At 62.8% G+C, this 57388-nt stretch carries 50 protein-coding genes, 1 other RNA gene and 2 pseudogenes (1 of these 53 cut by a window edge); 17 read left to right on the top strand and 36 right to left on the bottom strand.

Annotated features, from left to right (window positions below; translation table 11 throughout):
* Positions 1–58: the 3' portion of a LacI family DNA-binding transcriptional regulator gene (locus NKI61_RS14855; RefSeq protein WP_023697001.1), read on the top strand. Its footprint begins 968 nt before the window's first position; 58 of the gene's 1026 nt are visible here — the last part of the coding sequence; the start codon falls outside the window, past its left edge; it ends in the stop codon at positions 56–58.
* A 161-nt stretch (positions 59–219) separates the two neighbouring features.
* Positions 220–1695: an esterase-like activity of phytase family protein gene (locus tag NKI61_RS14850; RefSeq protein ID WP_352839913.1), complete on the top strand. Its 1476-nt coding sequence runs from the start codon at positions 220–222 to the stop codon at positions 1693–1695.
* Between the two features lie 78 nt (positions 1696–1773).
* Here the strand turns inward: NKI61_RS14850 and NKI61_RS14845 are convergent, their stop codons facing one another.
* Positions 1774–2568, bottom strand: a complete 795-nt coding sequence (locus NKI61_RS14845) for a L,D-transpeptidase (RefSeq protein WP_352839911.1) — start codon at positions 2566–2568, stop codon at positions 1774–1776.
* A 176-nt stretch (positions 2569–2744) separates the two neighbouring features.
* Between NKI61_RS14845 and NKI61_RS14840 the strand changes: the two genes are divergently transcribed.
* The gene (locus NKI61_RS14840) at positions 2745–4217 is read left to right on the top strand and encodes an MATE family efflux transporter (protein ID WP_023826608.1); all 1473 of its coding nucleotides are present in this window, start codon (positions 2745–2747) and stop codon (positions 4215–4217) included.
* Positions 4218–4220: 3 nt separating this feature from the next.
* On the opposite strand, the gene NKI61_RS14835 is transcribed toward NKI61_RS14840, so the two are convergent.
* The gene (locus tag NKI61_RS14835; protein WP_352839909.1) at positions 4221–5429 is read right to left on the bottom strand and encodes an MFS transporter; all 1209 of its coding nucleotides are present in this window, start codon (positions 5427–5429) and stop codon (positions 4221–4223) included.
* 153 nt (positions 5430–5582) lie between these two features.
* On the opposite strand from NKI61_RS14835, the gene NKI61_RS14830 reads away from it, so the two are divergent.
* Entirely contained in the window at positions 5583–6158 is a 576-nt protein-coding gene (locus tag NKI61_RS14830) for a TMEM175 family protein (RefSeq protein ID WP_023682120.1), read from the top strand.
* A 12-nt stretch (positions 6159–6170) separates the two neighbouring features.
* Here NKI61_RS14830 and NKI61_RS14825 read toward each other — a convergent pair whose 3' ends face one another.
* Positions 6171–6452 (bottom strand): hypothetical protein, encoded by a 282-nt coding sequence (locus NKI61_RS14825; RefSeq protein ID WP_023668298.1) that lies wholly within the window; start codon positions 6450–6452, stop codon positions 6171–6173.
* 132 nt (positions 6453–6584) lie between these two features.
* Between NKI61_RS14825 and NKI61_RS14820 the strand changes: the two are divergent.
* Positions 6585–7450: pseudogene (locus NKI61_RS14820) on the top strand (SDR family NAD(P)-dependent oxidoreductase).
* A 26-nt stretch (positions 7451–7476) separates the two neighbouring features.
* Here NKI61_RS14820 and NKI61_RS14815 read toward each other — a convergent pair.
* The 3 genes from NKI61_RS14815 to NKI61_RS14805 all read right to left on the bottom strand — a co-directional run bounded on the left by NKI61_RS14815 (position 7477) and on the right by NKI61_RS14805 (position 9557).
* Positions 7477–7908, bottom strand: a complete 432-nt coding sequence (locus NKI61_RS14815; protein ID WP_023750938.1) for a low affinity iron permease family protein — start codon at positions 7906–7908, stop codon at positions 7477–7479.
* Between the two features lie 382 nt (positions 7909–8290).
* The gene (locus NKI61_RS14810) at positions 8291–8932 is read right to left on the bottom strand and encodes an LbetaH domain-containing protein (RefSeq protein WP_023699599.1); all 642 of its coding nucleotides are present in this window, start codon (positions 8930–8932) and stop codon (positions 8291–8293) included.
* 106 nt (positions 8933–9038) lie between these two features.
* On the bottom strand, positions 9039–9557 hold the full coding sequence (locus tag NKI61_RS14805) for a CreA family protein (RefSeq protein WP_031203217.1): 519 nt from the start codon (positions 9555–9557) through the stop codon (positions 9039–9041).
* Positions 9558–9793: 236 nt separating this feature from the next.
* Here NKI61_RS14805 and NKI61_RS14800 point away from each other — a divergent pair, with 236 nt between their 5' ends.
* The 3 genes from NKI61_RS14800 to NKI61_RS14790 all read left to right on the top strand — a co-directional run bounded on the left by NKI61_RS14800 (position 9794) and on the right by NKI61_RS14790 (position 13276).
* Positions 9794–10369, top strand: coding sequence for an SCO family protein (locus NKI61_RS14800; RefSeq protein ID WP_352839922.1), 576 nt, complete (start codon positions 9794–9796; stop codon positions 10367–10369).
* Positions 10370–10451: 82 nt separating this feature from the next.
* Positions 10452–11324 carry a 50S ribosomal protein L11 methyltransferase gene (locus NKI61_RS14795; protein ID WP_352655762.1) on the top strand — a complete coding sequence of 291 codons (873 nt, stop codon included), beginning with the start codon at positions 10452–10454 and terminating at the stop codon, positions 11322–11324.
* Between the two features lie 107 nt (positions 11325–11431).
* Entirely contained in the window at positions 11432–13276 is a 1845-nt protein-coding gene (locus NKI61_RS14790; protein ID WP_352768082.1) for an aminopeptidase P family protein, read from the top strand.
* Between the two features lie 153 nt (positions 13277–13429).
* Here the strand turns inward: NKI61_RS14790 and NKI61_RS14785 are convergent, their stop codons facing one another.
* Together NKI61_RS14785 and NKI61_RS14780 are read right to left on the bottom strand one after the other, a co-directional pair.
* Positions 13430–13726, bottom strand: a complete 297-nt coding sequence (locus tag NKI61_RS14785; protein WP_023712443.1) for an AzlD family protein — start codon at positions 13724–13726, stop codon at positions 13430–13432.
* Positions 13723–14451, bottom strand: a complete 729-nt coding sequence (locus NKI61_RS14780) for an AzlC family ABC transporter permease (protein ID WP_023741692.1) — start codon at positions 14449–14451, stop codon at positions 13723–13725. Before NKI61_RS14780 ends, NKI61_RS14785 begins: the two co-directional genes overlap by 4 nt.
* Positions 14452–14563: 112 nt before the next feature.
* Between NKI61_RS14780 and NKI61_RS14775 the strand changes: the two genes are divergently transcribed.
* Positions 14564–15322: an SDR family NAD(P)-dependent oxidoreductase gene (locus tag NKI61_RS14775; RefSeq protein WP_023741693.1), complete on the top strand. Its 759-nt coding sequence runs from the start codon at positions 14564–14566 to the stop codon at positions 15320–15322.
* Between the two features lie 20 nt (positions 15323–15342).
* Here the strand turns inward: NKI61_RS14775 and NKI61_RS14770 are convergent, their stop codons facing one another.
* From NKI61_RS14770 to mraZ, 21 genes are all read right to left on the bottom strand, one after another.
* A complete protein-coding gene (locus NKI61_RS14770; RefSeq protein ID WP_023741694.1) occupies positions 15343–16038 on the bottom strand; it encodes a DUF2461 domain-containing protein in 696 nt (231 codons plus the stop codon).
* Positions 16035–18239: an NAD-dependent DNA ligase LigA gene (gene ligA, locus NKI61_RS14765; protein WP_352839905.1), complete on the bottom strand. Its 2205-nt coding sequence runs from the start codon at positions 18237–18239 to the stop codon at positions 16035–16037. The genes NKI61_RS14770 and ligA overlap by 4 nt, the downstream gene beginning before the upstream one ends.
* Before the next feature lie 111 nt (positions 18240–18350).
* Entirely contained in the window at positions 18351–20024 is a 1674-nt protein-coding gene (recN, locus tag NKI61_RS14760) for a DNA repair protein RecN (protein ID WP_352672864.1), read from the bottom strand.
* 219 nt (positions 20025–20243) lie between these two features.
* On the bottom strand, positions 20244–21113 hold the full coding sequence (locus NKI61_RS14755; protein WP_023668284.1) for an outer membrane protein assembly factor BamD: 870 nt from the start codon (positions 21111–21113) through the stop codon (positions 20244–20246).
* A 263-nt stretch (positions 21114–21376) separates the two neighbouring features.
* Complete coding sequence (lpxC, locus tag NKI61_RS14750; RefSeq protein ID WP_023668283.1) at positions 21377–22324, bottom strand: UDP-3-O-acyl-N-acetylglucosamine deacetylase; 948 nt, start codon at positions 22322–22324, stop codon at positions 21377–21379.
* Between the two features lie 271 nt (positions 22325–22595).
* Positions 22596–24254: a cell division protein FtsZ gene (ftsZ, locus tag NKI61_RS14745; RefSeq protein ID WP_023705548.1), complete on the bottom strand. Its 1659-nt coding sequence runs from the start codon at positions 24252–24254 to the stop codon at positions 22596–22598.
* 66 nt (positions 24255–24320) lie between these two features.
* On the bottom strand, positions 24321–25628 hold the full coding sequence (gene ftsA / locus NKI61_RS14740; protein ID WP_023697016.1) for a cell division protein FtsA: 1308 nt from the start codon (positions 25626–25628) through the stop codon (positions 24321–24323).
* A complete protein-coding gene (locus NKI61_RS14735) occupies positions 25625–26566 on the bottom strand; it encodes a cell division protein FtsQ/DivIB (protein ID WP_023688033.1) in 942 nt (313 codons plus the stop codon). The genes ftsA and NKI61_RS14735 overlap by 4 nt, the downstream gene beginning before the upstream one ends.
* Positions 26554–27480, bottom strand: a complete 927-nt coding sequence (locus tag NKI61_RS14730; RefSeq protein WP_023668279.1) for a D-alanine--D-alanine ligase — start codon at positions 27478–27480, stop codon at positions 26554–26556. Before NKI61_RS14730 ends, NKI61_RS14735 begins: the two co-directional genes overlap by 13 nt.
* Positions 27481–27783: 303 nt before the next feature.
* Positions 27784–28749, bottom strand: a complete 966-nt coding sequence (gene murB, locus NKI61_RS14725) for a UDP-N-acetylmuramate dehydrogenase (protein WP_031238034.1) — start codon at positions 28747–28749, stop codon at positions 27784–27786.
* Positions 28746–30152: a UDP-N-acetylmuramate--L-alanine ligase gene (murC, locus tag NKI61_RS14720; protein WP_023668277.1), complete on the bottom strand. Its 1407-nt coding sequence runs from the start codon at positions 30150–30152 to the stop codon at positions 28746–28748. Before murC ends, murB begins: the two co-directional genes overlap by 4 nt.
* Positions 30152–31276, bottom strand: a complete 1125-nt coding sequence (gene murG, locus NKI61_RS14715) for an undecaprenyldiphospho-muramoylpentapeptide beta-N-acetylglucosaminyltransferase (protein WP_023733072.1) — start codon at positions 31274–31276, stop codon at positions 30152–30154. Before murG ends, murC begins: the two co-directional genes overlap by 1 nt.
* A 1-nt stretch (position 31277) precedes the next feature.
* Positions 31278–32429, bottom strand: a complete 1152-nt coding sequence (gene ftsW, locus NKI61_RS14710) for a putative lipid II flippase FtsW (protein WP_023668275.1) — start codon at positions 32427–32429, stop codon at positions 31278–31280.
* Positions 32429–33829, bottom strand: coding sequence for a UDP-N-acetylmuramoyl-L-alanine--D-glutamate ligase (murD, locus tag NKI61_RS14705; RefSeq protein WP_023733073.1), 1401 nt, complete (start codon positions 33827–33829; stop codon positions 32429–32431). Before murD ends, ftsW begins: the two co-directional genes overlap by 1 nt.
* An 8-nt stretch (positions 33830–33837) precedes the next feature.
* A complete protein-coding gene (gene mraY / locus NKI61_RS14700; RefSeq protein WP_023668273.1) occupies positions 33838–34920 on the bottom strand; it encodes a phospho-N-acetylmuramoyl-pentapeptide-transferase in 1083 nt (360 codons plus the stop codon).
* A gap of 18 nt (positions 34921–34938) precedes the next feature.
* Positions 34939–36372 (bottom strand): UDP-N-acetylmuramoylalanyl-D-glutamyl-2,6-diaminopimelate--D-alanyl-D-alanine ligase, encoded by a 1434-nt coding sequence (locus NKI61_RS14695; RefSeq protein ID WP_023746915.1) that lies wholly within the window; start codon positions 36370–36372, stop codon positions 34939–34941.
* A complete protein-coding gene (locus tag NKI61_RS14690) occupies positions 36369–37823 on the bottom strand; it encodes a UDP-N-acetylmuramoyl-L-alanyl-D-glutamate--2,6-diaminopimelate ligase (RefSeq protein WP_023746916.1) in 1455 nt (484 codons plus the stop codon). Before NKI61_RS14690 ends, NKI61_RS14695 begins: the two co-directional genes overlap by 4 nt.
* 54 nt (positions 37824–37877) lie before the next feature.
* Positions 37878–39602 carry a peptidoglycan D,D-transpeptidase FtsI family protein gene (locus tag NKI61_RS14685; RefSeq protein WP_023746917.1) on the bottom strand — a complete coding sequence of 575 codons (1725 nt, stop codon included), beginning with the start codon at positions 39600–39602 and terminating at the stop codon, positions 37878–37880.
* A 14-nt stretch (positions 39603–39616) separates the two neighbouring features.
* Positions 39617–40009 (bottom strand): cell division protein FtsL, encoded by a 393-nt coding sequence (ftsL, locus tag NKI61_RS14680; RefSeq protein WP_352839902.1) that lies wholly within the window; start codon positions 40007–40009, stop codon positions 39617–39619.
* A gap of 4 nt (positions 40010–40013) precedes the next feature.
* A complete protein-coding gene (gene rsmH, locus NKI61_RS14675; RefSeq protein WP_023741699.1) occupies positions 40014–41030 on the bottom strand; it encodes a 16S rRNA (cytosine(1402)-N(4))-methyltransferase RsmH in 1017 nt (338 codons plus the stop codon).
* The gene (mraZ, locus tag NKI61_RS14670; RefSeq protein WP_023682144.1) at positions 41027–41500 is read right to left on the bottom strand and encodes a division/cell wall cluster transcriptional repressor MraZ; all 474 of its coding nucleotides are present in this window, start codon (positions 41498–41500) and stop codon (positions 41027–41029) included. The genes rsmH and mraZ overlap by 4 nt, the downstream gene beginning before the upstream one ends.
* Positions 41501–41902: 402 nt before the next feature.
* On the opposite strand from mraZ, the gene NKI61_RS14665 reads away from it, so the two are divergent.
* Positions 41903–43018, top strand: coding sequence for a cystathionine gamma-lyase (locus NKI61_RS14665; protein WP_023741700.1), 1116 nt, complete (start codon positions 41903–41905; stop codon positions 43016–43018).
* Positions 43019–43026: 8 nt separating this feature from the next.
* Here NKI61_RS14665 and NKI61_RS14660 read toward each other — a convergent pair whose 3' ends face one another.
* The 7 genes from NKI61_RS14660 to NKI61_RS14630 form a co-directional block, all read right to left on the bottom strand.
* Entirely contained in the window at positions 43027–43320 is a 294-nt protein-coding gene (locus NKI61_RS14660) for a type II toxin-antitoxin system RelE/ParE family toxin (RefSeq protein WP_023741701.1), read from the bottom strand.
* A complete protein-coding gene (locus NKI61_RS14655; RefSeq protein ID WP_023688026.1) occupies positions 43317–43601 on the bottom strand; it encodes a type II toxin-antitoxin system ParD family antitoxin in 285 nt (94 codons plus the stop codon). Before NKI61_RS14655 ends, NKI61_RS14660 begins: the two co-directional genes overlap by 4 nt.
* 180 nt (positions 43602–43781) lie before the next feature.
* Positions 43782–44179: RNase P RNA component class A (gene rnpB, locus NKI61_RS14650), an RNA gene on the bottom strand.
* A 50-nt stretch (positions 44180–44229) separates the two neighbouring features.
* Complete coding sequence (locus NKI61_RS14645; protein WP_023705555.1) at positions 44230–44934, bottom strand: lytic transglycosylase domain-containing protein; 705 nt, start codon at positions 44932–44934, stop codon at positions 44230–44232.
* Between the two features lie 184 nt (positions 44935–45118).
* Entirely contained in the window at positions 45119–45886 is a 768-nt protein-coding gene (locus tag NKI61_RS14640; RefSeq protein ID WP_352839900.1) for an N-acetylmuramoyl-L-alanine amidase, read from the bottom strand.
* Complete coding sequence (locus tag NKI61_RS14635) at positions 45883–46602, bottom strand: J domain-containing protein (RefSeq protein ID WP_023668261.1); 720 nt, start codon at positions 46600–46602, stop codon at positions 45883–45885. The genes NKI61_RS14640 and NKI61_RS14635 overlap by 4 nt, the downstream gene beginning before the upstream one ends.
* A 208-nt stretch (positions 46603–46810) precedes the next feature.
* Positions 46811–47008, bottom strand: coding sequence for a hypothetical protein (locus NKI61_RS14630; protein WP_023668260.1), 198 nt, complete (start codon positions 47006–47008; stop codon positions 46811–46813).
* Positions 47009–47185: 177 nt separating this feature from the next.
* Here NKI61_RS14630 and NKI61_RS14625 point away from each other — a divergent pair, with 177 nt between their 5' ends.
* From NKI61_RS14625 to NKI61_RS14595, 7 genes and pseudogenes are all read left to right on the top strand, one after another.
* Complete coding sequence (locus tag NKI61_RS14625; RefSeq protein WP_352839899.1) at positions 47186–51145, top strand: hydantoinase B/oxoprolinase family protein; 3960 nt, start codon at positions 47186–47188, stop codon at positions 51143–51145.
* A gap of 340 nt (positions 51146–51485) precedes the next feature.
* Positions 51486–51719, top strand: coding sequence for a hypothetical protein (locus tag NKI61_RS14620; protein ID WP_352839898.1), 234 nt, complete (start codon positions 51486–51488; stop codon positions 51717–51719).
* Positions 51719–52945, top strand: coding sequence for a PIN-like domain-containing protein (locus NKI61_RS14615; protein ID WP_023744590.1), 1227 nt, complete (start codon positions 51719–51721; stop codon positions 52943–52945). Before NKI61_RS14620 ends, NKI61_RS14615 begins: the two co-directional genes overlap by 1 nt.
* Before the next feature lie 133 nt (positions 52946–53078).
* Positions 53079–53171, top strand: a pseudogene (locus tag NKI61_RS14610) (ATP-dependent DNA ligase); the annotation flags it as partial.
* Positions 53172–53291: 120 nt separating this feature from the next.
* Entirely contained in the window at positions 53292–55274 is a 1983-nt protein-coding gene (locus NKI61_RS14605) for an ATP-binding protein (RefSeq protein ID WP_196814977.1), read from the top strand.
* Positions 55275–55396: 122 nt separating this feature from the next.
* On the top strand, positions 55397–56695 hold the full coding sequence (locus tag NKI61_RS14600; RefSeq protein WP_352839897.1) for a BtaA family protein: 1299 nt from the start codon (positions 55397–55399) through the stop codon (positions 56693–56695).
* On the top strand, positions 56692–57388 hold a 697-nt coding region (locus NKI61_RS14595; RefSeq protein WP_352839895.1), incomplete at its 3' end, for a class I SAM-dependent methyltransferase. The genes NKI61_RS14600 and NKI61_RS14595, both read left to right, overlap by 4 nt.

Here is a 57388-nt window from a genome sequence, read left to right as displayed (position 1 = left end):
TCCGCGCATCATCCGCGAAGTCTGGCCGCTGGAACTGATCGCCCGCGACAGCGATTGATCATTGCGCTCTTCCCTCTCCTACAAGGGAGAAGGAAGAGGCCCTCTCTGTCACGCAAGTATCATGTTCGCGTCCTAGACCGCTTTGCGAGAGGGCGACATCGTCGATGCGATGCGGTGGCCCCTTTGCGCCGCTCAAGGCTTGTCACAAAAAGGATCTCCATGAAAATCTCGCACCGAACCGTGTCGCTCGGCGCCGCGCTGGCGCTGTTTACCGCCCTGACCCCTGCCCTTGCCGACAGCACCGCCACCGTTGGCGGCTTCGTCAACAAGGGCCTGGTCGGCGTCGGCCGCATCCCGGCCGATCAGAAGGACAAGTTCGGCGAGACCTTCGGCTCCGGCTCCGGCATGTCCATCGACGCCGCAAGCTGGACCCGTGGCGCGGACGGCTACAAGGGCTCGCTCTGGTTGCTGCCGGACCGTGGCTACAATGTCGTCGGCACCACCGATTACCGGCCGCGCCTCAACACTATTCATATCGAATTCACGCCGACCGCACTGGGCGCCACGCCCACCTCCGGCCAGGAACAGACAAGCGTCAAGGCGACGCTTGCCGATTCCCTGCTCCTCACCGACGACAAGGGCGCTGACGCCACCGGCCTCGATCCGCTCAACGGCGTGCGCGCGGCCAATGGCGACCTGCCGATCCTGCCCGAGGCCAATGGCAAGCTGGCGCTCGACAATGAGGCGATCGCGCGGCTGCCCGACGGCACCATGTTCATCTCTGACGAATACGGCCCCAACATCTACCGCTTCTCGGCCGACGGCCATCTGTTGTCGGCAACGCAGCCGCCCGCCGCTTTGGTGCCGATGCGCAAGGGCGCGCCGAACTTCGCCTCCGACAATCCGGGCCCCGGTGCAGCCGAACCCGATCCGAAGGATCCCGAAACCGGCCGCCAGAACAATCAAGGCCTCGAAGGCATGGCGCTGACGCCGGACGGCAAGTCGCTGATCACTGTGCTGCAGTCGGCGCCCCGCCAGGATGGCGGCGATTCGCCCGCGACGCGCCAGAACACCCGCGCGCTGGTCTACGACGCCTCCGACCCGGCCCATCTCAAGCTGGTGCATGAATATGCCGTGCCGCTGCCGGTGTTCAAGGACGCCAAGGACAAGACCAAGGTCGCCGCGCAGAGCGAAATCGTGGCGCTGTCCGACAAGACCTTCCTGATGCTGGCGCGCGACAGCGGAAACGGCCAGGGGGTGAAGGGCGATACTTCGCTGCTGCGCCAGATTTTCGTCGTCGACGTCTCTGGCGCCACCGACATTGCCGGCGGCGCCTTCGATGCCGCCGACAAGCCGCTGGCGCCCAAGGGCGTGCTCGACCCCTCGGTGACCCCGGCCAAGCTGACGCCGTTCATTGACATCAACGACAACAAGGAACTCGGCCGTTTCGGCCTGCATGACGGCAAGCCGAACGACAAGAACAATCTCTCGGAGAAGTGGGAAGCAATGTCTGTGGTCAGCCTGCTCGATCCGGCGCTGCCCGACGACTATTTCCTGTTCGTCGGCAACGATAACGACTTTCTCACCCAGGACGGTTTTCAGGTCGGCGCGCCCTACAAGGCCGACGACGGCGCCGATGTCGACACCATGTTCCTGGTCTATCAGGTCACGCTTCCGGGCCTCGCCAAGAAGTAGCCGTTTACGGAAAGGCGGACGCGCCCGGCGCGTCCGCCTCTAAACGTTTGTCGGCGATCAGCGATGCCGTGAAGGCACCTATTTCAAAATCTCCGCATCCCTTGGCACGCCGGCATCGATCGGCTCGGCGGTCCGGCTCGACACGGCCATGATCTTGCCTGCGGCCGACAGGTTCGGGCGCACATAGACCTGGGCTACGCCGTTGACCCGGCTGTAGAGGTCGATAATGTCCTGGTTCATGAAGCGCACGCAGCCCGACGACGCGTTCTTGCCGATGGAATCCCATTCCGGCGTGCCGTGCAGCCGGTACATCGTGTCCTTGCCGTCGCGGAACAGATAGAGCGCGCGCGCGCCGAGCGGACTCTGCGGTCCGGGCGGCATGCCGTCCTTGTATTTCGCCAGTTCCGGCCGGCGCTGGATCATTTCCGGCGGCGGCGTCCACACCGGCCATTTCTTGCGCGCCTGGATCACGGCGCTGCCGGTCCAGCCAAACCCGGCCTTGCCGAGGCTGACGCCATAGCGCATTGCCTTGCCGCCGTCGCGCACCAGATAGAGAAAATGCTCGGATGTATCGACGACGATCGTGCCGGGTTTTTCGCCGGTCGGATCGTCCACGATCTGGCGCACGAATTTCGGATCGAGCTTGGCGACGGGGATTGCCGGCAATGAAAAGCCCTCATCGACGCGCGCCGAATACATGGTGGCGGCATCGCCGAAAGCGGGCTCGGGTGCGGGTGCCGGCGCCGGCGTCGGCGGTACTGCCACATCAGTGGTTGTGCAGGCCGAAAGTGCCATGGCAGCGGCACCCAAAGTGGATGCTCCCAGAAACGCGCGCCTATTCAGGCGCTCAGAAAATAATGGATTGTCGGACATGATCCCCCCGGTTTGCGGCCCCTCGCGGCGATGACCCATAGCCCATTACGCAAGCTTTGAGAACCTGATCGCCTCAGCCGCGTTAAGCGTGATGTTCCGATGCCGCATCGACCTTGTCCGTTAAATCGGCGATCATTGCCGGGCGGACTTTGAGATGAACCTTCGCCGAACAGCCCATGGACGAAAAAATACCCCCGCGCCGGCGCACCGGCGATCTCACCAGCGGCCCAATCCCTCGCACGCTGCTGTTGTTCGCGCTTCCGGTGCTCGGTTCCAATGTGCTGCAGTCGCTCAACGGTTCGATCAACGCCGTCTGGGTCGGCCGCTTCCTCGGTGAATCGGCGCTGACGGCGACCTCAAACGCCAATCTGGTGCTGTTCCTGATTCTTGGCACCGTGTTCGGCATCGGCATGGCCGCCACCATCCTGGTGGCGCAATCGGTCGGCGCCCGCGACCTGCCCGAGGCGCGGCGCATCGTCGGCACCAGCGCCAGCTTCTTCTTCCTCGTCTCGGCTATCTTCGCCGTCTGCGGCTGGATCTGGGTCGAAGCTATCCTCAACACACTGGGCACCCCGCCCGATGCGCTGCCGCTGGCGCGCTCCTATCTGCGCATCATCTTCGTCGCCGTGCCGATGATGAATCTTCTGTCCTTCGTCATGACGGTGCTGCGCGGTGCGGGTGATTCGCGCACGCCATTCTTCTTCATGGCGCTCGCCGTCGTGCTCGACATCATCCTCAATCCGCTGCTCATTCGCGGCATCGGCCCCTTCCCCGAGCTCGGCATCGCCGGCTCCGCCACCTCGACGCTGATCGGCCAGACGGTGAGCGTGATCGCCATCCTCGTCGTGCTTTATGCCAGAAAGCATCCGTTGCGGCTCGCCGGCGCGAACCTCGCTCTGCTGCGGCCGGATCCGGCGCTGCTCAGGATCGTCGTTTTCAAGGGCGTGCCGATGGGCCTGCAGATGATCGTCATTTCGGCGGCGGCGCTGACCGTGATGGGCATCGTCAACTCCTACGGCTCGCAGGTCGCCGCCGCCTATGGCATCGCGGCGCAGCTGTGGACCTATATCCAGATGCCTGCACTGGCGATCGGCGCCGCAGTCTCGTCGATGGCGGCCCAGAATGTCGGCGCAGGGCGGTGGGACCGCATAGGTCGCATCGCGGCGTCCGGCGTCGGCTTCAACCTGGTGCTCACCGGCGCCCTGGTGGCGCTGCTGTTCTTCTTCGACAGGCCGGTACTCGGCCTGTTCCTTAGCGGGGACAGCACCGCAATCGACATTGCAGCCCACATCAACAAGGTGGCGTCCTGGTCGTTCATCCTGTTCGGCGTCACCATCGTGCTGTTCGCGACCGTGCGCGCCACCGGTGCCGTGATGCCGCCGCTGATCATTCTGGTGATTTCCGTGATGGTCGTGCGTACCGGCTTTGCCTACTTCTTCAGGAGCTACATCGGCGAGGAAGCGCTGTGGTGGAGTTTTCCGGCGGGATCGATCACCTCGCTGGTGCTGGCCGCCGCCTATTATCGCTTCGGCCGCTGGCGCACCATGCACATGATCGAGGACCGGCCGGCCGCCGGCGAGCCGCCCGACACCGGCCTCGGCATCCCGCGCGGACGGGCAAACATGGCGCCCGGGACGCCAAACGGGTGAGGCTCAGCGCGCGTATTTGACGCCGAACCCCAGCGCTACGACAGAGAACAGCGTGATCATGCCGGCGAAGGCCAGGCTTGCCGTCGTCGGAGTGGCCCAACTCGACAGCAGCCCAATGCCGATCACCGGCAGCGCATTGCCGCAGAAGCAGCAGATGAAGAACGCCGACACCAATTCGGCGCGACGCTCGGCAGGTGCGATCTGGTTCACCACCTGCAGGCCGCCGCGATAGCCGAGCGCCGCCGCCACGCCGCACACAGCGGTGGCGGCAACCATCAGGGACATCGACGCGAAAAACTGAGCAGCAACCATCAGCCCTACGGCCGGGATCATCAGCGCCAGCGCGGCCAGCATGCCGGCGCGACTGGACAGTCGGGTCGTGGCCAGAATGGTCGCGGCCGCAACGATCGACAGTTCAAAGAACAGCCCGCCAGCCTCGGCATGGTTGGCCACATGCAGCTGCTGCGCCAGGATGCTCGGCGCCAGGGCTGCATAGAAGCCGACCAGCGCCATGGCGCCGAAACCGGTGACCGCCGGCGCCACGAAGGCAGCGCGGATATCGCTCGGCACCGATAGCCGTGGCCGCAACGAAACGTCGACCAGCCTGCCCGGCCGGGACACGGTTTCGCGGGTACGCCAGATCAGCAGCGTCACCACCACCAGCAAGGCAAGATAGACCGCAAACGTTAGTCTCAACGGCCAGGGCGCATATTCGGCGAGCAGGCCCGATGCCAGCGCGCCGAGGCCAAGGCCAACGAAGTTGGTGCTGGTGGCGATGATTGCCGCGCGCGATTTGTCCTTACCCTCGATCAATTCGGCAAGCCAGGCCGTGCCGGTTCCCGCGCCGACGCCGATGCCAAGGCCGCTCAATATGCGGGCGACATCGAGCCATGCAACATTCTCGGCCAGCAGGAACACCACCGCGCTGACCACCGCTATGGCCATCGACGCCAGCGCCGCTGGACGGCGGCCAATGCCGTCGGACAAGCGCCCGAACATCAGCAATGCGCCGAGATTGCCGACGACATAGACAGCGTAGACCAGCGTCAGCGTGATCTGCGAGAAACCGAAGGCCTGCTTGTAGATGACGTAAAGCGGCGTCAGCACCGTGCTGCCGGCGAACAGAGCGGCGATCATGGCGGCAACCGCGGCCATCGCGGGCCGGCCATCGAGTCCATTGTCGCGCGTTATGGTCTCGGCATAGCTGGTCATGGCAACCTCCGGCTAATCGCCCAACGCCCAATTGCGCCCCAACGTCCATGTAAGGATGGCCGTTCCACGCGCCGAACTTCATCCTGACAACCTTGTCAGGATGGTCTTGCCCGAAGTCCTCGCTTAACGTCTTTCCATCGAGAGGGAGAATCCATGGGAAAAGGTAGAGTCGAGGCATTCACCGATGGGGTGGTCGCCATCATCATCACCATCATGGTGCTGGAGCTGAAAGTGCCGCATGGGGAGGATTTTTCAGCGCTTCTGCCTCTGTGGCCGATCTTTTTCAGCTATGTCTTGTCGTTCATCAATGTCGGTATCTACTGGAACAATCTGCACAACATGTTCCACACCGTCCAAAGGGTCGACGGCCGCGTGCTGTGGGCCAACCTCAACCTTCTGTTCTGGCTGTCGCTGATGCCGGCAACGACGGCCTTCATGGGCGAGAACCATTTCGCGCCGGTCCCCGTCGCCGTCTATGGCATCGACCTGGTGCTGTGCGCGGTCGCCTACACCTTTCTCGCCACCAAGCTGCACCATTTGCACGGCAATGACACCGCCTTCGCCAAGGCGCTGGGCAATGACCGCAAGGGCAAGATCTCGGTGGCCCTCTACGCCGCCGCCGTCCCGCTTGCCTTCGTCAACCAATGGATCGGCGTTGCGATCTTCGTGCTGGTGGCCGCCGTCTGGTTCGTGCCGGACACGCGTTTTTCGCGGGTGCTGGAAAAGTAGCGTAGGACGCGTCTACTTGCGCATCGCCTTCAGCTTTTCGGCAACCGACGCCGCAAGGTCGGCATAGCGCTCCTCCAGCCGCTCGGCCGCCTTGATGATCGAAAAATCATGGCCGAATTTTTCCAGCGCCATGCGCAATTTCTCGACGAACTCGGCCTGTTTTTCGAGTGCCGAAAACAAGGTCTTCACCTGCGCTTCGCTTATGTCCGGATTGGCAAGCATCTGTGGCACCTCGCGGCCCATCTGGTCGCCGGTGGCGGTCTGCTCCTTCAGAATCGCTACCCAGTCGGTCAATCGGCAGTCTCCCTGTTCGGCAGCAGCATGCACAGCCGCCGTTGATGCGGTCAACCCGAACACGCGGGACGGCCTTGCACGATGCGCGTCCCGCGCTAAGTTCGGCGCCACCCGAACCCTAGGAAAAAGATCATGACCTCCGACGCCGAAATCCAATCCGCTTTGCCCGCCCTCAGCCGAGGCAACGTCGCCGTCATCACCGGGGGCGCCAGCGGCATCGGGCTTGCCGCTGCCAAAAGGCTGGCGGCTATGGGCATGAGACTGGTGCTGGCCGACATTGGCGGCGCGCGCCTCGATGCGGCCCGCCAGGCAGTCGCCGCGATCGCCGGCGAGAATGCCGTGCTTGCCGTCGCCACAGACGTCTCGAAGGCCGACGAACTCGGCCGGCTGGCGGAAAAGACGCATGCCGCTTTCGGACCGCATCGCTGCTGATGAACAATGCCGGTGTCGGCAACAATCCGGGAAAACCGTGGCAGAACGGCGACGCCTGGAAGCGGCTGATCGACATCAATTTCTGGGGCGTCGTACATGGCGTCGAGGCCTTTGCGCCGGCCATGCTGGCCTCCGGAGAGCCGGGCCTGATCATCAACACCGGCTCCAAGCAAGGCATCACCACGCCACCCGGCAATCTCGCCTACAACGTCTCCAAATCGGCATTGAAGACGTTCACCGAAGGGCTGGCGCACGCATTGCGCAACGAGCCGGGCGCGAAGGTCGCGGCGCATCTTCTCATTCCCGGCTTCACCTTCACCGGCCTCACCGAAGGAGCGGTCGAAAAACCGGCTGGCGCCTGGACCGGCGAGCAGGTGGTCGACTTCATGCTGGCTTCGCTGGCGCGTGGGGACTTCTACATCCTGTGCCCCGACAATGAGGTGATGCGGCCGACCGATGAAAAGCGCATGGCCTGGGCGATCGGCGACATCATCGAGAACCGGCCTGCTCTCTCGCGCTGGCACCCCGACCATAAGGACGCTTTCGCGGCCTTTATGGGAAACTGATCGTCGAACTCAGCCAAAGCCGAGACTCAGGCGGGCGCGCGTTTTTTCGCGGTGCGCTTTTGCGCGACGGCCTTCTTGCCCGCCAGTTCGGCGAGCTCGTGGTCATGGCGTTTTGCCGCCCGCTCGCATTTGTCTCTGATCTCCTCGACCTCGGATTCGGTCAGGTGCTCGATGCCGATGAAATGATTGTGGCCCTCGCTGACGCGGATCAGTTCGTCGAGCTTGGCCTGAACCGCGGCGCCGTCGCGGTTCTGGGTGTTCTGAATCAGGAACACCATCAAAAAGGTGATGATCGTCGTTCCCGTGTTGATGACGAGCTGCCACGTATCGGAGAAGCCGAAGAATGGCCCGCTTACCGCCCAGACGATAACGATGGCGCAACAGGCGATGAAAGTCGGCGGCAGGCCCGCCAAGTGCGAAACGGTGTTGGCGATTCTGGTAAACAGCTTTTCGATCATTCACATCCTCAACCGTTCAAAGCGCGACGAGCTGACCAAGGCCGCATTCATCGCTCCAACAATAAACAACCGGCAGCCGCTTCCGGTTCCCTGTCGCAGAGGGCATCGCTGGTGCAATTGTATGCACGCCAAAGGCGCAGCGCCGTGAAAAGCCGCCTTATCGGTTTGTTGCCATTAGTCACCATGCAGGCCAAAACCTGTTCGTTCCGCTTCACGGCGGATTTGTCTCCAAGCCCCTTCCGCTGCGCCACCCCCGCATGGCGGAAGGGGTCCGTTGCGTTGCCGCAGACCGGCGGAACTCTTCCCGACACGTGCCGTTCAGAATTTTGGCGCCAGGATTTCGGCCAGCCAGTCGATGAAACCGCGCACGCGCGGCGAGCTCTCAGGAATGCTCTTGCTCCCAACGATCGAGGAAATCCTCAATCGGCAAGGCCTGCATGTCGGGAACCGCTTTGGCGAGTTTCTCCGGCGGCCAGTCCCACCAGGCAAGGCTTTCGATCCGCGCCGCGATCTCGGAGGGAAAGCGCATGCGCAACGGCTTCGCCGGTACGCCGGCGACGATTGTGTAGGCCGGCACATCCCGCGTCACCACCGAATTGGCGCCGATGATGGCGCCATTGCCGATGCTGATCTCGGGCATGATGACGGCGCCATGGCCGATCCAGACATCATTGCCGATGCCGACCGCCTTGGCCTGCCGCCGCGCGCGGAACGCCGCGTCGACGCCCAGCCAGCGGAAATACTCGTTCGGCCGGTAACTGAGCTTGTGCTGCGTGATCCGCTCGATCGGATGCTCCAGCGCATTGATGCGGCTGTTGGCGGCGATCGAGCAGAATTTTCCGATCGTCGTGTAGATCGCCTCGGCGTGGCGCTCGAAATAGGAGAAATCGCCGACATTGACCTCGCGCAGCACCACCCGTTCGCCGATCGAGGCATAGCGGCCAAGCTTGCACGCTTTCAGCTCCGCGGTCGGATGGATGCGCGGCTCCGGATCTTTCAGGACGAGGTTTTCGGTACGGTCCATCTGGCGGATTTACCCCCGCGCAATTGCGGAAGCAATTGTCGCGTGGCGATTGGCCCCGCAAGGGGGCCAACCGTCCGTCAGAGCAATTGCGCTGACACAGGATCCGCTATTTCGGCTTGCCGCCGGTCCACACCACGTTCTGGCCGAACAGCGGCACGGTCGTCACCGACATTTTCGCCGAGCCGTCCTGCACCTGGCGCGAATGCGAGAGATAGATCAGCGTCTCGTTCTTCTTGTCGTAGATGCGGTTCACCACCTGCTTCTTCCAGATCAGGCTGATGCCTTGCTTGAACACCTCTTCGCCGCCCTCGCTCATGTCGATGTCGCCGATGGTGATCGGCCCGGTCTGGCGGCAGGAGATCGAGGAATCAGACGGATCCTCGAACCAGTTGCCCTTGTGCAGCCGGTCGATGACGCTGCGCTCGAAATAGGAGACATGGCAGGTCACGCCGTCGATCTTGGGATCCTTGATCGCCTCGACGATGATGTCGTTGCCGACCCAATCGACGCCAACCTTGCCGACCTCCTCTGCCGCGGCGGCACCGGCGCAAAGGGCAAGGCATGCGGCCAGCGTGCCGCCGATCAGTTTCTGCCCAATCCGTCTCTGCCCGGTCCGTCTTTGCAAGGGAGCCTCCTCAGGTTCGGTTTGCCGGTCTCAGGTGGGATAAGGGCCAGCTGTTTGCAAGGTAGCGCTCAGCCCGGTTGCGGCAACGCGGCATCTTTGCCAAAGCGATCTTGAGCATTATGGTCTGCTCGTCATGAAATTGGAGGGCACTCAGCATGTCGTCGTCTTTGGACCCGCATTTTTCGTCGCTCTTCAGTTCAAAGGCAGCACGCTAGATGTACAGCGACGCGTCCCCTCTGATGCGCTTTATCCTTGTTGGTATCATCGTTGCGATGGTCGCCGGGCTCGGTGCAATGACCGTCTTGTCGCACAGGCCTTTCCAGAGTGGCGAACCGTATGGCGCGCCATTCACGCTGGTCGACCAGAAAGGCGCGCCAATCACCGAAGCCGCCTTCAGGGGAAAACCCAGCATCGTCTTCTTCGGCTTCACCCATTGCCCGGAAGTCTGCCCGACCACTTTGTTCGAAATGGCCGGCTGGCTGAAGGCGCTGGGGGACGACGGCAAGAACCTCAACGCCTACTTCGTTACAGTCGATCCAGAGCGCGACACGCCGCCGGTGATGAACACTTACGTCAGCAATTTCTCCGACCGCATCGTCGGCATATCGGGCGATCCCGACAAGGTGCACGCCATGGCGAAGTCCTTCAACATCTACTGGAAGAAGGTCGACACCGGCGACGGCGATTACACGATGGACCACACGGCCTCGGCGCTGCTGCTCAATGCCAAGGGCGAGTTTTCGGGCACCATAGCCTATGGCGAAAGCGCCGATACCGCGATCGCCAAGCTGAAGCGGCTGGCGGCAGGCTAGGCATGATCCCTAAATGTGGAATCCGGTTTTCTCGGACAGAAAAGTGTTGTCCAGAGATCATGCTCAAGCAAGAGACCAGCTGATGGGTCAGACCAGGCTCCACTTCATCGCCGGGAAGGTCGAGGCCGACCGCATCTTTGCCGCGCTCGAACCGGCTTTCGAGGATGAAGGCCTGCCGATCGCCGTGCTCGAAGTCGATGAAGACCGCGACATCTACGAGGTTTCGCTCTACACCGACGGCAATGTCGACGCGGTTGAGGCGCGGCTAAGGGACAGCCTCGCCGGACTGTCCCTGTCGAAGCCGATCGAGCGCGAGGTTTTGCCCGACATCGATTGGGTGGCGCGCTCGCTGGAGGGACTGAAGCCGGTGCGCGCCGGACGTTTCTTCGTCCATGGCGCGCATGACCGCAGGAAGCGCCACAGCGGCGAACTGGCCATCGAGATCGAGGCCGGCCTTGCCTTCGGCACCGGCCATCACGGCACCACGGCCGGCTGCCTCGAAATGCTGGAGCGGGTCGTGCGCCGCGAACGTCCCAGGAATGCCCTCGACCTCGGCACCGGCAGCGCGGTGCTGGCGATCGCCGTCGCCAAACTGGCGCATATTCCGGTGCTGGCGACCGACATCGATCCGATCGCCGTCAGGGTCGCCGCCGCCAACGCCCGCCTCAACCACGTCAAGGCGCTGGTCGAAACGGTGACGGCGCCCGGCTTCCACCACCCGATCTTCGGCAAGCGTGCGCCTTTCGATCTCATCGTCGCCAACATATTGGCGCGACCGCTGATGCGGCTGGCGCCTGAGATGGCCAGGCACATCAGTCTCGGCGGCTCGATCGTGCTGTCCGGCATCCTCGAGCGCCAGTGCAATGCGGTGATCTCGGCCTATGTCGGCCAGAATTTCCGGCATGTCAGGACCTTGCATCGCGAAGGCTGGGTAACGATCCACCTCAAGCACTGAGACGCAACGCGCTTTGGACCAATCCGAGCCTGTTTGCGATTGGCGAAAATCGATTCCGGTTTTTCCGGGTCATGCGCTACGGTCGCGCCCGATACAGGAGGCATACCATGTTCCAGACCTTCGATTCCGCAGGCGACCCCAGCGTCGGCAAGCCGCGCGTGACGTTGCTGCGGCGATGGCTGGCGGATAATGGCCTCGACGGTTTCCTGGTGCCGCGCGCGGACGAGCACCAGGGCGAATATGTCGCCGATCGCTCGGCGCGGCTGAAATGGTTGACCGGCTTTAGCGGCTCGGCCGGCGTAGCACTTGTGCAGCGTGACCGCGCCTTCATGTTCGTCGATGGCCGCTATACCTTGCAAGTGCGCCACGAAGTCGATCTCGACATTTTTGCAATCGAGAGTCTCGTCGACAACCCGCCGGCCTCCTGGATCAAGGACAATCTCGGCAAGGGCGCCAGGCTTGGCTTCGACCCCTGGCTGCACACGATCGCTGAGGTCAAGGCGCTGAAAACCTCGGCCGAGCAATCCGGCGCGACGCCGGTGCCGCTCGACAGGAACCCGATCGACATCATCTGGAAGGATCAGCCGGCGCCGCCCGTGGCGCCGGTCGAAATCCACCCGATCGGCTTTGCCGGGGAACTCGCCAAGGACAAGCTGGCGCGGCTGGCGGCGGCAATCGGTAAGGAGGGCGCGACGCACGCCGTGCTCACCGACCCCTCCTCGATCGCCTGGGCCTTCAACATCCGTGGTGGCGACGTGCCGCACACGCCGCTGGCGCTCGGCTTTGCGATCCTTGCAGCAGATGGCAAGCACCAGCTGTTCATGGACCAGCGCAAGTTTTCGCGCACGGTCGCCGCCTATCTCACCCAACTCGCCGATCTGCACGAACCCGGCGAGTTCGAAGCGGCGGTCGCAGCCCTTGCCAAGGGCGGCGCCAAGATCGCGCTCGATCCGGTGCTGGCGGCGGAAAAGCTCAAAATGCTGGTCGAGGACAATGGCGGCACATTGGTTTCAGCAGCCGATCCCGCCCGCATTCCGCGCGCCACGAAGAACCAGGCGGAAATCGCTGGCAGCCGCGCCGCGCACCGCCGAGACGGGGCGGCGGTGGCGAAACTGCTGTGCTGGCTGGAACGGCAGAAGCCGGGCACGCTCGACGAAATAACCGTTGTCACCAAGCTGGAGGAAACGCGCCGGCAGACCGGCGAGGAAACGCAGATGCCGCTGCGCGACGTCTCCTTCGACACCATTTCCGGCGCCGGGCCGAACGGCGCCATCATGCACTACCGTGTGTCGCGCGCCACCAATCGCAAGCTGACAAAGGGCGAGCTGTTCCTGCTCGATTCCGGCGCCCAGTATCAGGACGGCACCACCGACATCACCCGCACGGTGCCGATCGGCCAGCCGACCGAGGAGATGCGCGAGCGCTTCACACTGGTGCTGAAAGGTATGATCGGCATTTCCACGCTGCGCTTTCCCGCCGGCACGCGCGGCTCGGAAATCGACGCGGTGGCGCGCATGGCGCTGTGGAAGCATGGCTGCGACTTTGCCCACGGCACCGGCCACGGCGTCGGCTCGTATCTGGCCGTGCATGAAGGGCCGCAGCGCATCGCCCGCACCGGCACCGAAAAGCTGCTGGCCGGCATGATGCTCTCCAACGAGCCCGGCTATTACAAGGAAGGCTCCTACGGCATCCGCATCGAGAACCTGATCCTGGTGACGCCGGCCGAACAAGTTGAAGGCGGCGACATCGCCATGCACGGTTTCGAGACGCTGACACTGGCGCCGATCGATATCAGGCTGATCCGCACCGACCTGCTGACGCGCGAGGAGTTGCACTGGCTGGATACTTACCATGCCTGGGTGCTGGCCGAGATCGGCCCGATGCTCGACGGCGAGACGCTGGCCTGGCTGGAGAAGGCAACAGCGCCGCTGCCGCACGACGCCAAGATCTGAAATGAGCTTCTTTCTCCCCGTCACTATACGGGGAGGTGAGGAGCGGTCCGCGAAGCGGACGAAAAGCCAATTGCTTGGCTTTCGAGTGACGAACGCCCGGCAGAGCAATGAGGGCAGCGCCGACAGTTCGGAACTGTTGTGCCGGCAGGCGCCCTATGCCACAAACTGCCGCGCGAGGATCAGCACCACCGCCCCGGCCAGAAACATCGCCATCAGGCCGGCGCGCAGCGAGACCACAGCGGCGACGACCAGTGCCGCCCATTCCGCCGGTCCGGCGCTGAGTGCGGCGGGCGCCACCAGCGTCGTCAGCACCGCCGCCGGCACGGCGTTCAAGCCGGCCTCAACGCGTGGATGGATGTGGTCGAAGCGCGAGATCACCAGATGGCCGCCGACGCGGGTGAGATAGGTGGCGATCGCGCCGGCAATGATGATCCACAAGGTCGCGCTCATCGTTTTGCCTCCACACCGCTATGGTGCGGCGGCAGGATGACGGCCAGAAGCACGCCGGCAACGGCGCCGATGGAGACGTGCCAGGGCGAGCCCACAGTTTTGTAGGCAATGATCGATGCGGCGGCGCTGGCGATCACCACCGGCAGCCACAGCGGCCGGTTGCGAAAGCCCATGACCAGCCCGAGGAAATAGATCGGCAGCAGGAAATCGATGCCCAGCGCATGCGTGTCGGGGATCAGCTTGCCGAACACCGCGCCCAACGCGCTTTCAATCCCCCAGAACACATAGACCGGCAGGCCAAGGCCCATGTACCAGGCAAAACCGACGGTCTCGCCGGCTTCGGCCCTGCGCTCGGCCACCGCGAACTGCGGATCGGTGAGCACGAAATAGCCCAGCGCTTGGCTGATAACCGGCCAGTGCGCGATTCGCCGGCCGATGCTGGCGGAGTAAAGCACGTGGCGGAAGTTTACCGCGAAGATCGACAGCACGACCAGCCATGGCGCGACATGCTGGCCGAACAATTCGATGCCTACCATCTGGCTGGCGCCGCCGAAGATCAGCGCGCTCATTAAAAAAGCTTCGAGAACGGAAAAGCCGTTGTCGACGGCGATGGCGCCGAACAGCAGCCCAAATGGCGCCGCGGCGACAACCACCGGCATCGACAGCCGCACGCCGTCCCAGAAGTCGCTGGCCACAGAATTTTCGCTTAAGGTCTCTGCCGACATGTCACATTCCCATCTCGCGCTGCTATGTAGGAGCCGGCGTTTGAAAAGTCAGACGAATTCGCTTGAGCCAACAAATCAGCGAAACTGATGTTGTAAAAAATGAGGGGTTCGGATGATCGCTTATGATTTCACCGGCAGGCACGCGGTCGTCACCGGCGCCGGTGGCGGTATGGGCGAGGCGATCTCGCTGGCGCTGCTCGAGGCCGGCGCCTCGGTCACCGCCATCGACGTCAAGCCGCGTCCGGCGTCGCTTGCCGCCTATGACGACCGGCTCACCTTTGCCCAGGGCGACCTCACCGACGCCGCCTTTGTCGAGCAGACCATCAACGCCGCGGGCCGCAAGTGCGGCGGCATCGATTATCTCGCCAATGTCGCAGGCGTGCTCTGGTTCGGCCGCGACAAGTCGGCCCTCGAGATGGACCTTGATGTCTGGGACCAGGTCTTCAACATCAATCTGAAATCCTTCGTCCACACCGCGCGGGCGGTGGTTCCGCATATGCGGGCCGGCGGACGCGGCGGCGCCATGGTGCACTTCTCCACCATCCAGTGGTATCGCGGCGATCCGACCCCGCAGGATGCCTACCAGGCATCGAAGGCCGGCGTCTGTGCGCTGTCGAAGTCGCTCGCCATGCAGTTGGCGGGCGATGGCATCCGCTCCAATTCGATCTGCCCGGGCATGGCGTTGACGCCGCTGCAGGCGCGCTGGGACACCGAGGAGAAACGCGCGGCCGTTGCCAATTATGCGCCGCTCGGCCGCATCGGCACGCCGCAGGACATGGCCAATGCCACGCTCTTCCTGCTTTCCGATGCGGCAAGCTACATCACCGGCATCGAATTGGCAGTCGACGGTGGGCTTTTGATGCGGATGTAGCCGTGCAGCGCGGGGCTGATTTAGCTCCGCGGTGCCGTGCCCTGGATCGCCCTGCCCCAGTCGAGCAGCGGCTTGGCGCGCAAGGCGAAATCGACAAGCTCGTCGACCAGCGTCGGCGCGTGAATTCCAGCCGGATCGATCATGTGCTGGACATAGAAGTGCCGGTTGCGGATGGCGTCGACAAGATCGGGTTCGTTGACCTGCTCGAAGCCGCGCGGCGTGCGCTTCATGCGGCCCTCGGTTTCGAGTTCGAAGCCGTTTTTCCTAAGGGTTGAAAGCAGTTTTCGGAACTCGGCCGGCCGGGCGACGATCGCCTTGCGCATCGCCAGCAGCAGGGACGGCTCCGGATTCCACCAGGCGACATCGGCAAAGCAGCGGTCGATCCCGACATAGACGAAGAACACGCCCTGCTCCATCTTGGTGCCATCCGGCGACAGCATGGCCGACAAATGCTGGTTGTAGGGCCGCTTGTCCTTGGCGAAGCGCACGTCGCGGTTGATGCGAAACAGTGACTTCTTGCGGTCACCGCGCAAGCCCAGACCCGCCGCCGCGAAGCGCTCGGTCAGCGTCTCGACCAGATCGCAGAACGGCTCATGCAACTCGCTGTCGTAAAGCGCGCGGTTTTCCTGGAACCATTCGCGGCTCTGGTGGAAGTCGAGCGCCTTCAGGAACGGTATGGCCTTTTGCCCGAACCCTTTGAACGAACCGGCGGTCATGCCTTGCCGACCCGTTGCAGCCAGGTGTCCTCGTCGATGACTTCGACGCCGAGTTCGCTGGCCTGCTTCAGTTTGGAGCCGGCGCCCGGCCCGGCCACCAGCAGATCGGTCTTCGCCGACACCGAACCCGCCACCTTGGCGCCGAGCCGTTCGGCCATCGCCTTGGCTTCGGAGCGTGTCATCTTTTCCAGCGTGCCGGTGAAGACGATGGTCTTGCCGGCAACCTCGCTGTCGGCCGACACGGTGACGACATACGGCTTCGGCTTGACCTGTTCGAGCAGTCTGTCGAGCACGTCGTCATTGCGTTCATTGCCGAAGAAATCGCGCAACGCATCGATCACCGTGTCGCCAATGCCGTTGATGGAGGGGAAGACGCTGTGCGGATCCTCAGCCGCCGCCGTTTCCTTGCCCACGCGGATCAGCTCCTCGATGGTCGAAAACGTCCGCGCAAGCACGGCCGCCGTCGTTTCGCCGATATGGCGGATGCCGAGTGCGAAGATGAAGCGGTCGAGCTCCGGCTCGCGGCGCGAATCGATGGCCGCGAACAGCTTGTCGAGGCCTTCATAATTGCGGTCCTCGACACCGCGCACATTCTTGCGCGCCTTGCCCGATGCCGCCTCGCGCTGCCTGGCCTGCTCCTCGCGCCGCTCGGCCAGCGCCCTGGTGACGCCCGGGCGGCGATCCCTGAGGGTGAAGATATCGGCGGCGGTCTTGACCAGTCCCGAATTGAAGAACAGGTCGATATTCTCGGCGCCCAGACCCTCGATGTCGAGCGCGCCGCGCGACACGAAATGACGCAGCCGCTCCACAGCCTGGGCAGCGCAAATCAGCTCGCCGGTGCAGCGCCGGCGCGAATCCTCCTTGCCGGTCTTTTCGTTGATTTCGCGCGTCGCCGGCGAGCCGCAGACCGGACAAATGTGCGGGAATTCGTAAGGCACCGCATCAGCCGGCCGCTTGTCGACGACCACGCTGACGATCTGCGGAATGACATCGCCCGCCCGTTGTATGACAACCGTGTCACCGATGCGGACATCGATGCCGTCGCGAATCGGCAGGCCGTTGCTGTCGAAGCCTTTGATGTAGTCCTCATTGTGCAGCGTGACGTTTTCGACCACCACGCCGCCGACCGTGACGGGCGCCAGCCGCGCCACCGGCGCCAGCGTGCCGGTACGACCGACCTGGATATCGATCTTCTGCACCGTCGTCATCGCCTGTTCGGCCGGGAATTTGTGCGCAACGGCCCAGCGCGGCTCGCCGGTGACAAAGCCCCAGCGACGCTGCAATTCCAGCTGGTCGACCTTGTAGACGACACCGTCGATGTCGTAGCCGAGCGACGAACGCAGCTCCTCGATCTTGTGGTAGTGCGCGATCAGCTCCTCGACCGACTTCGCCCGCACCATCAGCGGGCTGACCTTGAACCCCCATTCGGCGAATTTCTGCACCGAATCATATTGGGTCGGCGCCGGATCCGCTGTCGTGTAGCCCCAGGCATAGGCAAAAAACTTAAGATTGCGGCTGGCGGTGACGGACGCATCCTTCTGTCGCAGTGAGCCGGCCGCGGTATTGCGCGGATTGACATAGTCCTGGCCGCCCACCGCCGCCGAGCGGGCCTTCAGTGCCTCGAATTCCGCATAGGTCATGTAGACTTCGCCGCGGATCTCGATGGTCTCGGGCCAGCCCGATCCTTTGAGCTTGGCGGGGATGTCGGCGATGGTCCTGAGATTGGCGGTGATGTCTTCGCCGACAGCGCCGTCGCCGCGCGTAGCACCCTGCACGAACACGCCGCGTTCATAGCGCAGCGACGCCGACAGGCCGTCGATCTTCGGCTCGGCCGTAAACGCAATGTCGAGATCCTTGTCGCGGTCGAAGAAGCGCCGGCCACGCTCGATGAAATCGGTGACGTCCTCGTCTGTATAGGCCTTGGCGAGGCTGAGCATCGGCACCGCATGGCGCACCTTGGCAAAGCCCTCCGCCGGCGCGGCGCCGACCCGCAGCGAGGGCGAATCCTCGCGCACCAGACCGGGAAAGCGCTCCTCGATGGCAAGATTGCGCCGCCGCAGCGCGTCATATTCCGCGTCCGTAATCGTCGGCGCGTCCTCGGCATGATAGCGCCTGTCATGACCGGCGATCTCCTCGGCCAGCCGCTGGAGCTCATCCGCGGCTTCGCTTTCGCTCAACGATTCGACTGGTTTTTCAGACATGCAGCGGTCCCTGGACAGTGGCGCGACACCATAAATCAGGATTTCGGAAAAAGCATTCCTGAACAGCGGGATGGAGCCATATCCTGACTCAGTCCGAAAGCCTTGCGACGACTACGCTGCAGCAATATTTTCGCGCAGCAGCCGTTCGGCGGCTGCGCGCGCCTCTTCGGTGATGGTGGCGCCGGCCAGCATGCGTGCAATCTCTTCCTGGCGCGCGGCCCGGTCCATTTCGGCGATACCGGTAGCGACCCTGTCCGAGCCGCCGGATTTGGAAATCAGGAAATGCGTCGCAGCACGTGCCGCCACTTGCGGAGCATGCGTGACCGACAGCACCTGCACGCGCTTCGACAGCCTGGCCAGCCTTTGGCCGATCGCATCGGCCACGGCGCCGCCGACCCCGGTGTCGATCTCGTCGAAGACCAATGTCGGCGCCGAGCCACGGTCGGCCAGCGCCACCTTGAGCGCCAGCAGGAAGCGCGACAGCTCGCCGCCCGAGGCGACCTTCATCATCGGCCCAGGCCTGGTGCCGGGATTGGTGCGCACCCAGAACTCGACCTGGTCGATGCCTTCTTCCATGCGGTTCTCGCCATCGCTGGCCAGTTCGACGATGAACTCAGCCCGTTCCAGCTTCAGCGCCGGCAATTCGGCCATCACAGCCTTGGTCAGGCCGACCGCGGCGGCGTGGCGAAGCGAGGACAGCTGGGCTGCGGAGATATCGTAGGCCTCGCGCGCCGCCGCGGCCTGCTTTTCCAGGACATGCAGGCGCCCCTCGCCGGCATCGAGATCGGCAAGGTCGGCCAACATGGTGTCGCGCAGTTGCGCCAGATCGTCGACAGCGACACTGTGCTTGCGTGACGCCGCGCGCAACGAAAACAGCCGCTCTTCCGCCTTCTCCAGCCGCTGCGGGTCGTATTCGGTGGCGCGCAATGCCGCCTCGACGCCCGATTGCGCGGCATCCAGCGACAGCATCGCCTCATCCAGCGACTTCACCACATCCTCGAGCAGGCCCGGCGCTTCGCTGGCCTTGCGCTGCAGGCGCCTGAGCAAACTGGCCAGTTGCGGCAGTGGCGAGGACGGGCCTGACAGCACATCCTGCGCATCGTGTATTTCCGAGGCGATCTTTTCGGCCCGCATCATCGTGGCGCGCAATTCGGCCAGTTGCGTCTCTTCGCCGGGCTGCGGATCGAGCTTTGCCAGTTCCGCCACCGAGGCCCTGAGATAATCGGCCTCGCGCGCCGCTGCCTCGACCTTGGCGCGGTGCCTGGCAAACTCCTGCTCGGCGCCGCGCCAGTAGCGCCACGCCTCGCCGGTCGCGCGGGCGGCGCCGAGATGGCCGCCAAAACTGTCCAGCAATTCGCGATGGGCGCCGGGATCGACCAGAGCGCGCTCGTCATGCTGGCCGTGGATCTCGACCAGCGCGTGGCCTATGTCGCGCATCAGGGTGACGCTGGATGGCTGGTCGTTGACGAAGACACGGGTGCGGCCATCCGCGGTCTGCAGCCGGCGTAGGATGATGTCGCCGTCATCCTCGATGGCGTTTTCGGCCAGCAGCGCGCGCACCGGGTGGTTGCGCGGCACATCGAAGACGGCAATGACCTGGCCCTGGGCAGCTCCGTGGCGCACCAGCGAGGCGTCGCCGCGCGCGCCAAGCGCCAGCGACAGCGCGTCGAGAAGGATGGATTTGCCGGCGCCGGTTTCACCGGTCAGCACGGAAAGGCCGGGCTGGAAGTCGATATCCAGCTTCTCGATCAGGACGATATCGCGGATCGACAGTCTGGAAAGCATCAGAACCTGGACCTCAAGCAATTCCAGGAAAAGTGCGTAGCGGTTTTCCGTCCGGAATTGCGTACAACAAAAAGTTAGGACGGTTCAGCGCCTCAATTAAACCACTGAACCGCTGGTGAAGCGGCTTGCGACCGATGGAGTCGCAGCGCCGCACTATCTTTTTGTTTGAGCGTCGGATCAATCCGAAAAGCGCGTTCCGCCTCAGTCGATGCTCGGGCGTCAGGCGCCGGTGATCAGCTTGCCGGCCTTGGATATCCACGATCCGGCATTCTCGCGCGGCTCAAGCCCGTTGCTCTGCAACAGCTTGTAGGTATCCTTGTACCATTGGCTGTCGGGATAATTGGTGCCGAGCACCGCAGCGGCGGTTTGCGCTTCCGAGGTCAAGCCCATCGCGTAGTAGCTTTCGGCCAGACGCGCCAGCGCCTCTTCGACATGGCGGGTGTTGGAATAGTTCTCGACCACGTTGCGGAAGCGCTTGACGGCAGCAATGTATTCGCGCCGCTCGAGATAATAGCGGCCGATCTGCATCTCTTTGCCGGCCAGCTGGTCGTTGGCGAAACGGATCTTTTCCTTGGCGTCGTCGACATATTCCGACGTCGGCCAGCGCGTCACCAGATCCTGCATCGTCTGCACGGTCTGGCGTGCTTCCTTCTGATCTTGGGTGACGTCCTTGATCTGCTTGTAGTAGCTCAGCCCGATAATATACTGGGCGTAAGCCGCGTCGTCGGTCGACGGATAGAGCGTGAGATAGCGCTTGGCCGAGCCGATCGCTTCGTCATAACGGCCGGCGCGATAGTCGGCGAAGGCGCCCATCACCATCGATTTGCGGGCGAATTCCGAATAGGGGTGCTGGCGGTCGACGGCGTCGAACTTCTTGCTCGCCTCATCCAGGCGGCCGGCATTGAGATTGGCAAGGCCTTGATTGTAAAGGACGTCGGCCGGTTCGGTCTGGTCGACATAGGTCGACAGGTCGACGTCTTTCTCGGACGACATGCAGGCCGAGAGGAAGAGCGATGGCACAACCACCGAAAGCGCCAGGAAAACAGCCCGATACGGCGCTTTCGATTGACCAACTCGCTTGAAGAACATGATTGGATTGCGCCCTTTCGGCGTTAGTTCAATGCCTTTCGCATGGCGTTCCCTCAAAACTGATCCCCACTTTTGAGCGACATGCGCCTAACAGACGGCAGCAGCCATAAACCATAACTGCCTTGCCCAGCAACGCTATGTCTAGCCAATCGCACATTTTTGTGGCGGCTTGGTGTTGCCCCGAATGCTACGCACTTTCACTGGCCGGTGATGCTTTCGTGCAACACCGGCCAGCGTTCAGAAAGCCAGAAAATCGTTAAGAATCAGATCACCCAGGGCGCAAAGACAGGGCCGGTGACGGCGCTCATCTCGGCGGTGCGGCCGCGCTCGCGGCGCGTGGTCTCGACGACCTCGAAGGCCGAACGGTCGGACAGAAGCCGCCGCAAAGCAGCCGCATTCATCCGGTGACCGCCGCGATAGGAGCGGAAGCAACCGATGAAACGGGCGCCGGCCAGCGCCAGATCGCCCATCGCGTCCATCGTCTTGTGGCGAGCGAACTCATTGGGGTAGCGCAGGCCGCCCATGTTGATCACCCGGTTGTCGTCGCCGATCACCAGCGAGTTCTCCAGCGAGGAGCCCAGCGCATAGCCGGCCGCCCACAGCCGCTCGACATCCTTCATGAAGCCGAAGGTGCGGGCGCGCGCGATATCCTGGCGAAAGATGTCGGGGTTGATGTCGGAGGCGAATAGCTGGCGGCCGATCGCCGGGCTTTCGAAATCGATCTCGACCTCGAAGCGCGTGCCGCTATAGGGCCTGAACTCGGCCCAGGACGCGCCATTCTCGATGCGGACGGGCTTGACCACCCTGATGTAGCGGCGCTTGACCGCCAGCGTCTCGATGCCGGCTTGGTCGATGGCTTCCACGAACGCCACCGCACTGCCATCGAGGATCGGAACCTCATGACCGTCGATCTCGATGACGATGTTGTCGATGCCGAGCCCGAAAAGCGTCGCCATCAGATGTTCGACGGTGGCGATATGCTCGCCTGCCGGATCGCCGAGCATGGTGCAGAGATCGGTCGCGCCGACTTCAGCAACCAGCGCGCGGAACTCGCGGCTCTCGCTTCCGTTCGAAAGGTGGAAGAGCACGCCGGTGTCGGCGTCCGCAGGGAGGAAATTGACGGTGACCGGTTTGCCGCTGTGAACGCCGGTACCGGTCAGCGTTGCACGCGATTTCAGTGTCGTCTGATAGTCTTGCAAGACAAACCCCATAGCCCAAACGCCTAAGTCCGCTTTAACCCAAAAGGCGCGGCTCTTTTTTATCGGCAGGCAGGGCCACTTCCCCGAATCCCAGCACACCGAAAGTGCTGCGGCAAAGATAATGGTCTGTCAGGGAGACTCCAAATCACGGTTTCTTACTCTGTGTAACCGCGACAGACCTTGAGCGTCACATCGTAACGCCTTGTTATTAAACCACTTTAAACGTTAACAGGCAGACAATCTCTCGTCTGCCTGTTAACAAGTGTTACATACCGTTAACGGCTCAGTTGGCCTGGCGGCGCAGGAAAGCCGGTATCTCCAGCTGGTCGTCTTCCTGGGTCGACCTGGTCTGCGGCGTCAACCGGCCCTGATCGTCGAGCTGGCCGCGGCGCGGCGCGTAAAGCTGCGGATCCTGGCTGGCAAGGCGGCGCATTTCCGGCGCCGCCTGGCGCAGTTTCGGTTCGCGCGGCTGTGCCGGCTGCAACCGGGCCGGCTCTTCTTCGCGGCGCGTCAGCCCGTTGGTCAGCCGCTTGAGCAGCCCCATCGGCCCGCTGTTTTCATGGTCGGCCGGACGGCCCTTGGCTTCCACCTCGGCCCGCACCACCGGCGGAAAATCCTCCACCCGCGGCATGCGCTGCGGTGCGGCAGCCACCGGCTGCGGCATTTCCCGCATCGGCGCCGGTTGCATCACCTGCTGCACGACAGGCTGCGGCTGGGCAGGCGGGGCCTGGAAGATCTTGCTCTGCGGGCGGAAATCTTCCGCCTGGGCCATCGGCGCCGGACGAGCCATTGCCGCCGCATTGGCCTCGGCAAGCTGGATCGCCTCGGCCACCGGATCGGCCGCGCGCTGCTCATAGGTCTGCTGCTGGACCGGTGCCGGACGGCCTTCCGCCCCCGGAGCCGCTGGGCGGCTGACCGGCTTCTGCTGCGGCGGTACGGCCCGGATCGAGATCGGCGCCGCGGCAATTTCAGCTGCCGATTTGTCGATGCCGGTGGCGACCACCGAGACGCGGATGACGCCTTCGAGTTCCTCGTCGAAGGTGGCGCCGAGGATGATGTTGGCGTCCTGATCGACTTCCTCGCGGATGCGGGTCGCGGCCTCGTCGACTTCGAACAGGGTTAGGTCGCGGCCGCCGGTGATCGAGATCAGCAGGCCCTTGGCGCCCCTCATCGAGGTCTCGTCGAGCAACGGATTGGCGATCGCCGCCTCGGCGGCGGCCATCGCGCGGCCCTCGCCCGAAGCTTCGCCGGTGCCCATCATCGCCTTGCCCATTTCGCGCATCACCGAACGCACGTCGGCGAAGTCGAGATTGATCAGACCTTCCTTGACCATCAGGTCGGTGATGCAGGCAACACCGGAGTAGAGCACCTGGTCGGCCATGGCGAAGGCGTCGGCAAAGGTGGTCTTGTCATTGGCCAGCCGGAACAGGTTCTGGTTGGGGATGACGATCAGGGTATCGACACATTTCTGCAGCTCCTCGATGCCGAGATCCGCCGTCTTCATGCGGCGCTGGCCTTCGAAATGGAACGGCTTGGTGACGACGCCGACGGTGAGGATACCCCGTTCGCGCGCCGCGCGGGCAACCACGGGAGCCGCACCGGTTCCGGTGCCGCCACCCATACCGGCGGTGACGAAGCACATATGGGTGTTGGAGAGATGATCGATGATCTCATCGATGCACTCTTCCGCCGCCGCACGGCCCACTTCAGGCTGCGAGCCGGCGCCGAGCCCCTCGGTGACATGCGCGCCGAGCTGGATCAGCCGCTCGGCCTTCGACATGGTCAGCGCCTGTGCATCGGTGTTGGCCACGACGAACTCGACACCGCGCAAGCCCGCGGTGATCATGTTGTTGACGGCATTGCCGCCGCCGCCGCCGACACCGAATACGGTGATCCGCGGCTTGAGCTCGGTGATGTCCGGCTTTTGCAGATTGATCGTCATTGTCTCCGTCCTTTGCCTTTCCCGCCGCTTCGCCGCCGCGGCCGCCTATGGGGCTGTCCCCGTCAATTAGAAACTGTCTCTCAACCACTGACTCATGCGATGCAGTTTTCCGCCCGTCCCGGTCATCCTGAGACCGGAAATTCCTTTCGCCGGATGGCTCTCGAAGCTCGCCATCTGCGGATAGATCAGCAGCCCGACCGCCGTCGAGAAAGCCGGCCCCTTGGCAGCTTCCGGCAGGCCCGCCACGCCGAGCGGGCGTCCGATGCGCACATTGCGTCCCAGAATGCGGCGCGCCGCCTCGGGGAGACCCGCAAGCTGGCTGGCGCCGCCGGTCAGCACGACGCGTTTTCCCACGGCATTGCCGTAGCCCGACTTGTTCAGCCGGTCGCGCAACAGTTCCAGCGTCTCGTCGATGCGGGCGCGGATGACGCGCGTCATCACCGAGCGCGGGATCTGCAGCGGCATCTCGCCGTCTTCGCCGATCGGCTGGATCGAGACCAGGTCGCGATCGTCGGCACTGCCAGGCAGCGCCGAACCATGCATCACCTTCAGCCGCTCCGCGGCGTCGAGCGAGGTCGACAGGCCCTTGGCCATATCGAGCGTCACATGATTGCCGCCGATGGCAATGGCATCGGCGTGGACGAATTTGCCTTCCGAAAACACCGAGATGGTCGTCGTGCCGCCGCCCATGTCGATGCAGGCCGCACCCATTTCCAGTTCGTCGTCGACCAGGGCCGCAAGCCCGCTGGCATAGGGCGTCGCCACCATGCGCTCGACCGAAAGATGCGAGCGGTTGATGCAGAGCTCCAGATTGCGCAGCGGCGCGGCATCGCCCGTCAGCACATGCATATCGACGCCGAGCTGGTCGCCGACCATGCCGCGCGGATCGCGCACGCCGCGCTCGGCGTCCAGCGAAAAGCCGACGGGCAGCGAATGGATCACGTCGCGTTCGGCCTTGAGCGCCTGCTTGGCGCCGGCGGCAAGCACGCGCTTGATGTCGGCTTCGTCGGCCTGATGGCCACCGAGATTGATGGTGGCCGAATAGGTTTCGCTCTTCAGCCGGCCGGCCGTCATGTTGACGATCAGCGAATCCACGGTCAGTCCCGCCATGCGTTCGGCTGCGTCGACGGACAGGCGAATGGCGTGCTCCGCGCGGTCGAGATCGACGACCACGCCCGACTTCACGCCGTGCGATTTCTGGTGGCCGATGCCGATCACCTGGATGCGGTGCGAGCGGCCGCGCAACAGCTTGCCGTCCTCGCGCGGCTTCAGTTTCGCCACCACGCAGCAAACCTTGCTTGAGCCGACATCCAGCACGGTGAGCGTGCCGGAACGCCGCGAAGAGGCATCGCTGTTGCCGCCAAGCCAGCTCATATCTTCGTCCCCGACTTGCGCTTCAGATTTTGCGGCTTTTCATTGAGCGCGGCCTGGCGCTGCGTCGCCGCTTCCGGCGTCAGCTGCACCACCAGGCGATCGGAGATGCGCATGTCGACGGCGGCGATGTCCCGCGTCAGAAGCCCGTTGTCGTGGTCCATCCGAACCAGATCGGCGATCGCCTGATCCTCGCCATCCTCGGGCAGCTTGATCGTGATGCCGTTTTCCAGCTTAAGGTCCCAGCGCCGTTCGCCGATGCGGATATAGCCTTTGACCCGAGCCGCGAGCTCGGGAAATTTGTTGATCTTGGCCACGAAGTCGGGGGCCTTGGCCGGCGCGCCGGTGCCGATGATCAGCGGCAGCAGCGCCTGCTTGCCGCCGGAGAACGGCGCGATCACCGCGCCGGAGCGTTCGATGACCGAAAGCTCCGCGCCCTGCTGCCAGAGCGCGAAGGGCTCGCGCTCCTCGACACGCACTTCCAGCGTATGTGGATAGACCTTGCGCACCGCCGCCACTTCGACCCAGGGCAAGGTATCAATACGTTCACGCGCGGCCTCGGCATCGAAGCCGATCAGTGACGTCCAGCCGTCGAGCTCGAGCCGGTCCAGTATGTCGATCTCCGAAGTCTGGCGGTTGCCGACCACCTTGATCTGGTCGACGGCAAAGCCGGTCCGGGCGGTGATGCTCTGGACGATGTCGTCGGCATGACCGCCGAGAATGGCGCCATAGAGGCTGCTTGATGCAATGAGCGAAGCCGACAGGATGGCCGCGGAAAAGCGCGGCGCGACGAAGTCGCCGCCGCCCAGGCGCGCCAGCACGCGCACCGGCCGGCGCAGCACGCGCGGCAGCACGAAATGGTCGAACGACAACGGCATGCCGAACAGCGCCGGCCCGGCGCCGCCCCTGCCCTTGTCCTGCCCCCATTTCAACGCAGACACGAAGCGTCCTCCACCATCCAACTCAACAATTCGCCAAACGAGTGCCCGGCCTGGGCGGCGATTTCAGGCACCAAAGACGTCGGCGTCATGCCCGGCTGAGTGTTGATCTCGAGCCAGACAATCTCGCCGTTTTCGGAGTGACGGTCGTCATAGCGGAAGTCCGATCGGGAAACGCCCCGGCAGCCGATAGCCAGATGTGCCTTGAGCGCCAGTGTCTGTATTTTTTGGTAAATATTTGATGAAATTTTAGCAGGGATTTCGTGTTTTGATCCGCCGGCGACGTATTTTGAATCATAGTCGTAGAAGGAATGGCCGGTCGGAATGATCTCGCAGACGCCGAGCGCCACGTCGCCCATGACGGCGCAGGTCAGCTCGCGCCCATGGATGTAGCGCTCGACCATGACGGTCTCGCCATATTTCCATTCGGACGAGCCGATGACCTGCGGCGGATGCGACTGCCCTTCATGCACGATGACAACGCCGAAGCTTGAGCCTTCATTGACCGGCTTGACCACGTAGGGCGGCTTCATCGGATGCTTGTTCTGGATGGCAAAGCGGCTGGCAACCTTCGATTCCGCCACCGCGATGCCGGCAGCCTTGGCGACCTTCTTGGCTTGCTCCTTGTTCATGGCGAGCGCCGAGGCGAGCACGCCCGAATGGGTGTAGGGAATGGCCAGATATTCGAGGATGCCCTGGATGGTGCCGTCTTCACCGAACGGGCCGTGCAGTGCGTTGAAGACGACATCGGGCTTAAGTTCGGTGAGCACGGCGCCGACATCGCGCGCAACATCGACGCGGGTAACCTGGTAGCCTTCATTCTCAAGCGCATCCGCACACGCCTTTCCCGAAGACAGAGACACGGGCCGCTCGGACGAGAATCCGCCCAGGAGGACAGCCACATGCTTGTTCTTCATATCCCGTCATCCCTCTCACGGCGGGCCCGCAACCACGCATTCAGCGACCAGATTGAGTCCGAGTCTCCCGGCAGGTTGCCCCCCCCAGACGGAAAACGCGGTCGACGCGTCGAACGACTCAAATCAGGAAACGCTTTAAGGCAGAGAATCAGAGAGTTGATTCGCTGGCAAGTGCTTATGATTCCGACAGATTCACTTTCCGCGAAAACGGCCGGAAAAAGCGTGTTGTGAGTCTTTGGAGCAACGGTGGCGCTGTTGTTTCAGACCTTTGAAGTTCAAGCATCACATGAACTTCAGCTTGCGCTAAAGAAGCTGTCCGAGGAATTCCTGCACGGCATGGCCGGGGCGGAAATTGCCGAGGCGCTTGATTTCCCACTGCAGGCGGATGCCCGATTTTTCAAGCACGCGAGCGCGCACCGTCTCGCCGAGATATTCGAGATCGTAACCGGTCGCTGTTCCGGTGTTGATCATGAAGTTGCAGTGCATCGGCGACATCTGCGCGCCGCCGATCATCAAACCGCGGCAGCCCGCCTTGTCGATTTCCTTCCAGGCCGAGGTGCCTTCCGGATTCTTGAAGGTTGAGCCGCCGGTCTTCTCGCGGATCGGCTGCACCGTCTCGCGATGCGTCTGGACGGCGTCCATGGCCGCCTTGATCGCCTCTGGGTCTTCCAGAACACCTTCGAAAACGGCGGAGGTGAAGATCAGCCCGGCAGGTGCGGCCGAGTGACGATAGGCATAGCCCATGTCTTCATTGCTGAGTGTGTGGAGATTGCCCTTGCGGTCGAGCGCCCGCACCTCGACGACACGTTCCCGCGTCTCGACGCCATTGGCGCCGGCATTCATCCTCAGCGCCCCGCCGATGGCGCCGGGAATGCCGTGATAGAAATGAAAGCCGCCAATACCGGCCTCATAAGCGACGGCCGCGACGCGCTTGTCGGGCGTCGCAGCACCGGCCTTGATGACGGTCGGCGAAACCACCTCGGCCTCGCCAAAGCCCTTTGCCGAAAGCCGGATGACGAAACCCGGAATGCCGCCGTCGCGCACCAGGAGGTTGGAGCCGATACCGACGATGGTGAGCGGGATGTCCTCCGGCACGGCGCGCAGGAAGGCAGCCAGATCCTCCTCGTCGGCCGGCTGGAACAGGGCGTCCGCCAGACCGCCGGCGCGGAACCAGGTGATCTTGTCCATCTCGGCATTGGGCGTGATGCGGCCGCGCAGGCCGGCAAGCCGGTCGCCAAGTTTGTCGAGCAGGTCCTGGCCGCGCATCATGAGACGGTACCGCCGAGTTCCCCAGGCAGCGCATAGGCCCATTGGGTGATGTTGCCGGCGCCCAGGAAGATGACGAAGTCGCCCGGTTTCGCCAACGCGCGAATGACGGGCGAAATCGCGGCAGGGGTTTCGACGTAGCGCGCATCGCGATGGCCGCCGGAGCGGATGCGCGACACCAGCGCCTCCGAGGTCACGCCGTCGATCGGCTCCTCGCCCGCCGCATAGACCGGCGCCACCATCACCGTGTCGGCATCGTTGAAACAGACCGAAAACTCGTCGAACAGATCGTGCAGCCGGGTGAAGCGGTGCGGCTGCGCAATGGCGATGACGCGGCCCTTGGTGGCGCTGCGCGCCGCTTTCAACACCGCCGTGATCTCGACCGGGTGGTGGCCGTAATCGTCGAAGATGTCGACGCCGTTCCACGAGCCGGTGTGGGTGAAGCGCCGCTTGACGCCGGCAAAGGACGACAGCCCTTTCTTGATCGCTTCGGCCGACAGGCCGAGTTCATGCGCGACCGCGATTGCGGCGGTGGCGTTGGAGACGTTGTGGCGGCCGGGCATCGGCAGCCGCAGATCAGATATCGTCGTCTGGCCGCCGGTCTTGCGGTCGCGGATCACCACGTCGAATGCCGAGACGGCACCGGCCATGCGGTGGTTGGTGAAACGCACATCGGCCTGCGCGTTCTCGCCATAGGTGATGACGCGGCGGTCCTCGATGCGGCTGACCAGCGCCTGTACTTCCGGATGGTCGGTGCACATCACGCCAAAACCGTAGAACGGCACGTTCTCGACGAATTGCCGGAACGCCTCGCGCACCTTGTCGAAACTGCCATAATGGTCCAGATGCTCGGGATCGATGTTGGTGACGACGGCGATCTCGGCCGGCAGCTTGAGGAAGGTGCCGTCGCTTTCGTCGGCTTCGACCACCATCCACTCGCCATCGCCCATACGGGCATTGGTGCCATAGGCATTGATGATGCCGCCATTGATCACCGTCGGGTCGAGCCCGCCGGCATCGAGCAGCGTCGCCACCATCGACGTGGTTGTTGTCTTGCCATGCGTGCCACCGATCGCGACCGCCTGGCGGAAGCGCATCAGTTCGGCCAGCATCTCGGCCCGGCGGACAATTGGGAGCAACTTCTCCCGCGCGGCCTTCAGCTCGGGATTGGATTTCTTGATCGCGGTGGAGACGACCACCACTTCGGCCGCGCCGATATTCTCGGCCTTGTGGCCGACAAAGCATTCGATGCCCTTGTCGCGCAGCCGCTGGACATTGGCGCTGTCGGCCTGGTCCGAACCCTGCACCTTGTAGCCGAGATTGTGCAGAACCTCGGCGATGCCGCTCATGCCGATGCCGCCAATGCCGATGAAATGCACAAGGCCGATGGTCTGCGGCATCTTCATCAATGCGTCCCTTTCCTGAAATCCGAAACGGTTTTTCTGGACGCAATAGCCTCTGTGAGATCAGCGAGCAACCGTGCCGCGTTCGGCCGGCCAGCCGACTTCGCTCCGGCAGCCATGGCCGTCAGCCGCTCGGGAGTGTCCATCAGCCCGCCAATGAGAGCCGCGATGCGCTCCGGCGACAGTGACGATTGCGGATGCACCTCGCCGCCGCCCGCCGCGGCAAGGGCGGCTGCGTTCGCCGCCTGATCGTGATCCAGCGCATAGGGATAAGGCACCAGCAGCGCCGGCCGGCCGATGACGGCGATCTCCGAAACCGTCGAGGCGCCGGAGCGCGAGATCACCAGATGCGCCGCGCCCATGCGCTGTGCCATATCGGTGAAGAAGGGCGAGACCTCGACATGGACGCCGAGTGCCGCATAGCCAGCCTTCACCCGCGCCACGTCGTCGGCGCGGGCCTGCTGGGTGATCACCAGCCGCTTGCGCTGCGCCTCCGGCAGAAGTGCGATCGCCGCCGGCATGGCATCGGAAAAGAACTGCGCGCCCTGGCTGCCGCCGAACACCAGGAGCCTGAACGGATCCGCCCCTTGGGACGCCTTATAGGGCGTCTTTGCCGCCTCCAGGATTGGCGGCCTGACCGGATTGCCGGTCGTCACAGTCTTGGCGCCTGTGGCGCTTTCATCTTGCGGCAGGAAGCCGCCGGCAATGGCATCGACGCGCCCGGACAGCGCCCGGTTGGCGCGGCCCATCACTGCGTTCTGCTCATGGATCAGCGTCGGCAGCTTGCGCCGCGTCGCGGCATAGAGCGGCGGCAAGGTCGGATAACCGCCAAAGCCGACGACCGCATCAGGCTTGATCCTGGCGATGACGGCGGAGGCCTGGCGCACGCCGCGCCAGATCTTCCAGAACGCGCCAAGCAGCGCGACAGGGTTTTTCGAGCCCATCGTCGCCGACTGGATCGGATGGATGGCGGCGGCCGGGAAATGGCCGGCAAAGCGCTCGGCGCGGTCGTCGGTCGCCAGATGCACGCCCCAGCCGCGCTCGATCAGCTCATGCGCCAGCGCCTCGGCCGGAAACAGATGTCCACCGGTTCCGCCAGCCGCGAGAAGGATCACACCCCGCGCCATATCACTCCGCCGGCAGGGCGCGCTGCGACAGGGCAAAGCCCATCTGCTTGCGCTTTTCCGGTCGCTTGCGGGTCAGCGCCAGCACCATGCCCATCGAGATGGCAATGGCGATCTGCGAGGAGCCGCCATAGGAGATGAAAGGCAGCGTCATGCCCTTGGCCGGCATCAGCTGCAGGTTGACGCACATGTTGATGACCGACTGCAGGCCGAACACGGTGACGAGACCGCCGACGGCGTAGCGGGTGAAATCATCATGTTCCTTCAGCGCCGTGCTGAGGCCGCGCAGCACGATGAAGGCGAAGATCGACATGATGAAGAAGCACATGATCAGCCCGAACTCTTCGCCGGCGACCGAAAAGACGAAGTCGGCATGCGCGTCGGGGATGACGCGCTTGACCGTGCCCTCGCCCGGGCCGACGCCGAACCAGTGGCCGTTGATCAGCGCCTCGCGGCCCATGTCGACCTGGAACGTGTCGCCTTCGCCGGTCAGGAATTTGTCGATGCGGGCGGCGACGTGCGGGAACACCGTATAGGCGGCAAATAGGCCGCCGGCGCCGGTGGCGCCAAGCGCGATGATCCATAGCCATGGCAGGCCGGCCATGAAGAACATGACGCCCCAGGTGCCGGTCACCAGCATGGTCTGGCCGAGATCGGGCTGCGCCACCAGAAGCGAGATGACCAGGATCAGCAGCAGCATGGCAAACAAATTGCCCGGGATGTCGGGCTGGCGCTTGTGTTCGGCGAACAGCCAGGCGCAGACGATGACGAAGGCGGGTTTCAGGAATTCCGACGGCTGGATCGACATGCCGACAAACGACACCCAGCGCCGAGCGCCTTTCACCTCGACGCCGATATAGAGCACGGCCACCATCAGCACCAGCATGATGCCCAGGATGATCAGCGCCATGCGCCGGATCTGCCGCGATTCCAGGAAGGACACTGCCAGCATCACGCCGAGCGCCGGCACGGTGAAGATGATCTGCCTGGTGGCAAAGTGGAAACTATCGAGGCCGATGCGTTCGGCCACCGCCGGGCTTGCCGCAAAGGACAAGACGATGCCAAGCCCCATCAGCGACAGGAACGCCGCCAGGAACCAGCGATCGATCGTCCACCACCAGGTTGCAACCGGGCTTTTGTCGAGACGGCTTTGCATTATCGTGCCCCTCCGATGGGTTTGACACCCTCGATAGCATTCGCAGCTTGCCTGAAGGCTTCGCCGCGAACTTCGAAATTCTTGAACTGGTCGAAACTGGCGCAGGCCGGCGACAGCAGCACCACCGCCTCGCCGCTGTCATCCTTGGCCGCGTCTTTCGCGGCATGGTCGACCGCGGCGGCCAGGGTGCCCGAGATTTCATAGGGCACGGCTTCGCCGAGCGTCGCCGAGAACGCGGGCGCCGCCTCGCCGATCAGATAGGCCTTGGCGATGCGTGGGAAAAAACCGCGCAGCGGCTCGATGCCGCCTTCCTTGGGCAGTCCGCCGGCGATCCAGTAAATGCGCGAAAAACTCGACAGCGCGGGTGCCGCCGCATCGGCATTGGTCGCCTTGGAATCGTTGACGAACAGCACGTGGTCCTTGCGTCCGACCTGCTCCATGCGATGCGCGAGGCCTGGAAAGCTCTCCAGTCCCGCCTGGATCTCGCCCAGGCTCAAGCCGACCCTGAGGCAGGCGGCAACAGCGGCAAGCGCGTTCTGCGCATTGTGCTGGCCGCGCAACGAACCGATGCCTTCGAGGAAGGCGACGCGGCTGTAGCGGCCATGGACGGCTTCCATCAGATCGGAACCGTCTGCGAAATAACCGTCGGTCAGCGGCAGCCGCTTGGAGATGCGGATCACCTCCCGGCCCGCCCTCTCCAGCCGGTCGGCGATTTGCGCGCACCAGGAATCGTCAACGCCGACGATCGCCGTCTCGCTGCCGGCAACCAGCCGCTCCTTGATCGAAGCGTAATGCTGCATGGTGCCGTGGCGGTCGAGATGGTCGGGCGTCAGGTTGAGCAGGATGCCGGCCGTCGGGTTGATCGAGGGCGCGAGATCGATCTGGTAGGACGAACACTCGACGACATAGTCCCGGTCAGCCTGCGGTGGATCGAGCGTCATGATGGCCCGGCCGATATTGCCGCCCATCTGCGTGTCGCGCCCTGCCGATTTGAGGATATGCGCGGTCAGCGCCGTGGTCGTCGACTTGCCGTTGGTGCCGGTGATAGCGATGAACGGCGCATCAGGCGCGCGCGCAATCCGCTCGCGGCAGAACAATTCGATATCGCCGATCACCTCGACGCCGGAACCACGCGCCAACTCCACCGTCCAGTGCGGCTTGGGATGCGTCAGCGGCACGCCGGGCGAGAGCACGAAGGCCGAGAATTTCGACCAGTCGGCGCCGCGCAGATCGGCGGTCGCAATGCCTTGGTCAGCGGCCTTGGCGACGCTATCGGGATTGTCGTCCCACGCCAACACGTCGGCGCCGCCCTCGATCAGCGCGCGCGCCGTGGCGATCCCCGAGCCACCGAGCCCGAAGAGCGAAACGCGTTTGCCCGAAAAGGATGCGGCGGGAATCAAGCGGGTTCCTATCTCAGCTTGAGGGTCGACAGGCCGACCAGCGCCAGGATGACGGCGATGATCCAGAAGCGGATCACCACCTGGCTTTCGGTCCAGCCGAGCTTTTCGAAATGATGATGGATCGGCGCCATCAGGAACACGCGCTTGCCGGTCATCTTGAAGTAGCCGACCTGGATGATGACCGACAGGATTTCCACGACAAACAATCCGCCGACGATGACCAGCACGATCTCGTGCTTGGTAGCGACCGCGACCGTGCCGATCAGGCCGCCCATGGCCAGCGAACCGGTGTCGCCCATGAAGATCGCCGCCGGTGGCGCGTTGAACCAGAGGAAGCCGAGGCCGGCGCCGATGACGGCGCCGAGCACGACGGCCAGCTCGCCGGTGCCGGGCACGAAATGGATCTGCAGGTATTCGGCGAACACCGCATTGCCGGAGAGGTAGGCGATGACGCCGAAGGATGCCGCCGCAATCATGATCGGCACGATCGCCAGCCCGTCGAGGCCATCGGTCAAATTCACCGCATTGCCGGCGCCGACGATGACGAAGCAGGAGAACGGCACGAAGAACCAGCCGAGATTGATGATGAATTCCTTGGCGAAGGGGAAGGTCAGCGACGACGAGAACGGCGCCTGGCCATTATGCATGATCGCCCAGGCGGCGATGCCGGCGATGACGAATTCCAACGCCAGCCGCGCCTTGCCGGAAAAGCCGAGATGCGACTGCTTGGTTACCTTGAGATAGTCGTCGTAAAAGCCGATCGAACCGAAGCCCAGCGTCACCAAGAGCACCACCCAGACATAGATCGAGGAGAGGTTCGCCCATAGAAGCGACGAGCCGACGATGCCGCACAGGATCATCAGCCCGCCCATGGTCGGCGTGCCGGCCTTCTTGAAATGCGTCTGCGGGCCATCGGCACGGATCGGCTGGCCCTTGCCTTGCCGCAGCCTCAGCGAATTGATGATGGTCGGCCCGAAGATGAAGACGATCAACGCCGAGGTGATCAGCGCACCGCCGGTGCGGAAGGTAATGTAGCGGAAGACATTGAAGACCGAGACCTTGTCCGCAAAATCGACGAGCAATGTAAACATACGATTCCGTTCCCCGGACTAGTTCTGTTTCGTGCCTGCGGCTTCCGCCGGATATTTGCCGAGCAAGGCCTCGACCAGCTTTGAAAAGCCGATGCCTTTCGACGATTTGATCATCACCACGTCGCCGGCCTCCAGCGTCGACAGCAGCAGCGGCTTCAATTCCTCGGCGCCGGCGCGGTATTCCGTTTTGATCTCGTCGGGCAGGATGTCTGCCAGCGCCCGCATTTCCGGGCCGCCGAGAAAGACCGTGTGCGTGCCGGTCCCGACGATCAACTCGGCCAGGGCTGCATGCAGCTTGGCCGAATGGTCGCCGAGTTCGAGCATGTCGCCGAGCACGGCGATGCGCCGGCCCTCGCCCGTGACAGGCGTCGCATTGAGCAGCGCCATGGCAGCAGCCATCGAGGCCGGATTGGCGTTGTAGCTCTCGTCGATCAGTGTGATCGGTCCCTTGGGATGGCGCAGCACATGGCGCTTGCCGCGGCCACGCTCCGCAGAGAGATCGGCCAGCGCTTCTGCCACCTTTGCGATGTCAGCTTCAACGAGATACGCCGCGCCAAGAACGGCGAGCACATTCTGTACCATGTGGCGGCCGGGCGCGCCGATCCGGGCAACGACATCCTGCCCGCCGATCCTGGCGGCAATGTCGGAATGATCAGCATGCAGCTCGCATTTGGTGAGCTTGTAGGTCGAGCGGGCGTTCTCACCGAAGCCAAAGACATGTTCGACGCCGGCGGCCCGCGCCATCTTGTCGAGCAGCTTCCAGCGCGCATCGTCGCGGTTGAGCAAGGCCGCACCGCCGGGCTCGATGCCTTCGAAAATCTCGGCCTTGGCCTTGGCGATCTCGTCGAGATTTCTGAAGAAGCCGAGATGCGCCGCGGCAATCATCGTGACGATGGCGACATGCGGCCGGACCATCTTGACCAACGGCCGGATCTCGCCGGGATGGTTCATGCCGATCTCGAACACAGCATAGTTGCAATCATCCGGCATGCGCGCCAGCGTCAGCGGCACGCCCCAATGATTGTTGAAGGACTGCGCCGAAGCATGCACCGTGCCGACGGCCGACAGCACATGACGCAGCGCCTCCTTGGTGGTGGTCTTGCCGGCCGATCCGGTCACCGCGATGATTTTTGCGTTGGAACGGGCGCGGGCGGCAACACCGAGTTTCTCCAGTGCTGCCAGCACATCCTGCACGACGATCATCGGCGCCGTCAGCCGCCCAAGCGACGGCAATTTGCCTTCGGCGACGACCAGAACGCCGGCGCCGGCCTTGATCGCCGCGGTCGCGAAGTCATGGCCGTCCATCGCCTCGCCCTTGATGGCGAAGAAGGCGTCGCCCGGCTGCAGGCTGCGGCTGTCGATCGAGATCCCCGAAATTCCCTCCGGCATCGGCCCAAGCGGCCGACCGCCCATGGCGTCGACCAGCGCCTCGGAAGTCCAGAGCACGCTCATGCGGCCCGCTCCCGCAGCGCCGAGCGGACTTCTTCGTGGTCGGAGAACGGAAACGTCTCGGCGCCGATGGTCTGGCCCTCTTCATGGCCCTTGCCGGCAACGATCAGCGTATCGCCCGCTTTGAGCATGGCGACCGCTTCGTGGATCGCCTTGCGGCGGTCGCCGATTTCAATGGCGCCGGGTGCGGCTGCCAGGATCGCGGCACGAATCGTTTCCGGCACTTCCGAGCGCGGATTGTCGTCGGTGACGATGACGACATCGGCGAGCCGCGTGGCGATCTCGCCCATGATCGGCCGCTTGCCCCGGTCGCGGTCGCCGCCGCAGCCGAACACGACGATGACGCGGCCGGTGGTGAACGGGCGCACGGCGGCCAGCACATTTTCCAGCGCATCCGGCTTGTGGGCATAGTCGACATAGACGGGCGCGCCATTGGCGGTGGCGCCGACAAGGTCGAGCCGTCCCGGTGCCCCCTGAAGTTTCTCTAATGCCATCAAAGCTTTGGCGACCGGCGTTCCAGTGGAAATGGCCAGCCCGGCCGAAACCAGGGCGTTGGCGATCTGGAAGTCGCCGGCGAGCGGCAGGTCGATCTCGTAGAGCACGCCGTCGGCTTCGACCTCGGCGCGCTGGCGGTGGCGCTCGTGCTCGACCCGCTTCAGGCGCAGGAAATCGCCATGGCGGCCGACAGTCAGCACATTGAGCCCCGCGGCCTGCGCAGCCTGGATGGTCGGCGCCGACCACGGATCGTCGGCAAAGATGACCGCCGGCGCGCCTTTCGGCAGCAGCGTGTCGAACAGGCGCAATTTGGCGCGATGATAGTCCTCGACCGTCGGATGATAGTCCATATGGTCGCGGCCGAGATTGGTGAAACCGCCCGCGGCGAGCTTGACGCCATCGAGACGGCGCTGGTCGAGACCATGGCTGGAAGCCTCCATCGAGGCGTGTGTGACGCCGGCCTCCGCCAATTCCTTGAGCAACTGGTGCAAAGCCACTGGATCGGGTGTGGTCAACGAACCGTAATCGTTGCGGCCCGGCGCCACCACGCCGGTGGTGCCGATGGACGCGGCGGCAAAGCCGGCCTGCTCCCAGATCTGCCTGGTGAAGGCGGCGACCGAGGTCTTGCCTGCGGTGCCGGTAACCGCGACCATGGTCTCCGGCTGGCTGCCGAAGAAACGTGCCGCGCTCAGCGCCAGCGCCAGGCGTGGGTCGTCGACGCTGAGCACCGGGACGGACAGGCCGGAAACGGCGCTGGCCTTGCCCACGACAACCGCCGCTGCGCCGCGCTTTGCCGCATCGGCGGCATAGGCCGAACCATCCGCCTTGCTGCCGGCGAGCGCGAAAAAGACCACGCCGGTCTTGACCGTGCGGGAATCCGACGAAATCCCGGTTACCTCCACATCGCGGGAAGATGTTCCCTCGACAGGCAGGACACCGGCTAAATCTCTCAGGTGCATCGAACCCCGTTTATCTCAACAAAATGGCGCGCAGTTGCCGGCGCGCCCTAAGAATCACTGATAGGAAACCAGCGTTGCGCCATTTTCATGGCTGAAATCTGGCTTCACGCCAAGCATGGCGGCTGCCCGCCTGATGATGTTTCCGGCCATGACACCCGCATTGTTGGCGGCAACGTCGGTCATCCCGGGCTTTTCCGGGTGCGGAGCGTCAGCGATCGTAAACACCAGATATTGCGGATCGTCCATCGGGAAGGCAGCGACGAAGGTGTTGAAATTCAGTTCCTTCGAGTAGCGGCCATTGATCACCTTCTCGGCGGTTCCGGTCTTGCCGCCAACGCGGTAGCCGGGGGCCCTGGCGTTTCTGGCCGAGCCCTTCTCGGCATTGAGCGTATAGAGGTAGCGCATGCCCTCCACAGTCTTTTCGCTGACCACTCTCTTGGCCACCGCCATGGCATCCTGCTCGCTGCGGACCAGGAAAGTCGGCGGGATCAGGTAGCCCTGCATCAGCGCCGCGCAGCCGACGGCCGCCTGCAGCGGCGTCGTCGACACGCCATGGCCGAAGGCGATGGTGAAGGAGTTAACCTGCTTCCAGACCTTCGGTTCGGTCGGGCGGGCGACTTCAGGCAGTTCGGTCTGCATCCTGTCCAGAAGGCCAAGACGATGCAGGAATTCGCGGTGCCCCTCGATGCCGACCATTTCGGCCTCACGGGCCGATCCGATATTGGAGGAGTAAAGGAACACCTCCGGCAATGACAGCACGCGGTTCTTGCCGTGGAAATCGTGGATGGCCTGATGGCCGACCCGGATTGGGTGCGAGGCGTCGAAACGGCTGTTCATATTCGCTTTGCCGGAATCGAGTGCCATGGCCGAGGTGAAGCTCTTGAAGGTCGATCCCATCTCGTAGAGGCCGGCCGACATGCGGTTCAGCCGATCCTTGTCCTGCGCATTGAAGGGATTGTTCGGATCGAAATCCGGCACCGAGGCCATCGCCACCACTTCGCCGGTCTTGATGTTGAGCACGACGGCGCCGGCGCCCATGGCGCGATAGCGCTCGAGGCCGGCGGCAATCTCGTCGCGCACCACATGCTGGACGCGCAGGTCGATCGACAGCTGAACCGGCTTCAGGTCCTTGGCGATCGCCAAGCCTGAGGCCTGCAGGTCGCTCAGGCCCTGCTCGTCAATGTACTTCTCCATGCCGGAGATGCCCTGATTGTCGATGTTGGTGAGGCCGACAATGTAGGACGAGGTCACGCCGGCAGGATAGAAGCGGCGCTTTTCGGTGCGAAAGCCGATTCCGGGAATGCCGAGCTGCATGATGTCGGCCTGCTGCTTGGGCGTCAGCTGCCGCTGCAGCCAGACGAAGCCGGCGCCGCTTTTCAGCTTGTGATAGGTCTGCTCGGGGTCGATATCTGGCAGAATGGTCGACAGCTTTTCGATCGCCTCGTCGGCATCGACGACGCGGCGCGGCTCGGCAAACAGCGATGCCGTCTTGATGTCGGTCGCCAGCACCTCGCCGTTGCGGTCGACGATGTCGGGACGCGACGCCGTCACCCGGCTTTGCGGCCCATTCGACATGTCGGGGGACTGGAAACCGAGATAGACCAGCCGCCCGGCGATGGTCGAATAAATGCCGAAGAACACCGCCATCGTCATCACGATGCGGGTCTTGGCCTTGCCGCCGGTCGCCTTGCGCGCGCCTTCGACCACGATGGAGCCGTCCTCGCCGGTCCGTGCGCGGCGCTTCAGCAATTTGCCGACCGACGGAAGTTTGGCGCGCATTGGAAATCCAGCGATCATTGGACGATGGCTCCGGTGACCACGGGATCCTTGTCGGCTGGTCCTTTGCCGGAATTGTCGGCCATGCCGCCAAGCCGTTGCGACGACAGGTCCTCGATGTTGAGCGGTTTTGCCGGCAGGTCGTCGAGCCCGACGATCTGCCGCGCATTGACCGGCTCGAGTGCGAGCTGCGATTTGTAGATTTCAGCCAGCTTCTGCAGGCGCGACGGCTGGGTCAGCAGGCTCCAGTCGGCCTTGAGCAGGTCGATCGTGTCCTCCTGATAGCGGATCTGCGCCTCGATCTTCTGCACCGAAGCCAGCTGTTCCTCGGCCTCGCGCTTGGCCTTGTAGGTCAGGGCCGCGGCCGAGACCATGACGGCGATCAGGACTATGTCGCTGGTTCGAAACACGTATTCACCTCTCTCGCGGCGCCTGGATGCCGGGAAGCTTTGGAAGGCCGAAAATGGTGAGATCACCGGCGCGCGCCGGCGCCTCGGTGCGGATAGCGGTACGCAGCCTGGCCGAGCGCGCCCGCGGATTGGCAGCGACCTCGGCATCGCCTGCCGTCACGCCGCCACCAGCCTTGCGGAAGGTCGCAGTGCGTGCGTGAGCCTCGGGCAAATGACGTGAGCCGGTGGCGACGTCGGCGCTGTCGGCGATGAAGCGCTTGACGATGCGGTCTTCCAGCGAATGGAACGTCACCACCGCAAGCCGCCCGCCGGGCTTCAATACCCGCTCGGATGCCATTAGGGCTTTGGCCAATTCGCCCAGCTCGTCATTGACGAAAATGCGCAGCGCCTGGAAGACGCGGGTGGCCGGATGAATCTTGTCCTTCGGCGCGCGGCCGATATGCGTTTCGATGGCGTCGGCGAGATCGAGCGTGCGCTCGAACGGACGTTTTTCGCGGCGTGACTCGATCATGCGGGCAATGCGGCCGGCATTCCGCTCTTCGCCGAGGAAGCCGAAGATGCGGGCAAGGTCGCCTATCTTGAACGAATTGACGACGTCGGCAGCACTCAAGCCCGCCTGCGCCATGCGCATGTCGAGCGGCCCGTCGGTGCGGAACGAAAAGCCGCGCTCGGGCTGGTCGACCTGCATGGAGGAAATGCCGATGTCGAGGACAACGCCGTCGGCGCTTTCGACCTGCTCGTCCAGCGTCGAAAATGGCGCCTGCACCAGCCTTAGCCTGCCGCCGGATTGCTGTTCCAGGCCGCGCCCGGCGGCAATCGCATCGGGATCGCGATCGATCGCCACCACCGAGGCGCCGCTCGCCAGGATCGCCTTGGTGTAGCCGCCGGCGCCAAACGTGCCGTCGACGATCACATCGCCGGCTTTGGGTGAGAGCGCCTCCAGCACTTCGGCGAGGAGGACCGGAATGTGGCGGACCGGTCCGCCAACGGCGCTGAGATCATCGCCGTGATCCGCCATCATTCCGGCCGCTCCCCAGCCTTGGCCTCGTGAGCCTTCGTCCCCTGCCGAAGCTGCAAAAGCCGAGCGCGCGCCTGCGCCCCATAGGCGGCCAGCCGTCCAGGCTCCCAAACTTGAAAGAAATTGCCACGGCCGACAAAGGCCACTTCGCTCGTGATGCCCGTATGCTCGCGGATGAAATCGCTCATCGTGATGCGGCCATCCTGATCGAGCTTCAGGAACGTCCCGTCGCCATGGCAGAAGAACGACATATCGTCCGCCGTCTGCAAAAAAGGGTCTTCCAGCGCGATGCGCTGCTCGTAGCGGTCGAGCAGATCGAGCCCGCCGACATCCATCGCAGGCACGTCCAGGCCGCGCAGCGCATAGAGTTCGGAATAGCCGCGCTTCTGCACGACCGCGCGGAAATGCGCCGGAACGGAGACCCGCCCCTTCGCATCGATCCTGTTCACCGCGCTTGACAGAAACCGGTCCATGACACGCTGCAGCCGCTTCCGCCGCCGCACCCCTCTCCATGTTTTCGTCCGCGCCGAAGCGCATCCCCTGCCGAAAATCCGCTTCGATCCCAGCGGCAAAACCCCGCAAACGCACAGCCGCCGCGGCTGCCCGATTCGCGTACGCTTTACCCTGACGCGGAACGAAGGCTTTGGTATCGAAATGGGATATCATGGGGCACTATGGGCGTCAACGGGAACAGGCTTCACAAACGCGCGCGCCACAACCGGTGAGAGCAGCTCTGACAACACTCCCGTCTTTATCTCCCATTAAGCCTAACGAACCGTTTAGAGCGGGCTGGCCCAAGCGGAAGCGGCTTGCCGCGCATCACTGCCGCGAATAGCGTCGTCAGTCTTTTCGCTGAGCAACAAGGTCAGAAATCCATGTCCGAAACAGCCAGGTCCCGCGCGGCCTCCCTTGCCCATCTGCGTCGCGACGGACTTGTCAAAGGCGACCCCATCCCATTGCCGCTGACCATGGCCGCTATTTTCCACAACCCGGGCGACGGCGCCGGCTACAGTCAGTACGGCCGTTACAGCAACGCCACCTGGGATGCGGTCGAGCACATGCTGGCGCATCTCGAAGACGCGCCATGCGTCGGCTTCCCATCCGGAATGGCGGCAATCTCGGCGGTGTTTTTCGGCCTGTTGAAATCCGGCGATCGCGTGCTTTTGCCTTCGGACGGCTACCATGCCACACGCGCGCTGGCCGAACGTTTCCTTAAGCCCTTTGGCGTCGCCTATGATCTGCGGCCGACATCGACCTTTCTCGATGGCGACTTCGACGGCTACCGCCTTGTCTACGTTGAAACCCCGTCAAATCCGCGCTTGGACATTTGCGACATCACAGCGGTCGCCGAGGCCGCGCACCAAGCGGGCGCGATCGTCGTCGTCGACAACACCACGATGACGCCGTTCGGCCAGCGTCCGCTCGATCTCGGCGCCGACATCGTCGTTGCTGCCGACACCAAGGCGGCCAACGGGCATTCCGACGTGCTGTTCGGCCATGTCGCCAGCCGCAATCCAGATATCATCGCGGCCGTCACCGGCTGGCGCGAGACCGCGGGCGGCATTCCCGGCCCGTTCGAGGCTTGGCTGGTGCATCGCGGCCTGGAGACGCTGGACGTACGCTTCGACCGCATGTGTTCTTCTGCAGAGGTGATCGTGAAGCGCCTGAAAGACCATCGCGCCGTTAGCGGCTTGCGCTACCCCGGGCTGGAGGGCGACCCGTCGCACAACCTCGCCCGGGCGCAGATGGAGCGCTTCGGCTTCCTCATGTCCTTCGAACTCCTCTCCCAGGAAAAGGCCGAGGATTTCATCAACAACTGCACGCTGATGCAGGCGGCAACGTCGTTCGGGGGTGTCCACACCTCCGCCGAGCGGCGGGCCAAGCGAGGAGATTCGGTTCCGCCCGGCTTCGTGCGCCTGTCGGTGGGCTGCGAGCCGGTGGAAGAACTCTGGCAGGCGATCGAGGCATCGCTGGACAACATCGGCATCTGAGCTGGCGGTTAGGTCACCAAGTCGTCGGCGCCAATATCGCGCCTGCCGTGCAAAACGCGGACGATCTCGATCGCGTCTTCGCCCATGCGATACAGAGTGACATATTCGCCGACGATCAGATGACGAATGCCGGGCGCGATATCATCGCGCGGCGCACCTGAGAACGGGTGCAAGGTGAGCAGTGTCCAGCGCCTCTCCAAGCCGTCCACAAGGCGCATGGCCCCCTTTGGGCTATGTTCCGCAATGTAGTCACCGATGCCTTCGACATCTGATATCGCCTGAGGAAGCAGCCGATATTTCACTCTTCCGAGCCTGCAGCTTCCGACATCCTCTGATATTTGGCTCGCAGCCGGTCCATGAAGGGCTGGCCGTCCACCGCCGGTCCGCTGTCGATCCCCTCCTGAACCAGCCTGCGCAATTCCTCGACCGTGTAGCCGAGAAGATCGCGGCGGTCTTTCCATTGCCGCAGCGCATCACGGATGACTTCGCTGGCCGAGGCATATTCGCCGGCGGCCACGACATCGTCGACCGCCGCCGCCAGTTCCGGCGAAAGCGTGATGCTGCGTTTGTCGACGTGACCCATGATGCGCTCCTGATCAAACCATGACAATCATGGTACGATTAAATCGTACCAGCTTCAAGGATGCGTTTGTCTCGACCCCAGCATGCGTACTTGATTCAATCGCTCAAGCACCTGAATCGCCAGCTGCGCCCGAAGGCGCAGACTGCTGATCCAAAGGATTAATCGCGATATGGGGGAGAAATTGCCAGCTGGCCTGTAAGCCGGGTTTTGTATGGCCCTCGCCCCTTTCGGGGCGAGAACGTGGCGGCCATTCATCTTGGGCGCATGTTGCCATGCGCCTCACGCAACCTACCCGGACGGTGAGCCGGAAACAGCCCTCGAAGGTTTCCCCTCGCACCGTCCCTATTCGGTCTTGCTCCCGGTGGGGTTTACCGTGCCGCTCCTGTTGCCAGTCGCGCGGTGGGCTCTTACCCCACCCTTTCACCCTTGCCCCGATAAATCGTGGCGGTTTGCTTTCTGTGGCACTTTCCCTGGGGTCGCCCCCGCCGGCCATTAACCGGCACCGTGTCTCCATGGAGCCCGGACTTTCCTCACCCGCAGCCTTTCGGCTTTGCGGGTGCGGCCGCCCGGCCAGCTGGCAGAGCGTATAAAGGGGTTCACGTTCCAAAACGCAAATGAAAAAGCAGACTTATGCCGGCGATCCCAATGCCGCCAACTGCACCTTGACCTTGCCGCAATAGGCCGCCGACACCGGGTTCATCCGCGTCGCGGCATGGCCGGCATTGTATTTCAGGATCGTGCCGCAGGTGGTGCCGCCGCCGAGATTGCGCGCCATGGCAAGGTACTTCATGCCGTATTTGATGTTGGTGTCGGGATCGAACAGACCCTTGGCCGAGCCGCTATACCCCATCATCCGCGCCGTTGCCGGCTTGATCTGCATCAGGCCGATTTCACCCGCGCTGCCGACGATGTTCGGCCGGTAGTTGCTCTCGATCTTGATGACCGCCTGGGCCAGCGACACCGGCACGCCTTCGGCCGCAGCATAGCGGGCAATGATTGCCGAATACTGGTCGCCAAGCGCGGCTGCCGCAGTCGACTCCGCAGCGGTGCTTGGGCGGATCGATGCGGTGGTCGTCAGGTCGACGCTCTTCCTGTTGCGCTTAAAATGCCTCTTGGCCGTGGCTTTTCTGGCCTTCACCACGGCTGCTTTGCGCACATTCGCGGTGGTTGCTCTTTTTGCTTTCGGGTTTGCTTTCGTCATGGTGGCCTTGGCGGGTGCGGCGATGAAGCCCTGGTCTGCCCTCTGGCTCAGTGGTGCGGCATCGGCCGTGCTGAAGGTAAAAGTCATTACGCCGGCAGCAATAGCTGCCGTTACAACGGTCAATTTCTGCATGTGGTCCCGTTCTGTTTGGCCGCGCGAAGATCTTCACGCAGCAACGCCTAATCAATATCGGAGCATCCGGGGGGCTGGAGGTCCGATAACTTGCACGAACCGCCTTTGAGGGCGGAATTTGTGTCGAACAAGGCGAGGCAATTCACTTTCAGTGACAGGCTGTAACTTGAATATCAGAAAAAGATTATTTAGAGGCAACTGACGTAAGGGAAGTCAGCAGGCTTTGCAGCGTGCTAGACGTAGAGCCGTCGGCGACACCATCCACCAGGCGCGGTCGGAAATGCCGCTGAAAAGCTTCGACGACGATTTCGGTCTGGCGGTCGAAGACACCTGATATCTCGACGCCATAGCCATAGAGCGCCAGCATCGACTGCAGTGCCTCGACCTCGGCGCCGGTATCGCCGGCTTTCAGCACAGCGCCGCGCCGGACCGGCGCCGCAGGCACGAGATGGCCGACCCCGGCCGCAAACAGCGCCTTCCAGGGGAATTTCTCGCCTGGGTCGATCTTGCGCCCCGGCGCGATGTCGGAATGGGCAAGCACCCTTTGCGCCGCAATGGAATGGCGTTCGATGATACCAAGGCAAAGCCCGACCACCGCTTCCACCTGCCGCTTGGGAAAGGCCGAATAGCCGAGCGAATGGCCGGGATTGACGATTTCGATGCCGACCGAACAGGAGTTGATGTCGCGACGACCGAACCAGGAACTTGCACCGGCGTGCCAGGCGCGGTCGCTTTCGCGCACCATCTGGATAATGCGACCGTCCTCATGGACGAGGTAGTGCGACGAGACTTCGCTTGCGGGGTCGCACAACCAGGCTTCCGCGGCAGCACCCGTCGCCATGCCGGTATAGTGCAGCACGATCATGTCGGGCCTGAGCGTTTCGCGCCGCGGGCCGAAATTCGGCGATACCCTGACCTCCGCGCTTGGCTCGTCGGGCGAGAAGCCGGTCATGCGTGCCTGAGGCCCCGCTCGATCATTTCATAGGCCGCGTTGATCGCCGCGACCCTGGTCGTTGCAATCTTGATGAATTCCTGCGGCAGGCCGCGCGCGATCAGCCGGTCCGGATGATTGTCGGAGACCAGCTTGCGGTATCGCTTCCTGACCTCCTCGAACGGCTTGCCGCGCTCAATGCCGAGCACGATATAGGGATCGCCGGCGCCGAGATTGACGTGCCTGGCCATGATGGCCTCGTAGTGCACCTCGTCGATGCGGAAAATCTCGGCAATACGGTGCAGGAAAATCCCTTCGCGCTCATGCACCAGCCCATCCGCCTTGGCGATATGGAACAGACCGTCGAGTATGTCTTCCAGCATGACGCAGTTCGAATGGCCCGAGCCGCACATCTGCGCCATACTCTCGGCATAGGTCTCGAACCCGGCGACGTCGCGCTTGGCCAGATCGTAAAGCCGCGCCACATTGCGGGTCTGTTCTCGCGGCACCTCGAATATTTCCTGGAACGCGCGAACCTCGTCCTGGGTGACGATGCCATCGGCCTTGGCCATCTTGGCTGACAGCGCAATCATCGCCACAGAGAAGGCAACACGCCGGCGCAGATCAGCGTCACCGGAGAAAACCGTGCGCACGGCCTCAACCACATCGGCTACGCCGGACGTGGCTGAAGATGAAACGCGGGTGATGAAGTCGCCGAGGCGATCCCAAATCGACATGAGCGCTTATTAGGGCCGCCGGCCATTGCTATCAAGCCAAGACAGCGCCGCAGAGTGGATCGATTTGCGCAAGCAACCGACGCGCCAGATCCCAAACCGTAGGAAAGAGCCGGTTCAAGGCCCTTGAGCCCCGAATCGACCTAAACGCAGGAAGGCCGGCGCGAAGCCGGCCTCCTCTCTCGTCACGTCAAAGTGACCGAGACTGCTGCTACTGCGCGGGGGCAGGAGCAGGTGTTGCCGGAGCCGGTTCTGCAGGCTTCGGTGCATCCGGCGTCGCCGGCTTCATGGGCTCGGCGGCTGGCGGATTGGTGCTCTGGGTGGTGGTGTTATCCGTACCGCTGTCGCTGCAGGCGGCAACGCCGAACAGGGCCAGGGCGGAAACGGAAGCAAGAATCAGCTTTTTCATGACATCTCTCCTTCAACACACGCTCACGTTGCGGTGAACGGTCGAAGGCAAAATGCATCAAACGGCCATGAGTTTCGTAACGTTGCGTTTCCTGATGTAACATCCGCGCACTATCGATTGCGAGCCGGGCGATGCCGAACTAACAGTCTGGACCCAAATGCAATGCCGGAGTTCTGCGTGGACAAGAAATGGGATTTTTGGATCGACCGCGGCGGCACCTTCACCGACGTGATCGGACGTGATCCACAAGGCGGTTTGCATCCCAGGAAATTCCTGTCGGAAAATCCCGAAGCCTATCCCGACGCGGCCATAGCCGGCATCCGCGAGCTTCTGGGGCTGAAATCCGGCACCGCTATTCCTCCGGGCCTGGTCGGTGACGTCAAGATGGGTACCACCGTCGCCACCAATGCGCTGCTGGAGCGCAAGGGCGACCGTGTGCTTTTGCTCATCACCAAGGGCTTTCGCGACGCGCTGAAGATCGCCTATCAAGCGCGGCCAGACATCTTCGCCAAGGAGATCATTCTTCCCGAACAGCTTTATGAGCGGGTCATCGAGATCGACGAGCGTGTGCGCGCCAATGGCGAGGTCGAGCGCTTGCTCGACATCGCCGCCTGCCGGCCCGCCATCGAACAGGCGAAGGCCGACGGCATCAATGCGGTGGCCATCGTCTTCATGCATGCCTGGAAATATCCCGACCACGAGAAGGCGGTGGCGAAAGTCTGCCGCAAGATCGGGTTCAGCCAAGTCTCGGTCAGCCATGAAGTCTCGCCACTGATCAAACTGGTCGGCCGCGGCGACACCACCGTGGTCGATGCCTATCTGTCGCCGATCCTGTCGCGCTATGTGCAAAGAGTAGCGGGAGAACTGGGCGCGACGCCAATCTCCCCACTTCTGGAGGGTGAGGAGCGGTCGGCCAAAGGCCGAGAAAAAGCCAACGATTTGGCTTTTTCAGCGACGAACGCCCGGAGCCATAGCGAAGGGCAGTCCGCAAAGCGGCCAGAGGGGGTCCTCTCGGAAGGCACCGCCAATGCGCTGAGCCCGGTCGATCCAACCCCACCCGGCGGCTCCGCCGCCACCCTCCCCTCGAGGGGGAGGGAAAACCCTCGCCTGATGTTCATGATGTCGTCGGGCGGGCTTACCGCCGCCGACATGTTTCAGGGCAAGGACGCGCTGCTGTCCGGCCCGGCCGGCGGTGTCGTCGGCATGGTCGAGACGGCGAAACTCGCCGGATTCGAGAAAGTCATCGGTTTCGACATGGGCGGCACCTCGACCGACGTCGCCCATTATGACGGCGATTATGAGCGCGCCTTCGACACCGAGGTCGCCGGCGTGCGCATCCGTGCGCCGATGATGCGCATCCATACCGTCGCTGCCGGCGGCGGCTCGATCCTGCACTACGAAGCCGGCCGTTTCCGCGCCGGCCCGGATTCCGCCGGCGCCAATCCCGGCCCCGCCGCCTACCGGCGCGGCGGCCCGCTGGCCGTCACCGACGCCAATGTCATGCTGGGCAAGCTGCAGCCCGATTTCTTCCCAGCAATTTTCGGCCCAGACCAGGACCAGCCGCTGGACGTCGCCGCCGTGCATAAAAAATTCGCTGCGCTCGCCGCCGAAATCGGCGATGGCCGCACGCCGGAAGCCGTCGCCGAAGGGTTCGTTACCATCGCGGTGGAAAACATGGCCAATGCTATCAAGAAGATCTCCGTGCAGCGCGGCTACGATGTCACCGAATATCTCTTGAACTGTTTTGGCGGCGCCGGCGGCCAGCATGCCTGCCTGGTTGCCGACGCGCTCGGCATGGAGGCGGTACTGATCCACCCCTTCTCCGGTCTGCTCTCAGCCTATGGTATCGGCCTGTCGTCGGTTTTCGCGTCGCGCCAGCAGGCGCTCCTGAAGCCGCTTGCCGAAGAATCCAGGACCCAGATCGGCAGCCTCATCGGCACGTTGAAAAAAGCCGTCATCGCCGAATTGGCAGCGCAAGGCATCGCCGAGGACAAGATTGCGGCAAAGCCGGTGCTGCACATCCGCTATGACGGCACCGACACCACGCTGCCGGTGAATTTCGAACAGGGCTCGATCTTCCAGGCCAGGCGCGATTTCGAAGTGGCCCACAAGGCGCAGTTCGGGTTCGTCTATGATGACAAGCCGATGCTCGTCGAGACCGTTGGCGTGGAAGGCGCCGAGATCGTCGAGACCACGGCCGAAGCCGTTGCGCCCGCCGAACCGGCAAGGGTTGAAACCGGTGCGTCCGGAACGCGGCGCATCTACACCGAGGGCCGGTGGCATGAAGCCGGCATCCATCGCCGCGAAAACCTGCGCCCATCCAATCTGGTCCCAGGCCCCGCTTTGATCATCGAGCCGAACCAGACCATCGTCGTCGAGCCGGGCTGGCAGGCCGAAATCACCAACCTCAATCACGTCGTCATCCGCCGCACGGAACGGAAAGTTCGCACGGCTGCCCTCGGTACCGAAGCCGATCCGGTGATGCTGGAGGTCTTCAACAACCTCTTCATGTCGATCGCCGAGCAGATGGGCGTCACGCTGCAGAACACCGCCTATTCCGTCAACATCAAGGAAAGGCTGGACTTTTCCTGCGCCGTCTTCGACCGCCACGGCGCGCTGGTCGCCAACGCGCCGCACATGCCGGTGCATCTCGGCTCAATGGATCGCTCAGTCGAAACCATCATCCGGCTGAACTCCGGCGACATCCACCCCGGCGACGTCTTTGCGCTGAACGCACCTTACAATGGCGGCACGCATCTGCCCGACATCACCGTGGTGACGCCGGTCTTTTCCCTCCCCCTCGAGGGGAGGGTGGCCGCGCAGCGGCCGGGTGGGGTCCTCTCAGAAGGCACCGCAAGGGCGTCGAGCACTGCCGCAGCGACCCCCTCCGGCGGCTCCGCCGCCACCTCCCCTTCAAGGGGGGAGGAAATCCTGTTCTGGGCGGCCTCACGCGGCCATCATGCCGACATTGGCGGCACGGCACCTGGCTCGATGACACCACTTGCCACCACGGTCGACGAGGAAGGCGTGCTGTTCGACAATTTCCGCGTCGTCGATCGCGGAAAATTCCGCGAGGCGGAGCTGCAAACGCTGCTCACCGACCACCCCTACCCCGCCCGCAACCCGCACCAGAACATCGCCGACCTAAAGGCGCAGATCGCCGCGAATGAAAAGGGCGTGGCGGAATTGCGCAAGATGGTCACCCATTTCGGCCTCGACGTCGTCGAAGCCTATATGGGCCATGTCCAGGACAACGCCGCCGAAAGCGTGCGCCGCGTGCTGGAGCGGCTGCCAGATAGTTCCGAGTACGAATACCCGACCGACACTGGCCAGGTGATCAAGGTGAAGATTACCGTCGATCGGCAAAAGCGCGAGGCGACCGTGGACTTCACCGGAACGTCGAAGGTCGAGAAGAACAATTTCAATGCGCCCGAGCCCGTCGCCCGCGCAGCCGTGCTCTATGCCTTCCGTGTCATGGTCGAGGACATGATCCCGATGAATGCCGGCTGCCTGCGGCCGATCAACATCATCATCCCCGACGGCTCGATGCTGAAGCCCGCCTACCCCGCCGCCGTCGTCGCCGGCAATGTCGAGACCTCGCAGCATGTCACAAACGCCCTGTTCGGCGCCATGGGAGCCATGGCCAATGCGCAAGGCACGATGAACAACCTGACCTTCGGCAACAAGCAGTACCAGTATTACGAGACCATCTGCTCCGGCTCGCCGGCAGGCCGGATGAACTCCGGCCGCGGCTTTGCCGGCACATCCGGCGTCCACACCCACATGACCAATTCGCGCCTCACCGATCCGGAAGTGCTGGAACTGCGCTTTCCCGTCATGCTCGAGGATTTCCACATCCGCGAAGGTTCCGGCGGCAAAGGCAAATGGAGCGCCGGCGACGGCACCAGGCGCACCATCCGCTTCCTCGAAAAGATGGAATGCGCCATCCTGTCCTCGCACCGCAACCGCCCGCCGCAAGGCCTCGATGGCGGCGGTGACGGCGAGGTCGGCTCGACCAAGGTCCGCCGCCAGGACGGCAGCGTCGAGACGCTGAAGGCCTGCGACCAGACCGTGCTCGACGCCGGCGACGCCGTCATCCTGACGACGCCGACGCCGGGCGGGTTTGGCAAGCAATGACGGAGTCTTGCTAGGTGCCGATCAACGGACAATCTGGGCGCGCGAGAATTGCGTTTTGAGGATAAGTACCCATGACCGGGTGACGAACATTCCTGAGGTACTCGGCCGGCGATCTGAGCTTCAACCCGAACTTTTCGGACTCGTTGATGGGATGGCCGATCGGCTGTATCCGCCTTTGCAACCAGTAATGGGGTGGTTAGCCTGGCTGCAGCGGATGCGTGGCGAACTCTTAAAGCTGCCCATTTTGCCGACAGATTGAAGTCACATTAAACGGCCTTTCAATGGGACTCGACTCATCGACCTGCCGGCGTGATAGTCCGCTTGGGTTGAGGGTTTGGCCATGACAGCAGACGTAGAGATGCTAGGTCCTACTATGGACCGCTATTTGACCGAAAACAAAGCTGCTGCGTGCATCTCGATCAAGGCTTCTATCGCCATGCTGAGGGATCGAACTGGCACCATTCTCTCCGACGTTGATCTGGAACAGTTCATCGGGACGATCGCAACAACACTCGGCAAAGCCATCCTGTTCGACCACTATGGCGGCAAGGCCTTCAGACTTGGTGCAGGCTGATGCGCAAGACTTTTCACGGGTTCTACGAGCCGACGGCGGCAGAGTTTGAAAAAATCTGGTCAGAAGGGCTGCTCGTTCCCGACACCAATGTGTTGTTGCATCTTTTCAGATTCATGCCGAAACAACGGGCGGAGGTCCTGGCTGCATTCCAATCGTTTGGTCAAAGGCTTTGGCTGCCGCATCAGGTAGGTCAGGAGTTTCAGTTGAACTGGCGCTCGGCCGACAGTTCCAACAGAGGCGAGTATCGAAAACTGAAGGACAAGCTCGCGACGAAAAAAGGGGAAGTCGAATCTCTCGTGAGCGCTTTCAGTCGATACGATCCGTGGCCCGCTGGTTCTGGGATGAAGAATATCGGTGGGTTCTTCGATCACCTCGCGAAAGAGGTTGACGATGCCGTCGGCGAGCTCCCCGACGCCCAAGGCGTGTTTGCTGCTGTGACAGATCTATTTGAAGGAAAGGTCGCCGATCAGCCCAAAGATATAGAGGGTCGCGCTAAGGAGGGAACTCGGCGTGCAGCTGCCGAGATACCTCCCGGCTACATGGACAAGCGACCGGGCGACTATCTCATTTGGGCCGAGATGAAGCAAAAGGCCAAATCGACTAATGCACCGATCCTCTTCATCACAGACGACGCCAAGGAGGATTGGTGGCTTATCCAGTCCGGAAAGACAGTAGGTCCGCGCCCTGAGTTAAGGCAGGAATTTTTCGCAGAAACTGGACAGCTGTTTTACTCTTATGCGCCAGCGCGATTCCTGGCGCTGGTTGCAGACCGCACGAAAAATATCGTCTCGCCCGAGACGGTGAAGGAGATGCGGCGAGCTGAACTCGACGCCGTCGCTTCGTCGTGGGCGCATGCTGCGAACTCGCTGAAAAACCGCTCTGTTGAGTGCACAGCAGAACCTGAGCGTTTTATACGGCTGTTGATGAGGTACTGCAATTTTGTGGGAATGCGGGACAGCATCGGGAATGGCTCAGACCGGGCGGAAGGTATTCGACTGGAAATGGAGAAACTGAGGGTTGAACTTTTTTCGCTTCTTAAAGCCGAGACGTTGGAAGAAAGAGTTGGCGTATTTAATGAGTTTGTCGGCTTGGGTGTCAGAGCTCTTCCAGGTCGATGGGGTCATGAAGGGGACGCAGCGCGGTCCAGACTTCAAATGCTTTACGACAAGGCCCATCTCTCGGCCATATCGGATGGTTCACCGTCTGCTTGGGGACCTGGAGATTGAAGCGTTTGGAGGCATAATCCACCATAGCCACAAACATCCCGCCGGTAAAAGGGGCGGGTGATGGCCTTGCGTAGAGCAGCATAGTCCGACAAGCCTGCGTCATTCAGGACAACGATCTCGCCGTCGATAATTGCGCCAGCATGACCTCTATTTCGTCGCATTCGATCTGCTGCACCTTAACGGCCATGACTTGCGGGGTATGGACCTCGACGACCGCCGCGAGCTCAGTTCATTCAATGGAACGGGACAGGCCCGGCGCAGCGGCCTATAGCTGGTAAGCCGGGCTAGACGCTGTGGTGTCACGAGGTCTAGCGGGGATGAATACCAGGGATGCATGGAGGGTGACGTGCTAGAAGAAACCGAAGAGCTTCTTTTCCAGTCAAACTTGGTGCGCCGGGTCAAGAACCTCGCGCTCGGTCCGACGACGCCTTCAAACGCCCTGGTCCCTCTTTACGAGGCAATTTATAATTCAATTCACGCCGTTCAAGATCGCTTCCTACAGGAGTGGGTGAGAGGCGGCCGGATCGGCGTCTCAATTTTCATGGATAATGGCGCTCCAAGCGTTGAAATCAGAGACAACGGAATCGGCCTAGACAACGATAATTTCACGTCTTTTCGGACCTACGATAGCGATCACAAAGCTAAGCGTGGTGGCAAAGGAGTTGGCCGGCTCTCCTGGCTTAAAGTTTTCGATTCCGCCGAGGTCACGAGCGTCTTTGCGCTGGCCGGAGAACTGTATGTTCGGCACTTCTACATTTTGCTGGACAACCTTAGACCGATTCAACAGCACACAGTGAAGCCGGCTCCAGATGGCCAGATCGGCACGGTCGTTAAGCTCATTCGAATGAAACCGGAATATGCGCGACATATGCCGTCACGCACCGATACCATTTTACGGAAAATTGCGGCTCACTTCCTACCCTACCTTGTTTCAAAGGCGAAACCGTCCATAACGATCGAGACCGCGACTGAGAGCTACGATCTAGGCGAGTTTTTGGGTTCCCAAGGAGTAGAACTGGGAGAGCTCGACTTCCCAGTTTCTGAGACCGAGGAGCTGCATCTTGAACACAATCTTCTTCGGCAGGGCGTCCTCGAAGGCAAGGTAAGTCATACGCTGTATCTTGCGGCCCATGATCGAGTGGTAGCATCCTTCGACATCGGCTTGGCGCTCGGCCTAGCGACATATATCGAACGCGACGGACAGCGTTATGCCTATGCAGGCGTTGTGAGTGGAAGCCTTCTGGATGAGGCTGTGAATTCGGAAAGGACAGCATTCGACCTGGATGCGGAAACCATCGAATTGACAAAGAGGGGGGCACTTGCTGAGATCAAAATTATCTTAGGCCCGCAACTCGACAGGGTCATAGACAAGCAAACAGATCTCTTGCGAAATGTGGTCAAAAAATATCCTCGCTTTTCATATCTGCTGAGCAATCCCAGGGATTTCGTGGCCGATAAAATCCCGCGCAATTTTCGCACTTCCGAACAAATCTACCAGCATCTGGCATTGTACGATTTTCGGGAGAACCGCGACATTGAACGTAAGGTCGAGGTGCTCTCGAAAGAGAAAGTCTCTGATGAAGATCCGGTCCAAAGCGGTGTTCAAGCTATTGTGAGCCGGTTGACAGCCCAAGAATTCTCAGTGCTTGCGGACTATACGGTACGAAGAAAGGTGGTGTTGGACCTGTTGGAAAGAAGGCTGGGCTACCGGCCTGACGGCACAATGAAACAGCATGCGGAGGAGGCTCTGCATAGCTTCGTCGTTCCTATGAGGGTTACGAATAGCGAAATCCATATCGACAAGCACAACCTTTGGATCATCGATGACAAACTTACGTACTATGAGCATTGGGCCTCGGACAAAAAGCTGAAAACCCTTTTGGCCGAGAGCGATTCAGGCAGTCGGCCGGACGTTCTCCTGTTCGGAGGCAGAACTGCCTATCACCGCCCAGGAACTGACCAACCGGTCGTCATCATTGAATTTAAAAAGCCGGTTCGAAACGACTACAATGATGACGAGAATCCATTCACTCAGATCTACGGCTATATCGAGGAGCTTCGCGCTGGCAAAGTCCTGGACCGGTCTGGCGGCCTTATCCAAGAGATTTCGGAAACCACACCGTTCTTTTGCTACATCATCGCGGACCTAACACCCAATCTCCGAAAATGGTTGAGGATGGCCCAGATCAACGTCCCGCTACCCGGAGGCGGCGGGTTCTACGGCTATAACGATGACTATAAGGCATTCATTCAAGCGCTGAGCTACCGCTACGTGCTGAAAGACGCACGAATGAGAAACGAGGCGTTCTTCAAGCAACTCGGTATTTGAAAGCTGATCGCGGCCGCCGGCCGAGAGTAGCTTTCTGATGCCAAATGAAGTTGCGCGGAGGTGCCAAACGATTTTGCGCGCTACAGCCTGAACTCGCGTCAACAGCCTGTCACCCGCCTGTCATGCCCCTGAGTTACCCGCTTGCGGCAAAGCAAATGGGGAATCACTTTGCCATGACGGACGTCTCCTCGGATCTCGTTTTTCGCCGCGGCAAGGAAGTTGGAAAAGCCGTCTACCAGAACCGCCCGCTTTCGCAGGCCGGCCTTTCCGAACGGCTGTTTGCGCTTCTGTTTTCCGGCCTTGTCTATCCGCAGATCTGGGAAGACCCTGAAGTCGACATGGAGGCCATGCAGCTTGGCCAGGGCCACCGCGTCGTCACCATAGCGTCGGGCGGCTGCAACATCCTCGCCTACCTCACCCGCTCGCCTGAACGCGTCGATGCGGTCGACCTCAACGCCGCCCACATCGCCTTGAACCGGATGAAGCTGGAGGCGGTGCGGCATCTGCCCTCGCAGGGCGATCTGTTCCGTTTCTTCGGCGCCGCCGACACCAACCACAATTCGCAAGCCTATGACCGCTTCATCGCGCCGCATCTCGACCCGGTCAGCCGCCACTATTGGGAGCGTCGCAGCTGGCGCGGCCGCCGGCGCATCACCGTCTTCGACCGCAATTTCTACCAGACCGGCCTGCTCGGCCTGTTCATCGCCATGGGCCACCGCATCGCCAAATTCTTCGGCGTCGATCCCGCCGGTATCATGGCGTCGAAGAGCCTCGCCGACCAGCGCCGCTTCTTCAACGAAGAGCTGGCGCCGGTCTTCGACAAGAAGCTGTTGCGCTGGGCTACCTCGCGCAAGGCTTCGCTGTTCGGCCTCGGCATTCCGCCGGCGCAGTACGATTCGCTGATCACCTCGGGCGATGGTTCGATGGCCAGCGTGCTGAAGGCCCGGCTGGAAAAGCTCGCTTGCGATTTTCCGCTGAAGAACAACTACTTCGCTTGGCAAGCCTTCGCCCGTCGCTATCCCAATCCGGGTGAGGCCGCCCTGCCCGCCTATCTAGAAGAGGCCAACTACAAGGCGATCCGCAACAATGTCGATCGCGTCGGCATCCACCACGCCAATCTGATCGAATTTCTGGCCGGCAAGGACGCAAGCACCGTCGACCGTTTCGTCCTGCTCGACGCGCAGGACTGGATGACGGACGACCAGCTCAATGCCCTTTGGTCGGAGATCACCCGCACCGCCTCGGTCGGCGCCCGAGTCATCTTCCGCACCGCCGCCGAGCCCAGCGTGCTGCCGGGCCGCGTCTCGATCTCGCTGCTCGACCAGTGGACCTACGAGGACGAGGCCTCGCGCGACTGTTCGGCCCGCGACCGCTCGGCCATCTATGGCGGCTTCCACCTCTATGTGAAGCGCGCGGCATGAGCGCGAGCGAGCTGCCGGCCGACCATGCCGAACTGATGGACGGCGTCTATCGCTGGCAACGCCATATCTACGACCTGACCCGCAAATACTATCTGCTTGGCCGCGACCAGATGATAGTCGGGCTGGATGTGCCGGCGAATGGCAGAGTGCTCGAACTTGGCTGCGGCACCGGCCGCAACATCGCGCTTGCCGCCCGCCGCTATCCCGACGCCCGCCTCTACGGCCTCGACATCTCGGCCGAGATGCTGGAAACGGCGAGCAAGGCGATCGGCCGCGAAGGCCTGTCCGGCCGCGTCGTGCTGGCGCGCGGCGACGCCACCGATTTCGACGCCAAGACGCTGTTCGGCGTCGAGCGCTTCGACCGCATCTTCGTGTCCTATTCGCTGTCGATGATCCCCGGTTGGGAAAAGACGGTTTCAGCAGCCCTTGCGGCACTCGCGCCCGGCGGCTCGCTGCATGTCGTCGATTTCGGCCAGCAGGAAGGCTTGCCCAACTGGTTCCGGACATTGCTGCGCGGCTGGCTCAAGAAATTCCATGTCACGCCACGTGAATCATTGCGCGAAGTCTTGGAATCGGAATCTCGGCGAACCGGCGCAAGCTTCTGTTTCCGCGCGCTTTATCGCGGCTATGCCCGGCTGGCGGTCGTCAAGATCGCGCACTCTTACCTCCCCCTCGATGGGGGAGGTCGCGCCG

It is taken from the genome of Mesorhizobium sp. M0514, assembly GCF_040321145.1.
GTDB lineage: Bacteria > Pseudomonadota > Alphaproteobacteria > Rhizobiales > Rhizobiaceae > Mesorhizobium.
Note: the sequence above shows the minus strand (reverse complement) of the source record. Positions and strands in the feature narration are given on the sequence as shown.

What these genes read in the sequence shown, in the direction of transcription:
- NKI61_RS14850 (WP_352839913.1), top strand. Translation starts at nt 220, where the DNA reads ATGAAAATCTCGCACCGAACCGTGTCGCTCGGCGCCGCGCTGGCGCTG.
- NKI61_RS14845 (WP_352839911.1), bottom strand. Translation starts at nt 2,568, where the DNA reads ATGTCCGACAATCCATTATTTTCTGAGCGCCTGAATAGGCGCGCGTTT.
- NKI61_RS14840 (WP_023826608.1), top strand. Translation starts at nt 2,745, where the DNA reads ATGGACGAAAAAATACCCCCGCGCCGGCGCACCGGCGATCTCACCAGC.
- NKI61_RS14835 (WP_352839909.1), bottom strand. Translation starts at nt 5,429, where the DNA reads ATGACCAGCTATGCCGAGACCATAACGCGCGACAATGGACTCGATGGC.
- NKI61_RS14830 (WP_023682120.1), top strand. Translation starts at nt 5,583, where the DNA reads ATGGGAAAAGGTAGAGTCGAGGCATTCACCGATGGGGTGGTCGCCATC.
- NKI61_RS14815 (WP_023750938.1), bottom strand. Translation starts at nt 7,908, where the DNA reads ATGATCGAAAAGCTGTTTACCAGAATCGCCAACACCGTTTCGCACTTG.
- NKI61_RS14810 (WP_023699599.1), bottom strand. Translation starts at nt 8,932, where the DNA reads ATGGACCGTACCGAAAACCTCGTCCTGAAAGATCCGGAGCCGCGCATC.
- NKI61_RS14795 (WP_352655762.1), top strand. Translation starts at nt 10,452, where the DNA reads ATGGGTCAGACCAGGCTCCACTTCATCGCCGGGAAGGTCGAGGCCGAC.
- NKI61_RS14790 (WP_352768082.1), top strand. Translation starts at nt 11,432, where the DNA reads ATGTTCCAGACCTTCGATTCCGCAGGCGACCCCAGCGTCGGCAAGCCG.
- NKI61_RS14785 (WP_023712443.1), bottom strand. Translation starts at nt 13,726, where the DNA reads ATGAGCGCGACCTTGTGGATCATCATTGCCGGCGCGATCGCCACCTAT.
- NKI61_RS14780 (WP_023741692.1), bottom strand. Translation starts at nt 14,451, where the DNA reads ATGTCGGCAGAGACCTTAAGCGAAAATTCTGTGGCCAGCGACTTCTGG.
- NKI61_RS14775 (WP_023741693.1), top strand. Translation starts at nt 14,564, where the DNA reads ATGATCGCTTATGATTTCACCGGCAGGCACGCGGTCGTCACCGGCGCC.
- NKI61_RS14770 (WP_023741694.1), bottom strand. Translation starts at nt 16,038, where the DNA reads ATGACCGCCGGTTCGTTCAAAGGGTTCGGGCAAAAGGCCATACCGTTC.
- ligA (WP_352839905.1), bottom strand. Translation starts at nt 18,239, where the DNA reads ATGTCTGAAAAACCAGTCGAATCGTTGAGCGAAAGCGAAGCCGCGGAT.
- recN (WP_352672864.1), bottom strand. Translation starts at nt 20,024, where the DNA reads ATGCTTTCCAGACTGTCGATCCGCGATATCGTCCTGATCGAGAAGCTG.
- NKI61_RS14755 (WP_023668284.1), bottom strand. Translation starts at nt 21,113, where the DNA reads ATGTTCTTCAAGCGAGTTGGTCAATCGAAAGCGCCGTATCGGGCTGTT.
- lpxC (WP_023668283.1), bottom strand. Translation starts at nt 22,324, where the DNA reads ATGGGGTTTGTCTTGCAAGACTATCAGACGACACTGAAATCGCGTGCA.
- ftsZ (WP_023705548.1), bottom strand. Translation starts at nt 24,254, where the DNA reads ATGACGATCAATCTGCAAAAGCCGGACATCACCGAGCTCAAGCCGCGG.
- ftsA (WP_023697016.1), bottom strand. Translation starts at nt 25,628, where the DNA reads ATGAGCTGGCTTGGCGGCAACAGCGATGCCTCTTCGCGGCGTTCCGGC.
- NKI61_RS14730 (WP_023668279.1), bottom strand. Translation starts at nt 27,480, where the DNA reads ATGAAGAACAAGCATGTGGCTGTCCTCCTGGGCGGATTCTCGTCCGAG.
- murB (WP_031238034.1), bottom strand. Translation starts at nt 28,749, where the DNA reads ATGATGCGCGGCCAGGACCTGCTCGACAAACTTGGCGACCGGCTTGCC.
- murC (WP_023668277.1), bottom strand. Translation starts at nt 30,152, where the DNA reads ATGAAGATGCCGCAGACCATCGGCCTTGTGCATTTCATCGGCATTGGC.
- murG (WP_023733072.1), bottom strand. Translation starts at nt 31,276, where the DNA reads ATGGCGCGGGGTGTGATCCTTCTCGCGGCTGGCGGAACCGGTGGACAT.
- ftsW (WP_023668275.1), bottom strand. Translation starts at nt 32,429, where the DNA reads ATGCAAAGCCGTCTCGACAAAAGCCCGGTTGCAACCTGGTGGTGGACG.
- mraY (WP_023668273.1), bottom strand. Translation starts at nt 34,920, where the DNA reads ATGTTTACATTGCTCGTCGATTTTGCGGACAAGGTCTCGGTCTTCAAT.
- NKI61_RS14695 (WP_023746915.1), bottom strand. Translation starts at nt 36,372, where the DNA reads ATGAGCGTGCTCTGGACTTCCGAGGCGCTGGTCGACGCCATGGGCGGT.
- NKI61_RS14690 (WP_023746916.1), bottom strand. Translation starts at nt 37,823, where the DNA reads ATGCACCTGAGAGATTTAGCCGGTGTCCTGCCTGTCGAGGGAACATCT.
- NKI61_RS14685 (WP_023746917.1), bottom strand. Translation starts at nt 39,602, where the DNA reads ATGCGCGCCAAACTTCCGTCGGTCGGCAAATTGCTGAAGCGCCGCGCA.
- rsmH (WP_023741699.1), bottom strand. Translation starts at nt 41,030, where the DNA reads ATGATGGCGGATCACGGCGATGATCTCAGCGCCGTTGGCGGACCGGTC.
- mraZ (WP_023682144.1), bottom strand. Translation starts at nt 41,500, where the DNA reads ATGGACCGGTTTCTGTCAAGCGCGGTGAACAGGATCGATGCGAAGGGG.
- NKI61_RS14665 (WP_023741700.1), top strand. Translation starts at nt 41,903, where the DNA reads ATGTCCGAAACAGCCAGGTCCCGCGCGGCCTCCCTTGCCCATCTGCGT.
- NKI61_RS14655 (WP_023688026.1), bottom strand. Translation starts at nt 43,601, where the DNA reads ATGGGTCACGTCGACAAACGCAGCATCACGCTTTCGCCGGAACTGGCG.
- NKI61_RS14645 (WP_023705555.1), bottom strand. Translation starts at nt 44,934, where the DNA reads ATGCAGAAATTGACCGTTGTAACGGCAGCTATTGCTGCCGGCGTAATG.
- NKI61_RS14640 (WP_352839900.1), bottom strand. Translation starts at nt 45,886, where the DNA reads ATGACCGGCTTCTCGCCCGACGAGCCAAGCGCGGAGGTCAGGGTATCG.
- NKI61_RS14635 (WP_023668261.1), bottom strand. Translation starts at nt 46,602, where the DNA reads ATGTCGATTTGGGATCGCCTCGGCGACTTCATCACCCGCGTTTCATCT.
- NKI61_RS14630 (WP_023668260.1), bottom strand. Translation starts at nt 47,008, where the DNA reads ATGAAAAAGCTGATTCTTGCTTCCGTTTCCGCCCTGGCCCTGTTCGGC.
- NKI61_RS14620 (WP_352839898.1), top strand. Translation starts at nt 51,486, where the DNA reads ATGACAGCAGACGTAGAGATGCTAGGTCCTACTATGGACCGCTATTTG.
- NKI61_RS14615 (WP_023744590.1), top strand. Translation starts at nt 51,719, where the DNA reads ATGCGCAAGACTTTTCACGGGTTCTACGAGCCGACGGCGGCAGAGTTT.
- NKI61_RS14600 (WP_352839897.1), top strand. Translation starts at nt 55,397, where the DNA reads ATGCCCCTGAGTTACCCGCTTGCGGCAAAGCAAATGGGGAATCACTTT.